This is a genomic window from Evansella clarkii, from assembly GCF_002019695.1.
Taxonomy (GTDB): domain Bacteria; phylum Bacillota; class Bacilli; order Bacillales; family Salisediminibacteriaceae; genus Evansella; species Evansella clarkii.
Genome location: NZ_KV917376.1, coordinates 3,514,427 through 3,570,848 on the forward strand (window position 1 = coordinate 3,514,427; position 56,422 = coordinate 3,570,848).

Below are 56,422 nucleotides of genomic sequence, written 5' to 3' on the forward strand. Positions count from 1 at the left end.
CCCATTTTCTTTTTCGAGGAAAATTGGAATTGCTTTTCTCATCGCTCTCATGACGCCTTTTGTGTTTACATCAAAAATGAGCTCCCATTTTTCATCTGAAATATCTCCCACCGGTTCAAAGCCGTCCATGATTCCAGCATTGTTTACAAGGATGTCTAATGTGCCGTACTCTTTCACCGCAGTGTCAATCATATTCTCTACGTCCTGAAGTTCTGCCACGTTTACTTTTACAGCTGCAGCCGTACCGCCATTGTTCGTAATTTCTTCTGCGAGCTGTTCAGCACCTTCAACATTTAAATCTGCTAAAACAACTTTTGCACCCTCTTTTGCATAAAGCTCAGCAATTGCTTTCCCCATTCCGGAAGCTGCTCCTGTCACGACCGCTACTTTTCCTTCTAACCTCATTGTAATACCTCCCAGGCATAGTTTATTAAGAAAAACGGTTCTCCTACACTTTGAGTTTAATTAATAGATTTATAGGTTTCAACATACAATAAGAAGAGACACGTTGGATAATCGACAAATACATAGGGGATTGTTGGTTTTTCACACAACGTTCAAACAGTTAGAGGGTTGAATGAGGAAGAGCCGATCCTCCCCCACTCACTCTCTGCTGCTCCAGGCTTCGAACGTCCCGGTTCCGCCGCACCCCTGGCACTCGCCATGGGAAGCTACATAAAAATAATCATTCGCAAACATATTGTATCCATAGCCGAAACAATCGGGGCATTTTCCCTTCTCTTCCATTTTTACAATATTCTCTTCATAATTTTTCTGCCGTTCGTTTTCATTCCAGCCAAACAGCATATCCAACAGCCACATACTTCCCACACCTTTACTTCTTTTCTTTCTAGTTTGTGGAAAAATACGGTATTTATACGTCTAACTGGAGATACTTCTATCTCACCTTGTTAATCCAGACTCCTGAACGCCTTGCTTTTCCATACAAGCCATACGCTTAAAAGCAATCCAGTCACTCCTGAAAACGTCAGCACTGTCTGAATTGGCAGGTCTGCTGCGACAAGAATCGAAATCAGACCGAATGCCACAGGCTCAAAACCGCTTGCAGCCAGAGTAATGATGCTCATTACCCTGCCAAGTTTATTTTTTTCTGTTTTTTCCTGCACCATCGTAACCGTAAGCAAATATACAAACATAGCAACGAATCCCGTCAATGCTGCGAGCAAAATGAGCAGCCCGAACGCTTCCATTCTGCTGAAAACAATAAACAGAAGGAAACTCACGAGGAGTGCTGTAAAAACAACATTCCCCCGCCGTTTTCTCGTGTTCCAGATAACGATGAAGATACTCGCGGTGAACGTTCCAAGTGCAAGGCCCCCTTCTAGGAGACTTAACTCCAGGGGACGCCCCCCTAATCCTTCAACAATAATCGGAAAACTAATCAGAATTGGCCCGATCATAAACAAATTAATAACGACTATGGCAAGAGTTCCTGTTTTATGGACATCCGAATTCATTACATAAGAAAGCCCCTCTTTCAGATCCTTCATGGCACTTTGTTTTTCCCCGGTCCTGTCCGGTTTTGGATCTTTGAGAAGCGGTGGAAACACCAAAATCGCCGACAATAATATGAGAATTGCCGATGCTGAAAAAGTAAGTGTAAAGTCTCCTATCGTCAGCAGCACCCCTGCAATAAGGGGCCCAATGATAAACATGAGCTCCGTGGAACCCTGAAATAAGGAGTTGGCCCGCTGCAATTGAGCATCTTCCACAATGACAGGAATCATGGAAGAAACAGCAGGAAAAAAGAAAGCATCGAGAAAGCCGAATATAAATGCGATGATAATCAGGGAAGTTACATCCAGAGACCCATTTAGAAACATGATAATCAGCGCAACCATGATACCCGCCTGCAGGAGGTTGGTTACAAACATGATTAACGATTTGCGCATTTTATCTGCAAGGATGCCTCCATATATCATCATAATTACACGGGGAACAGACATGGCCATAAGGACGATGCCTAATACTGCAGGCTCCTGCAGCACATCCACAATAAACCATGATATTGATAAAAAGAACATGGAAAAGCCGAGCATCGCACACAACCCCGCCACCCAGACGAGAAGATACGATCTATTTTTAAAAAGCGAACCTTCAGATAAAGTAAACATAACGGAAACTGCTCCTTAGAAAAAAATGCTATTTACTTTTATATCATTATTTCGGGTGATTTACTATTGGGAGGATTAATAGGGATATGTAACAGGTTACCATAAATTTATGACTTTTAAGAACAAATGTTCACATACGAGGCATGAATGTTATAATTGAAAAGTAATAGTTTAGGCGAACTCATAGGGGGCTGGTATCATCTCCGTCTGAAAGGAGGTGGTGTCTGTGGTGACAGTTGCGGAAGCATTAACATTAATGATTTCGTTCAGTTTATTAATCGTCGCCATATTATCTTTTAACGAAAAAAGATAAGCCCCCATTCATGAGTTAGCGGCTCAAAAATGGGGTAACTTATCAACCCTCATACGCCAGTCCCCTTTGAAGGGATCTAAGCTGTTGCAGACCGTTAGTGTTACCAGCACTAGCGGTCTTCTTATTTATACCGTCTTCTTACCTTTATTATAACCGATAATGAAAAAAGTGAAAACAGAATTACTTATAAATATGGTGGTTGGAATGGGAAAGTATATCCTTAACACTGTCACACGAGTTATTGGGTAAATTTATTCTGGACAAATTTCCGTTGTTAGGTGTAGATTTGTCCAGATTCTGCCGTTTGCTGGACAAAAATTGCCTGGCCTACCGAAATTTGTCCAGATTCAACTCCGATTGACGGTTTTTTTTCCTGCAATTTAAATTTTAGTTAAAATATGTATCGACTTTGCTTGTATTTTCCAGTGATTAAACCCTTTTCTGGACAAATTTTAACGGTTTAGATGAGATTTGTCCAGATTCTGCCGTTTGCTGGATAAATATTGCCTGGCCTACCGAAATTTGTCCAGATTCAACTCCGATTGACGGGTTATTTTTCTTTCAAATTACTTTTTAGGTAAAATATGTATTTAATTTACTTGTATTTCCCAGTGAACGTACTCTTTTCTGGACAAATTTTAACGTTAGAGGGAAGATTTGTCCAGATTCCGCCGTTTGCTGGACAAATCTTGACTGTCCGACCGGAATTTGTCCAGATTCAACGGCGGATGACCGGTAAAATTTCCTGTAAATTGCTTTAAAGGTAAAATATGCAACTAACTTTCTTGTATTTTCCAGTGATTAAACCCTTTTCTGGACAAATTTTAACGTTTTAGATGGAATTTGTCCAGATTCCGCTGTTTGCTGGACAAATATTAATTGTCCGACCGGAATTTGTCCAGATTCAACGTCGATTGACGGTTTTTTTCCTGCAATTTAAATTTTAGTTAAAATACGTATCGACTTTGCTTGTATTTTCCAGTGATTAAACCCTTTTCTGGACAAATTTTAACGGTTTAGATGAGATTTGTCCAGATTCTGCCGTTTGCTGGACAAATATTACCTGGCCTACCGAAATTTGTCCAGATTCAACTCCGATTGACGGGTTATTTTTCCTTCGAATTACTTTTTAGGTAACATATGTATTTAATTTACTTGTATTTTCCAGTGATCGTACTCTTTTCTGGACAAATTTTAACGTTAGAGGGAAGATTTGTCCAGATTCTACCGTTTGCTGGACAAATATTGCCTGGATAATCGGAATTTGTCCAGATAAAACACCGAATGACCAATTATTTTTCCAGTTCCCTCCCTAAGCAAGTACCCTTTGAAGAATTCCTAACCTTCCCTGCCTCCACCGTCCAAAAACAAACTAACAAACAATCTTAACACACCCACCCTCACCGCTTCCCCTGACAAATTACTCATTTTTTATCCGCCGGCTTTACTCTTCAGTTAAAATTATTACTAATTAATTACATTTTAAAAAATGGAGTTTTAGCTATATAAAATCGGATAATACAGAGATAAATAGTGCATAAACATAGTTAAACGAATTATACTCCTGATTATCAGCAATAAATCCAGAATATGCCCTATTAAGCAAATTAAAGCTGTGTGTATGCGTCTTTAAAAATTTCAGAGAGATAAAGGGGGAAGATCCATGCCTCGGATGAGAAATGAAACAGATAAGCTGATGATTAGGGTAGGGAGTAACCGCATTGTATTTAAAAAGCAATGTAAATTATCAAGAACAGTCAATGATTTGCTGGTAGGGATTTTATTTGTTGGCGGGAGTCTTTTCAACCTCTCCTATTTCGGCATTACACTTGGTACTCTTCTCTATTTAGCCGGAAGTGTGATCCTTGCGTCCCGTTCTGTTGCCAACGTTTTAGAAAACATTTCGGTAGTCCACGAGGTAAAAGACCCTGAACATCAAGAGTGGTATCATTAATACAAACAACAAACAACCGGAAGCCCCCAACCAAGTGGCTTCCGGTTTTTAAATCAGCTGCCCGTATGCACCATCACGAAATGCACCCTTCGTTCATCTGCTTCGTGTATCGTTAATTTTATATGTTCGTAGCTGAACTCCGTCCCTTTTTGCGGCACACGCTGGAATTCTTCGGACAGCCAGCCGCCGATCGTATGGTGAATTGTGTCCGGGAGTTCCACGCCGGTAAAACGAACGAAATCATCCAGAGGATAATCAGCATGAAATAAATAAGTGGAAGTATCCACCTGTTTAAATAACTTGATATCATCGTCGTGTTCATCATAAATTTCTCCGACAAGCTCTTCCAATATATCTTCGAGCGTGATTAAACCGCTTGTTCCCCCATACTCATCAATGACGATAGCCATATGGGTTTTCTCTTTCTGAAGCTGCGGCAGCAATGTATTGATTTTCATGGATTCTACGACAAAAATAGGGTCTCGCAGCAAAGCACGTATGTCCACTTCATTTTTAATATAAGCTGTTAAAAAATCACGTTCCGATAAGATGCCGATAATATTATCAATATTACCTTCGTAGATTGGAATCCTCGAGAAGCGTTCCCGGAAAAACGTTTCCTTAATCAGATCAGGGGCATCTTCAATGTTCAGTGCGACCATGTTTGTCCGGGGTTTAAAAACTTCCTCCACGATAATATCATTGAAATCAAAGGAACGGTGTACGAGCTCTCTTTCCGTTTCATCAATGACGCCTTCCTCTTCACTTAATTCCACCATCATCTTCAGTTCTTCTTCTGTGACAGACGGACTTGTCTCATTTTTCTTAATGAGCTTCGTAACCCCTCGTTTAATCTGCAGGAAAACCCAGTTTACAGGCGCGATAATTTTCATTAATAAAAGCATGATACCGGATATTTTGGAAGTGAACGTTTCCGCATATTCTTTCGCAAGAGATTTCGGGATGATCTCTCCGAAAATAAGCACAAGAACGGTTAATACAAACGTACTTATAAAAACACCAAGATTTGGTCCGAAAAGCTGGGTTGCAACAGCTCCTGAAATCGTAGCTGCCGCTATATTAACGATGTTGTTTCCAATTAGAATAGTGGACAACACCTGGTCAAACCGGTCGGTTATATACAGCGCCTTTTCTGCGCCTTTATTCCCTTCCTCCATCATTGACTTCAGCCTGATCCGGTTCGCACTGGAAAAAGCTGTTTCAGCGGAGGAAAAAAATGCGGATAAAAACAGTAGTACGACTAATAACAGTATCAATGACTGTGGTATTTCTTCCAACGCTGTCACTCTCCCTATAATCTTCTGCCTTATTTACAGCACTAATAGTATGGATTAATATACTCCTAACCATTACATACCCAATTTTAAAAAAATTAAATTTGGGATCGGGAGAAAACTCCCTTAAAAGACAGGGCAAATGGCAGTAAGGTTCAGCTGTAATTTCCCAATTGAGCGCAAATTAAACTTTAGACAAGAGGTTTCCCAGAATGCTTAAACCCTCAACCCTCTATAAAAAAATAAAAAAGAACCATAACCCGGTCCTGTTTATTAGTAATTATTTACTATTATTGATTTCTCGCAGCTCGAAAAGGGAACAAATGTTCCTGTTTTGCTATAAAAAATGATATAATAGAAGAGTAATGGTTCAGAAACTCATAGGGGGTTGGCTTTCATCTCCGGCTGAAAGGGGGTGAAGCCTATGGTGACTGCCGCGGAAGCATTAACTTTAATGATTTCTTTCGGTTTATTAGTAGTCGCTGTATTGTCTTTTCACGAAAAAAGATAAGGCCCCACTCATGAGTTCACGGCTCTGAAAGTGGGGTTCCTTATCATCCCTGCGGCCAATCCCCTTTGAAGGGAACTGGACTATTACTGGCCGTTAGTGTTGGCAGCACTAACGGTCTTTTTATTTATATCTCACTGTTACTCATATTATAACCGAAAAAAGAAGGCGTGAAAACAGATATACAGGTCTTTTCCGCCCACAGGGCCTTTAAAAGAGAAAATTCCACAACTGCTGACATTTTAATTGGAGTCATAGTTCTTCATGTTTAATATCTGTGACAAACATATGCCCTGGGGCGTGTGTTATCATAATTGGCAGTTTTGCTGCCACTGCAGCAGCCTGAGGAGTTACGCCGCATGCCCAGAACACAGGCACCTCCCCTTCCCCGATGCCTGCAAAATCCCCATAATCAGGCTTTTCAATATCTTGGATGCCGATTTCAGCAGGATCGCCAATATGGACAGGGCCTCCATGCATTTGAGTGAATTCTCCTGTCACCTGAGCTGCTTTTTCAACCAATTCTTCTTTGATTGGTCTCATAGATACAACTAACGGTCCTGAAAAAGGTCCGGCTGATTCTGTAGCAATATTTGTTTTATACATGGCCACATTTTTTCCAGCTTTCACATGTCGAAGTGGAATATCCGCATTTAGGAGCGAACTTTCAAAGGTAAAGCTGCATCCTAGGAGGAATGTGACAAAATCGTCCTGCCACAACTCTTTTATTGAAGAAACTTCCTTCTTCAGTTCCCCGTTTTCGTATATAAAGTATTTTGGCACGTCCGTGCGTATATCAGATCCTCTCGCCAGATCTGATTCTGTTTTACCAGCTTCCATTACATCAATAACCGGACACGCTTTTGAATTTCTGAAAGTATAAAGAAAAAAGTCGAACGCGTACTTTTCCGGAAGAATTACTACATTTGCCTGGACGATCCCTTGGCAGAAACCTGACGTAGTTTTTGCGAATTTATCTCTTCTTATTAAATCTCTAAGTTCATTAGCTTTCATCTGGATCCTCCTGAATGTGCAGGCCGGCAGTTCCAATATTTTCCGAACATCTGCCGGTAAAGTTTATCCCTGAGATGTCATATGCACAATTAGTTTGTCTGGTACAAGTGTTAAAAAAGCTTGTAATTTATTGACGATTATTGTAGGTTTTAAATAAGGGTTTGTTTTTTTTGACTATTTATTAATACGGTACGTGAAATATTCAGAATAATCAATTTACTCACTGGCATACCTCGTTACTGTTCCCAGCCTGCTTATAGTTTCCCTGACTTGAATATAGAATACAGCAGCCAGAAAAACATGAGCATCGCTATACCGAAGCCGATTTCTACTGCTGGTATATTCCAAAGTACCGATGACTGTCCTCCTATTGCTGTTGCGACGACCAGGCCAGCCATAATAATGCTGAAAGCGAGGATAACAATACTAATGGACAGCCGGTTGCTGATCCGGTTCAGTTTATTTAAAAACATTTCAAGATCCGGCATGGTGATTTCCACCGGGACTTTCCCTTTTTTCATTACAGCTGTAATCTGCTGAATGTTTTTCGGGATGTCGATAAGCACCTCTCCAAAATCATTCCACTCGCTGAACATTCTTTTTGCCATTGTAACAGGATGATAACGTTCTTTTAATAACTGCCGTCCGAATGGTTCTGCAATCTTTACGATACTGATATCAGGATCCAGTTTTTCTGCTACTCCTTCAAGGGTCAGCAAGGTTTTCCCAAGCAGAGTCAAATCAGAAGGAAGCTTAATGCGATGCTTTCGCGCTACAGAAAACAGGTCATTTACCGCATCTCCCAGGCTCACCTTACTAAGAGGGACATCATAATATTTTTCCCTAAGGTCCTCCACATCCGCGGTAAGCACCTGCAAGTCCACATCGTCAGGAACCAGCCCCATTTTAGTAATCGCTTTAATAACCCCCTGTGTATTCTGGCGCATGAGTGAGATAATTAACACGGCAAAATTCGCTTTCATCTCAGGGGTCAGCCGTCCTGTCATCCCAAAATCCATGAACACTACGGTCTCACCTGGCAGAATGAAAATATTGCCGGGGTGAGGGTCACCATGAAAAAAACCTTCTATTAATACCTGGTGAAAAACAGCATTGGTAATCCGTTCAGCAAGTACTTTTCTGTCGTAGCCTTTTGCAATGAGTTCCTCCAGATTATTCACTTTAGTCCCTTCTATGAACTCCATTGTTAAAACTCTTTTTGTCGTATAATCCCAATACACTTCAGGTATGTGTATTTTTCTGTCCTTTTCAAATTGTGCGGATATTTTATCGGCATTTTGCCCTTCCGTCACATAATCCATTTCCGTTATGATTGCTTTCGAAATTTCTTCCACAATCTCACTGATTTCATACTGCGCAGCCCAGTCGAGCCTTAATTCTGCGAGAATGGCAGCCTGCTTCAGAATCTCAAGATCCGTTTTAATCCTGTTTTCTATATGAGGACGCTGGACTTTTACGGCAGCCTGCTCACCTGAGTTTAAAACAGCGTAATGCACCTGCCCGATGGAGGCAGATCCAAGCGGGGCTTCATCAAATTCTATGAAGAAGTCTTCCAGTCTGCCGCCCAGTTCCGCTTCAATAATGTTTCTTGCGTCTTCAAGTGGAAACGGAGGAACCGTATCCTGCAGCTTCTGAAGTTCCTCAAGGATATCGTCCGGCAGGAGATCTGGCCTGGTGCTGGCAATTTGTCCTACTTTCACAAAGGCCGGCCCCAGCTCCTCCAAAAATAACCGGATACGTTCTCCACGGGTTTTCCTGTGTACTTTCTGCTTATCATCGTGCTTAAACACTCTTGCGGGCAAAGACAGAAGGTGATCGAGGCCCATTTCCTTCACAAGAAAACCGAAGCCGTACCTGGAAAAGGCAATAGCTATCTCTCTGAACCTTTTTAGATGGCGAACTCTTTTTTCAAAAATAGGAACTCCCTCCTCTTACAGTATTCGTTGCAAGTATGTTTTTCGTCTTAAGCAGATAACAGCCCGTCTTCCTGGCAGATTTCCTGCCAAGTTGATTTCAATGGCTGTAATATGGCATAGTAATGTGGAAACAAAAGCTTGTCACTTTTTATTATAGTGGATATTATTTTTTAAAAGAAAGAAAACACTTCACTGGGTGCAGCAATTATTGTCTCTCAAATTTATCAATGCTAATATTGAAACTTGATTATACCGCCTCTCGTCTACTATAATTAACTCACCCACGTAAGGAAGGAATTTATTATTGACAGAGCGAATTCTTTATTAACCCTCAAATATAATCCCCTGAGAAAGAAGATGATAGTATGATTTACAACCGCCAGCCTGGTGGACCAGGCAGGAAAAGGCCGGCTTCCTCCCCGGGTAAACGAAAGGATCCGAAAACCCTTAATACAGCGAAAGAGATGGGTGAAGCCTACCGAATGCTTTTTGAAATTGAAACGAATTTAAGAGAGCTTGTAAGAAAAACCCATCAGAAACAATACGGGCATACCTGGGGAAAAAATGATGACATTCAGATTGACCTGAACAACGCTACGTTTTTTCAGATTACCACCTACCTCACAAGGAACCCTGCCATGTCTTTCAAGTTTACTTCCAAAGAAATCAGCGACCTTATCTCCCTGAAAAGTGTCAGGAACAAAGTGTGCCATATGCGCCCCATCAGCGATAAAGAATTCCAGCAGCTGGAGCAGTGCTACAGGATGGTGAAAACTAAGAGTAAACGAATTGTATAATGTAAAGAAGCCGGCCTGGCTCCTCCAGGCTGGCTTTATTTTATTTATCGTCCTTTCTGTTTTTGCCTCAAAGTATCCCCGAAATATATATCTGTCAAACTCTTATTTCCAGTCTCTCCTTGCCCCTGTTATATTTCCGCCAAGAAAATCATATATATTATCCAGAGGTATTCACGGACTTAGCAACTATTAAACTTCTAAACAGAAAGGAAATACAACTATGGGGAAAAAATATTTATTATTTTTTATAATCGGCAGTCTGTTGCTTATGCTGGCCACTCCGGCTTTTGCAAGTGATACAGACAACAGCCTGAAGAACATACTGGAAAATCATTTTAAGGAGTCCGTAAGCTACTATAAACCAGGGACTCTGCAAATTTTTCAGACGGAAACACATAGGGTTATCATGGAAAAAGAAGATAGAAATATGGAGGAAAGACAAAAAGAAGAACTCACTACGTATAAACAAAAACTGGAAGACAAGAAAAAGGAACAGCTTTTCCACGCTCTTGACGCTATTCTTGAAAATGACGGTACAGATAAAACAGCAGGGGAAATTCAAAAAGAGCTTAACGATTTATTGAAAGAGGAAGAGGCTGCAGCAAAAGCTGCGATTGCGGAAATGAAAGCACAGCATGAGAGCGAAAGAAAAACCGGTAAAATTCAGGAAGAAAGTGACGTACTAACCGCTTTAGTAAAATATACTACCTCCAGAGACAAAATCATGAGAACAGAGCATACCGAGTATTTGTACTTTGACATAGAGAGCGGAACGGTTATCACTCCTAATGACTTTTTGGAAAACGTGTCTGTTTCGTCATTCGAAATGCAATATGAAAACTTTATCGGAACTTCAGATAATAAATGGCTGTTTTCCATTTATCTCCTATTATTTGCGGCCTTCATGGCTGGCACCCTGTTCTGGACTGGGGTTAGCAAATACAGCCGCTCGGATCCATGAAGTAGTAAAACAGGGAAAGGCTGCCCATGAATTTCTGAAAAGCATGATGGAGCAGCCTATTTTGATGTAGGTGGACCGTTGACCGTTATCAAACTTAATATAACTATGCTATGTTATTCAGTTCTGCAAGAATTTAAGATCCGAAATGACACTGTCGAGATTAAAACTCTCATCTCCCTCATACATCCTGATTATATCTCCAGCCTCGTTAAACAGATAAAAGCGAGTCGGGTGTAAAATGTCATTTTCAACAGGCTGGAACACAGTGAAGAGGGCTGGTGCAAGTTCATCTGTTAAGAAGGACTCCTCATATCCTGTGAGAAAGGTCCAATTATCAAGATCTGCGCCATAAGAGTGAGCATAATCTTCCAGTCTTTCTGGCGTATCAAATTCCGGGTCGACAGTAAAAGAGACAATATTAACTCCATCGACTTCTTCTCTGACCATAGCTTCTTGTATCAGCACCATGTTAGGAGTCATTGTCATACATACAGTTGGACACCGCGTAAAAATTGTTTTTACCAATGTCTTTTCACCTTCTGTATCTTTGTTTGTCACCAATTCCCCAAATTGGTTCTGAGCTTCAAATTCAGGCATTCTCCACTGATAGTCCTCTTCTCTTTCAACTTCTGACATATCTATAACACCTTCTCTTTCAGGCGCAGAATCTGCGTACATAAAGCCGCAGCCTGAAAAGACTAACAGAACTAAAGAAACAACTGATATGAAATATATTTTTCTCATTGTAACTTCCCCCAGCTTCCCAAGAGTGTCGTAGCAACATATCTTATTTATTATCAAAAATAAAAATCTATCTGGTCAAAAAATAAATAATAGCAAAGCCGAGTGCTGGTACAAATGTTACGATGTAAAACGTAGTCAATAGTGTAATGCGGCTTTTCGCTGTCTTATGATAGTCTTTATCGTTTGGGTCAATCCCAACAAGAATAGTGATTATAAGTGCGATGACACAAATGATTGCACTGGCAATTAATAGTACATTATTCATTAGGCTACCTCCCTGGATAACAGTAATAAGTATTATAATAAAAAAGTTAACAGCTGATTAAGTGAAGGATTGTTCCCTCCCTTTTAATAATACAGGCAATAAAATTTATTAACACATCCAATTCATATGTTTTTATACCATCCAATTTCACTGTATTATTTTTCTTCTGCACAAAAAAAAAGAACCATGCACAAGGCATCGTTCTAATTTTTGATTTTCTCCATTTGACGTAACACATCTGCAAACCTTCTTATACCTTCGTTTATTGAATCTATATCCCCCCGGCCGAAAGTAAAGCGTATATAGCCTTTTTTTGTCCCTAATACGTTTCCGGGTACGAATGCCACCCCTCTTTTAATGGATTCCTCAAGTAAGCGGAATTCATCCATCGGTTCTCTGATTTTGCACCAGAAATGAATGCCTCCTTCAGGAATGAAATAATCCGTTTTTTCCCTTAAGTGGCTGTTCAGAGAGGAGATAAGCTGGTCACGCCGTTCATGAAGCTGTTGACGAAGCATGGAAATATGTCCTTTAAATTGGCCAGAACCAAGAAATTCATTAGCAACCCAAAGGGGAAAAACACTATGCCCGAAATCCACTTGCTGTTTAGCGTCAGCCAATCGTTCAATTACTTTTTCCGGTCCCATGACCCAGCCAATCCGTAAACCTGAAGCGACTATTTTTGACAGGGAACTAATATAAAGGACATTCCCCAGATGGTCCATCGATTTCAAGGTGGGGCCAGTTTCCCCACTAAAAGAAGTCAAACTATAGGGATCATCCTCTATAATCGGGATGCCATATTCCGAGGAAATCTCCAGAATTCTTTTCCTGCGGCTTAAAGAGAGTTTTGTGCCAGTTGGATTTTGATGATCCGGGTTTATAAAAAGCATGCGGAGCCGGTGTTTCTTATGTAAATGTTCTATATCATCTGGGTTAACCCCATTCTCATCAATTGGCAGATGAAAAACTTTCAGGCCTGCAGTCTGAAATATAGGCAGAGAGTAAGCATAAGAGGGGTCTTCAATCGCCACAGCATCCCCTGGCTTGAGTAAACACTGCACTATCAGATGGATCGCCTGCTGTGCACCTGATGTGATTAAAATAGATTCAGGATTTATTTGAATATCCCTGTACTCCTTTGCGTGCATCGAGATAGTCTCTCTCAGCATTTCATTCCCCTGGGGATGGTCGTAGCCGAGGTGGCCATGAAAAGGCGTTTTTGTAAAAATCTCCTGAAATGTTTCAGAGGGAAATAAATCCGGAGCTAACTCACCACTCGCTAAATCAATTAAGTCTTCTCTTTGTGTTTCCGTACGAAGTCGCTGCACCACTGGCTGATTAGGCAGGAATGAGCCACCTTCCACATAGCGGCCCCAGTTCGGCATTCTTTTATGCGAGAGACCCCAAATATCTGTACTGATCCAAGTGCCGCTCCCTTTTTTCCTTTCAACCAGACCAATGGCCTGAAGTTCATCATAAGCAGCCACAATGGTACTCCGGTTAACGTTTAATTTTTCCGCCAGCCGTCGCTCAGGCGGCAAAGGCAGATCGGTTGGAAAATCTCCGGCTGAAATACCTTTCTCAATATATTCTGCTATTTGTTTGTAAATAGGTTTTTTATCCGATCGGTCTGGCTTCCAGTTCATTCTTTATACCTCCTCTCTTATTTTGATTGAAGGTTTTCAATACATAAGAGGCCTTTCAATCAGCAGTGATTCCTATAGTTGCTTACTGTGTCTCGTAAGGGGTTGCTATATGTGAGGAAATATTTATTATAGTACAAAAATCCGGGTAAAGAAAATTGCAAACAGCCGTTATCAGTATCTGGAAATAATTTACTGTTTATTCATTTTCCGACTGGTACTCAATTGTAATAGCTAATGTTCCCCAGTATTTTTCCTGCTCTGGAGTGTAAATCTGGTATGTGCCCTTAATCATCTCCTCCATTGTCCAGCTTTCACAATCAAAGTCTCTGAAAGGGATGTCCTGGTACATAGCCTGAAATGTATCATACTTTCTAATCTCTGTTACTTTAACTCTTAATCGATCGTTTTGTTCCGGAATAAGGATAAATTCAATCGTATCACCAACGTTAATTTTTCTTCTTTTTTCGTCATTCAGTCGAACTTCAACTGTCTTTCTCCCCTCTTTAATTGCCTGAAAGTATTCACCATATAAGCCCATTTGATGCTCCACTTACAGTTCCCCTCTCTTTTATCGGCGATAAATTCCTGCCGGCTTGAATGAAAATTAATCTGCCGCCTCATAATCGCCAGCTTATAAATAGTCATCGATATTTAAAACTTGTATTTGGCTGCTTTCAGTCAGAAACTGGCTTACCAAATGGACGTGCGCCCCTCCAATCAGTAATAAAATTCGCTCACTTTTATTTTCTGTTAGTTTGAGAAGGTTGTGATAGATAATTAGATTTCTCTGATACCACCATCTCATCCAGTCTATCCCTACATATTCAGTAGCTGCTCCAATTTGAGCGATGGTTAAATACATCTCATGTTCTGTAAGGATTCTCTCTTTGTTATTAATTTCTTTTAATGCTTCTAAAATAGATAATTCTTTTATATTTGGTGCTATTTTCGGTATGTAAGATTCCATGATCAGCTCATATAATTCTGACTGGTGCATTTTTGCCCATTCCAGAACCTCGTTAATACTCCTGTTGCCTGCATCGCCCATCCAGTCAACTGCATATATCGTCTCGTGGTTAAGTCTGTCACTTATTCTGAATCCTAATTGGTGAATTTCGTTTGCTGTTAATTCAAATTTGCGATTTTTATATTCTTTAAAGTTTGCATTAAGAGCTTCGTCTCTTGCCTTATCTGCTTCCACAGCAACCTTTGTCGGTTTGAATTTTTCCAGTTTCTCAACAACTTCCAATACTTCTTTTTGTTTGTTTTCTGCCAGCACATTTCCTGTATCCGTTTGAATCATATCAGGGGAGCCACCAAAGTGGTAGGTCCCAACTATTAAAATTGCCGGTTTGTCCTGTCGCATTTTTGCCCCCTTATTGGAATATCATAGGTGCACGGTCTTCTGGATCAGCATCTTCTAACATTCTCATAATCTTAAAAATACCAATATCTCTTCGATATGTAAATTTTTTATAGTTATGGAATTCTGGTTAATTAAAATCGCAAAGTCCCTGAAAGTTTCACCATCTCTGCCTTTAAACAAGAAGTCCTTTTAATAATCGAATAATGGGCGATAGTAAAATAAGCGGAAATTGTTCGGTTAGTTGTAATAAAAAGCTACTTTGGGGGTAAATAGGGGGAGCTTTTCCGGTTATGCAACGAAAAATAAAGGATTTTTACTTGATTTGTTTAAATAGGGGGAATCTCTCCGTCTATTTAAGTTATTTTTAGTGCTAATCACTATATAAGAGAAATATCTCCGGTTATTTATCAGATCAGGTTCTTAACCTGATCTCCCAACTGATAAGAACGGATTTTCACAATCCCAGATGCAGGTATCAGCATCTTTTTATCGACTAGTTGAGAAAGTATTTTTTTTACCGTCTTGTCGCTAAGCTTCAAATATTTCTCGACTTCTATAGGGGAGATGGCTTCTCCTTTTCGAATTGCCAGACGCAACACTTCCTTTTCTAAAAAGGATAGAGTTGTCAGGTGCAATTCATCCCCCAGCCACCGGCCAATCACTTGCTGAACAATTTGTTGGCATCGGCGAGGCTTCTCTTTAACTTGGTCATAAGAGAAGCGGATTACAGTCCATCCGTCAATTACCAATTGGTTTTGACGCTCCAGACTGTCGGAAAATTGCCATCTGCTTATATTCTTTAAGTGAGGGCCGAATCCGTCAATCTCAAGGCAAATCCGTATACCAGGACGAATATAGGCAAAATCCAAATACCTTGTGCCCTCCTTGAAATCATTCACTTCATATTCTGGACACAGATATTGGAAATGATGAAAGGAAGGCCACCACACGTGCTTCAAAAACATCATTTCAGCATGTTTGTGACCTTCTTGTAAGCGCCGCAATCGTTCACCGCTTCTTGCCTGCAAGTGAATATTCATAAAGGTCTGGTATTCTTCTTCAAAACCCATAATAATCCTCCTTTTATCTTATGAACAATTCTTTTAATAAAAATATCTGAAATATGAGCTTTAAATCTTCATATTTTTTCTATGTCTAGGCTGAATCTTCTTTACTATTAATTTAACTACGGAAAGAACTTTAAAATTAATGATAGTTAATGCAAGTGAAAAAAGGAGTAAGAGTAGAGTCTTAAATTGAGGAAATTGAAAGGTAAAGAATTGGAGGTTATAACTATTATTAGTTTAATAGATTCTTTAAAATTGTCAATTAATTTTCTCTATATTATGACAATATCTTATTTCTTCATTAAGATCCCCGTTCCTGGAACCAAAGTACCAGGTTAAAACAACGTGAAAACGAAAGAATAACGGAGTTTAACCGAGGTCCCAAAAAACACAACTCTATCCTCCCATCAACCACCCCTTCCCGTAAACAAAATGAACAAAATACACTAATTAACCAATATTTAATTAATTTTCATAACATATCCCTCCCTCTTTTCTATGTGTTAAGTTATTTAATATATCAGAAAACTCGATGACTTCTAACCGCTTTATTATTGTAAGCGGTTACTATTTTACTCAGGAAATTGAAAGGGGAGAAAGATTATGCTGAGTATTATCGGATTTGCAACGATAATCACAATTGTAGTACTGCTTTTAAAGGGCCGGGTGTCTCCGATTATAGCTCTTGTAATTGTTCCGATTATAGGTGCCCTCGTAGGAGGTTTTGGCATTGCGGAGATCGGTGGGTTTTTCAGTGAAGGAATTGATCGTGTTATTAATGTAGTTATAATGTTTATTTTCGCAATTCTCTTTTTCGGAATTATGCAAGATGCGGGACTCTTTGATCCTTTCATTAATAAAATGATAGCGATTTCAAAAGGAAATGTTATCGCAGTTGCCGTTGCTACTGTACTGATTGCTGCGGTTGCCCATCTTGACGGTTCCGGGGCATCAACTTTCCTGATAACAATTCCTGCCTTACTTCCATTATATAAACGTCTGAAAATGAGCCCGTATTTACTGCTCCTTTTAGTAGGAACCAGTGCCAGTATCCTGAACATGCTTCCATGGGCTGGCCCGCTTGGACGAACTGCAGCTGTAACCGGGCTGGATCCAACAGAACTATGGCGCCCGCTTATACCTTTACAAATTATCGCTTTAGTTTTATTAGTTGGACTAGCAGTAATACTTGGTATTCGGGAAAAACGTCGAATTGCTAAAATGGGCAGTATAGAAGAAGCACAACTTGAAGCCGCTGCTGCAGGAGAGCTGACAGAAGACGAGCCTTCCACACAGGAGAAGGATAATTCGCTAGCCCGCCCGAAATTACTCTGGGTGAATTTATTAATAACTTTAGGGCTGGTCGCATCTCTCGTAACTGATCTTATACCTGCTGGATTTGCGTTTATGATCGCATTGAGTATTGCCCTTCCGTTAAATTATCCGAAAGTAAACGATCAGATGGACCGTATTAAAGCACATGCGCCAAATGCGCTGCTTATGGCAACTATCATCCTTGCCGCAGGATCCTTCTTAGGAATTTTAGGCGGTACCGGCATGCTTGATTCTATCGCAGTTGATATGGTAACAATACTTCCTGCGATGGTAGTCCCTTACTTACACTTGATCATCGGTGCCTTCGGAGTGCCTTTTGAGCTGATACTGAATACTGACGCTTATTATTTTGCTATGCTTCCGGTTGTTGAACAAATCGTTACAGGATACGGAGTTGATACGTTCTCCGCAGCATACGCAATGATTATAGGTAATATTATTGGCACGTTCGTAAGTCCATTTGCTCCGGCACTCTGGCTCGCACTTGGATTAGCCGGACTGGAGATGGGGAAACATATCCGCTACTCCATCTTCTGGGTTTGGGGATTCAGCTTAGTACTCATGGGAGTGGCTATCCTTCTTGGAATTATAGTCATATAAGTTATTTATAATACTATTCAATAGAAAAACTTCTCCTGGATCACTGTATCCGGAGAAGTTTTCTTTGGGTTGCTCTCGTTTCGCAGGTAAGAATCCTGAATTCGATAATAGAATAATCGTTTTCGAGAATTGACCTTATTATTTCGAGAATTGGGTCCCTGATTACGAGAATAGAACCTCTGTTTTCGCGAATTGCAACTCTAACTCGAAAAAAAGACCTCTAAGTTTTAAAAAAACATCTCTTAATCCCTCAATTCCCCACTATTCCTAAAACAACAGTCTCCTTCCCCCAGGCCAGACATTCATTTTCTCGCAATTCGCCCTCATCTTTCTCACAAAAACAGTCCCCTTCACTTTCATCACAAAACCAGCCAAAAATTAAAATAACAACGTAGAAATAAACACCACCACCGTCACTGTCACACTGCTCAACAGTGTAGTCACAAGTACCGTCTGAGCGGCAAGCTCCGGATGGTTGTTAAATTCCAATGCGAGCTGGGCGCTGTTCCGTGACGATGGATAGGCGCTTGCAATAAACAATGCCTGTGCCACTGTTCCTTCCAGCCCGAACAGATAAATAATCCCTAAAGCCGCCAATGGTGAAAAAAGAAGCCTGCCGAGGCAGCTGAAAACTATGATTCTGTTAATCTTTGTAATTTGTATGTATGCCACCTGTGCTCCTAACACCAAAAGAGCCATCGCAATAAAAGCATTCGCCGCATTTTCCAGCGGGTTCCAAAGCGCTGTTGGTATCTCCACCTGAAGTTCCTGTAAAAGGATACCTCCTGCCAATGCATAAAGCATCGGCATTTTCAGTAACATAACCAATGCTTTGGCTCCCTGTGATTTCACTGAAACAGAGTTTAACAGCCCGTATGTAAATGTTACAAGCTGCTGAAACACAGTAACGATAATTTGAATAGTCACCCCTGATGGATTGCTCTGAAAAACAAGCTGGCTCACCGGAAGGCCGTAATTTGCTGAGTTTATTAAAACTACACTGTTTTTAAACACGGAGGCTGAACCTTTGTCCAGCTTAAATGCTTTGGATAAGCCAGCGCTGAAGAGAATTAATGCGAGGCAAAGCACCAGCTGGAAACTGACCACCTCCACCAACAGCTGAGCATCCAGCTCACTCTTATACACGTTCACAAAAGTAATTGCAGGAAGTAAAAAATATGTCAGTATTTTAGACAGCGTTTTCAAATCAAACTGAAATTTCCTGTGAAGAAAGGCACCAAACCCGATAAGTATAAAGACAGGTATAATAACATTAAAAATAATGACGCCAAAAAGCTCCAACATGCTGATCATCCTTTGCCTGGAAAGACATTGTTATCGACTGATTCAGGACTGTATTCCTTTTAATGGGAGTTATCCCTCTTAAAATTAGCACAGTACCGGCAAAGCGATACAGCATAGGAGCATAAAACTTATATTATTCATAAAAATCTTTTTGTCCATATTGTTTACACAAGGGCGTAACGGCGCTCCGGGCGGCCAACGTCACCGTACATCAACTCTGCTTTCACCTGGCCTGCCGCCACTAAATATTCCAGATAACGCCTCGCGGTAGAACGGCTTGCCCCTATTTCGCTGCCAACTTCCACTGCAGTAAAACTTTGATTCCGGTTTTCCAGCATAACATCAACGATTTTTTCCAAGGTGATCCTGTCAATTCCTTTCGGCAGATCACTGACACTTTTTGGTTTATCAGCTACTACTGCTGAAGAAGATAAACCTCGGAAAGAATCAAGCTCCTCCTGAGTCATCTCCTGCTTACTGTTAAACAGCCTCTTTTTTGCCTGTAATGACTCCAGTGTTTTATTCAGACGGTCGAAATCCACTGGTTTAATAATATAATCAAAAATGCCGCCCCGCAGTGTCTGTTCTATTGTTTCTGTTTCTTTTGCCGCGGTAAGCATGATAATATCAATATTTTCGTAGGTTTTGCGGATTTCCCACATCAATTCCAGACCTTCCACATCCGGAATATATACATCAAGCAAAATAAGGTCCGGCAAAACAGGAGATTTCCGTAAATACTCGAGTGCTTCTTTGCCGGTATAAGCTACCTTGGATACATAAAATCCGTCGACTTTTTCCACGAACTGTTTATTAATATCAGCCACACGGAAATCATCTTCTATAATTAATACGTTAAATCGCTTGTCCGCCATGTGTTTCCTCCTCTTCACCTGTTTTTGGAACTGTTACTATAAAACAGGACCCTCCTGACTCACTTGTCTCCAGAGTAAGGCTTCCGTTCAATTCTTGTAACACCTGCTGTACTAGAGAGAGCCCGAATCCACGGTGAGAACCTTTTTTTGTCGTAAAGCCTTTCTGAAAAATCCTGTCCGCATCTTCGTCGGTAATTCCAGGACCGCTGTCTTCAATCTCAAACAGGATTTCTTGCCCTATATCTGTGAAAAATATAGATATTTGCTGATCATTTTCTGATTCTCTTACTGCATCATAAGCGTTTTCCAGTAAATTACCGAGTACAGTCACGAGCCCTTCCCGCTGTCTTTCTGTCAGAGGAGCTAATAGCTCACTGTCCGGATGGATAGTCATTTTTATGCCCAGTTCATGGGCCCGGTTCAGCTTCCCAAGGAGTACCGCACTAACATAGGAATCTTTTACACTATTAATTAAAAAGTGGATCCACTCCTGCTGCTTTTTACTTTCTTTATTGATGAACTCAACCGCTTCTTTCGTTCTTTCCAGCTGCAGGAGGCCTGAGATCGTGTTCAGCTTATTGGAAAACTCATGGGTCTGTACACGGAGTGCTTCTGAATATTGTTTTACTTTTGAGAGTTCTTCGGCAAGCCTCTCAATTTCTGTACGGTTTCGTAAAGAGGAGACGGCCCCTATTAGCTTGTTGTCATAATATATAGGAACCCTGTTAACGATAAATCTTTCGTCGTTTACCCATAATTCCTGGTTATACTGTCCTTCTCCTGTTTCCAGCACTTCCATAATTTTAGTATTAGTAACCAGATCCCTCAAATATTTTCCTTTAACGTTATTCTCCTCAGTGTGTAAAAGCTCCTGGGCATTTTGGTTGCACATCGTGATACGGCCATTCTTGTCAACAGCGATAATGCCTTCATGAATGGACTGAAAAATCGCTTCCCTTTCCTCGAATAGCTGCCCTATTTCATCAGGCTCAAGTCCGAGAATGGATTTTTTCACATGAAGAGAAATCAGGACAGCGCCGATTATTCCAATTAAAATACTAAATAAAATCCAGTACCAAAGTTCAGATACATATGTTCCAATCGTCATTTCAATATCATCTAATAAAAATCCAACTGACACCACACCAATAACAGTACCTTCCTCTGAAAACACCGGAACCTTCCCGCGGATAGAGGGACCTAATGATCCGTCTGCTTCGGAGATATAGGATTCCCCTTCAAGCAGTGCCCTGTCATTATCATCACCGACCATTGTTTCACCAATTCGCTCTTCAAGGGGATGCGAATACCGCACCCCTTCTGTATTACCTACCACAATAAATTCAGAACCGGTTTTTACACGAATCGATTCTGCAATCGGCTGGATAATCTCCGAAGGATTCTCAGTGAAAAATGCATCTCTTATTTCTGGTATTTCAGATACAGACTGGGCTACACTCAAGGCGCGAATCCCGATCTGCTCTGAAACCGTTTCCGAATACTTCCCATTCGAGTATATGCCAAGTACTAACAGCATTAAAATGATCAGCGCGCAAATGAGCACAATCATTTTCGTTACAAGCGGGATACGCAGACCTGTGAGTTTATTTAATAGAGGGAGTTTTTCATTCATGTTCATTGCCTGACCTCTTCCACGTTTAATTCTTCTACTATTCTACTATATTTGTTAGCCAGGTTGCTGAAAATGAATAAATATGGTCTTTAAGGAGGAGTTTCTTCTGGAAATTAATTTTGTAGAAAACAGGCCCCCGGAGAAACCTCCAGAGGCCTGCTTCTTCAATCATTAATTTTGCTGTAAAACTACTTGTTATTAATAAAGAATGTATCTGGAGGCATGATGATATTATCTTCCATACCTGGATGGTTTTTCAGATAATTGAATACTGCTTTCCTGTAGGCACGATTAGATATTTTTGATTCTCCTGACATAATGAAATGCGGCTGGTTGTCAAAGTATGTTTTAGGACCCATTGACCTTGCAACATCACTTATAAAATTACCGCCCTTTCTTCCATTTCTATAAGCAGGCTTCATATCGTTGTAATTAAGAATTGTCTCAGCTACTTTTGGAGCAGGTACTGGTTTTACATAATTATAATCTACACCAAGGTAGCCCTCCGGATCTGATACAGCGTAGAAAGCATCCTTCGGGGAGAAATCACTGTTCCACATGAGCGGATTGTGGCCTCTTCTCCAGCTTTGCTGATCGTTCAGACCCCAGAATGTAACTCGGTCGATACTAGCTGCGTAATCCTTATAGATTCTGAAGTATTCAGCATAAACTTCTGCCTGGATCACTTCAATCTCGGATCCGTTAGTAATACCCCGATTAACCCAGTAATTTCTCTGTTCCTCTGTACCTGCTGAACCGATTATATGCTCAATCCCACGATCTCTTAAATCCATATAACCGGAAAGTGCACCACCAGTTGGCTCTGCGTTCCAAGGATACCATGCGAACAGGTCAAGCTCACTTATGATAAGATCAACTCCAGCATCCAGGAGATTAAGAATCCCGTTTTCCACGCTGGAAGGCGGTGTATCCATAATGTAGTTGTGGGACTGCATACCTGCACCCTCGATTAACTGGCGAGGATCATCTGGGTACTCATTCTTGTAACGCTCGTTAAGTTCTTTAATCATCATCGCGGTAATCTTTGATTTGCCATCTTCGTACATATTAAAGTCATTGTAGAATAACTTGGCGTCAGTATATTTACGGGCTAAAACGAAGGCATCATAGATGTAGTCGCTCGGATGTTCATCTGCTGACATACCGTTGCTGTATGCCTTATACCAGCCGCTCTGGTTTCCTTCACGAAGATAATCTTTCCAATCTGCGCCTTCAGGGATGGTTGGTATTTCATCAATGAATGCTTCGTTGACGACGTCCCAGCTTGTGACTACACCAGGATAGTATGTGTCAAAGTGCTCGACCACTGTCTGGATGTAGTACTCCATGTTTTCTCTGGCCTCAGCTCTTGTATAGTTGCCATTAGTGCCGCCGTTGACCCAGTCTGGAGACTGGCTGTGCCATACGAGTACGTGGCCGTGCACTGTCATGCCATTTTCCTGTGCTTCTCTTACTAACTGATCAGAGACGTGGTTCGACCCCTCGAAGATCCTGAAAGTACCTTCCTGTCCAGCTCCTCCAGTAGAAAGGACGTTGGGTTTCATGTGATTCTCTGCGGTGAGTGAGTTAAAATGGGCAGATGTCAACGCGCCGCGAGTATTGCTCGGATCCAAGTTGCCAGAACCGCTGTAAATGTTTCCGATTTCAAAGAAATCCTCATATGTTTGCCACAATGACTCAGAGCCGTTCCGTATTCTGAGCTCATCAATACGTTTGTTTAAGGCATTGATTGCCTCGTTGATTTCGTCAGGTGCTGCGTTTGAATCGTTAATTAGTTCCTTTACTTTATCGTATTCCATTTTGGCCAGCCGATATGTAGCTGGCGTGTATACGCTTTCATCAAGGGCCTCAAACTCCTCTATGACTGTCTGTGCGGAATCGCCTGTGTCAGCCAGGGCCTGCATCGTAAAAATTCCCGCCAGAAGAGCAGCCGTCAGAAAAATAAACAATAACTTATTCATATTTTTCATGATTTTTTATCCTCTCTTTTTTAGGTTACTATGTGTATTTTTTAACGTAATACTGAATTTTGCTTTTCTGCTATCTCACTTTTAAATTTTCACTATAAGGAGTTTAAAGAGACAAAAAATTGAATCAGAACTGCCTGAAGAGAATTTGAATGAGAGATTCTAACGGAATTGATTAGCTTTTTCAGTTGGGAGTCCTTCTCGCCCGCCAGATTGTTTTACATCAGTCTTATAAATAAAGACTCTGCAAATAAATTTAGCTAATTTAAGTCACATCTAAGTTTATCCAGCGAACAAACAAAGTAGAGAGGATTGTTGACAGCCCAATTCCTCTGAGTCTAAATCTAGGAAGCGGGTCTCTTTAATTATTTTAATCGGTATGTAAGCACAAGGTAAACATGCGAGCTCAAGGTTTTAACTTACCCCTGCCTGCTGCGCTTTCATTTGTACGAGAGTCGTCCACCACTCTATGATGGTAAGCTCTTTCCATTACCGATTCTACACCTTGATTTTATTGAGAATATTATCCCTGACTGAAGCTGCTGGCTATATACTAAACTTGCTAAAAAAATATACCCTCCTTTTCCGATAGATTAATTCCGTAAGTTAATTATATAGAGATAAACACGAAACTAAAATAGTGACTATTAGTAATATTTAGACTAATAACCCTATTCTAGGACATATGCTTATGTACTTTTGTCGAATACTCGATTCCTTTGTATTAGTTATCTCATGTAATTTCTCGAATAATGTCAAAAAATATTTTATTTAAGTTAATTTAGAATGTTAATATTGAAGGCGATTTGTGTACGTATTTATCGAAACAAATATCTTCCGTGTTCACTAAAAATGAATATATAATTCTAATTATAGAAGGATGCACTGCTAATTGCTTATTAACAATCACTCCCATCTATTCTTACTCAGTAAAAATAGCGAGATTTTCCAGGGTTGATCTCAAGCCTTCCTCGTGATCCTCTTTCCTTATTCCTTCAGGTACATTTTCACAAAGAACCGTGACCTGAGTCCCTTCTGGCACGACTTCCAGGCGCCATGTTTGTATCATCTCTCCGGAAAAGGAAGGATCTGCAGATTCAAATTTTACTGTCTGTAAAATGCGTTTGTTAGGAATCAATTCTAAGTATTCACCTTGGATAATATCTGTGTCGTGTGATGACTTTCCATAAGATGCTTGGCCCATATCCCTATATGTAAGGGTCAGTTTATAAGTCCCTCCTGGGCGAGCATCGAATTTTTCAACTGTGCCAGACATTCCTTTTGGCGGAAGCCATGAAATTAATGATGCTGGATTCAGGAATGATTGATATATTGTTTGTGCGGATACAGAGATTTTTCGGGAAGCAGAGTCAATCCTTTTCGGACTTGATAAATCTTTCATGATCCCAATCCTCCTTTTTTCTTTAAAAGGTTTACCTTCATCAAATCGATTTTCATATACGCAAGCACACTTGCTACCAATATGAATGATTTTCCGAGCCTTGTTTCTTCTTTTTATCTTAACACTAATTCCCTGTAATTTAGGAAGGAAATGTAATAAAAATTGAAGGGCCCTCTATCTGCTGGTTAAATAATTTAACCTTCCCTTTTTCTGTTATTGTTCAGTCTAAAAAATATGCCTCGTCCTGCTTCTCTTTGTATAATTTAGATGAGTGACTTCTTTGATTATCTGACAGATCATAAGTATTTCGAAAAAAGGAGGCTAAAAACATTCCACTTTTAAATAAAGTTTTCGTTGCATCTCTAATTGCATTTATTACCATTTATTTTATAGGAACTGCCTGGCAGACCCCTGTTTTGCTGAATTTCTTATCGGCACTTGGCCTGATCATGCTTTTGACAGCTTTTATTCTGCTGCCAAAGCGGACGATTATCCTGCCTCTGATTTTAATTACTGTATCCGTGGCAATCATTTTGTTTTCCGGCTCGCCCCCCGCGATCTTCTGGCTTGGGTTACGGGAAATGAGAGCAATTATCCCGCTAATAATAATAATCAGTCTCGTCAGCTGGATTCTTACACACCGGCCATACATTAAAGCTCTTCTGAAGGTTGGTAAAAACCAAGTCTCCACTCCGGTACGCTTTTTTGCCGTTACAGCAGGTCTGTCCCATATTATTTCTTCTTTTATGGCAGTTGGAGGTATCCCGTTCGTCTATCAAATATTTCAGGGGGAGAAAAAACCAGCCATTTCGCAAAACGCTTGGGATTTTACATTGAGCACTGCTATCATGCGGGGGTTCACGTTAACGGTATTATGGACAGCCGTCCACCCTGCTTTCGCTTATGTAATTGCCGGCACGAGCGCTCCTCTTCTAACGACAATGCTCAAAGGCATGGGGCTTGCTTTTATCGGGTTTATTATCGGTATTCTAATTTATCTCCTTCAGAAGAAACAGATGAAATTACCTGCTGATATAACTCCAAACCTGGGGAGTGCTGGCTCGGATGAAAATACTGAAGGGCTTGCCACCCGGTTTCTGTTCTGGGTTTCTCTGCTTATGGGAGGCATTATCCTAACGACCCAGTGGCTCAATATGGATATTCTCCTGGCTGTTCCGGTAGTTATCATTCTTGTAACTACTGTTTATTTCCTTAGCCATCGTGCAATGCGTCAGTATAAAACACGGTGGCAGCAGCTGATTACTGAAGGACTTGAGACAAGAAAGAGAGAAATGTTTTTAATTTTATCTGCAGGTATCCTCGTTGGTACATTAAAGGAAACCGGCTTTGGAGAAGTACTGTTTAATTATTTTCTCACAGCAGCAGAGTTATTAAATATTAATATTCTCATCGGCTTAACGTTTGTGGTTATCCTGCTGGGACTGGCAGGCTTCCCGCCTATACCGGCGATGGTGTTACTGTCTGGTATTTTAGTTAACATTCCAGGGGAACTTCCTGCAGAACTGATTGCCTTATCTCTCTTACTCGGTGTTGCTGTAACGCTTGTTATTGCCCCTGTAACCGTGCCACTCCTTCTCATCAGCGGGCTGAACGGAAGAAGCATGGCACAAAACGGTTTTCGCTGGAACAAAACTTTCGGAATCTCGCTGCTTCTCGCGGGGCTCCTTTATATACAATTCCTCTATTGGATTGGCTGAAGATAGTGAAGGCGAATAGTTCAAGGCATAGAAAAATGGTTCAGTTCCTGCTGAACCATTTCTTCTTACACTCTGTCCGTCAAATAAGTCGCAATTAGTCAATCGGAAGTTCGAGTTTTACCCCAAATATTCTGTCAAACTCCCAATACTGCCCTTCTATGCCGAGGTCCACAACCTCACTATAATATCCTATCTCATATAAAACAGTTTCCTTGTTCTTGAACAAAAGATTATAGTCAGGCATCGGAAAATCTATATTTTCCGTAGAATGAGTATTGGCAGAATCAAGCTCTCTTACAAGTTTATCAATAATCCCCTGATCCTCAATTACAGACCACAGTTCTTCACTGTCCCATTTATAGACCTCAATACTAGTAACTTCTTGGCTAAGGTCCAGGTTATTGTTCAGGCACCCTGCTAAAGGGAGCAGAAGAAATAGAAATATAAACACAAACTTTGAGTTGGTTTTCCCCACCTTATTTTCCCCTTTCATTACTGGCTGAATTTGATAAATAAACCTAAATGTAATTTTATGCTAATATTAATAATAGTAGAATACTAAGGGAGGGTAAGTAAATGCTTTTTCAAAAAGGAAGCTTAATGGTCCGTGAAGTGGAAGATAAAGATAAGCACCATCTCGTAAAGTGGCTTTCCGATCCTGCCGTGCTGGAATACTATGAAGGCAGGGACAAGCCCTTTAATCTTGAGAAAGTTAACGAAGATTTTTACGAGCCAGGCGATGAAAAAGGAAAATGCATCATTGAATATGAAGGCAAGAAGATTGGATATATCCAATTCTATCAGCTGGATAAAGAAACGAAGGACATTTATGGCTACACTGGCGAAGACATCTATGGAATCGACCAGTTTATCGGAGAAACCGCATACTGGAATAAAGGCATTGGAACATTGCTTATTACTTCTATGGTTCAGTTTCTGATTGAAAAGAAAAATGCGGACAAGGTAGTGATGGATCCGCAGACATGGAACAATCGAGCGATCAGATGCTATGAAAAATGCGGATTTAAGAAAGTGAAATTACTTCCAAAACATGAATGGCACGAAGGTGAGTACAGGGATTGCTGGCTCATTGAGTATACTAAATAGATATAAGTAGAATCCTAACGCTTTTTTCTTATTAAAAGTATTGGCACGGAAACTAATGGGATTAGTAGTAGTAATAACAAGCCCGTTATTGCCCCTGATCCCCCTTTTTGAAATTCAGCTTCTAACTGTACCGTATTGGATGGCTTATTTCCTTCCCCAAGCTCTACTAAGTCTTCTAGTGCATTATTAATTTCAGCATTTCTTCCGCAATTGATTACTTTTAACATACCATTATCGTCGTATGGATAAAGCAAATACTCTTTTTCCTCTTCAAATTCGAATTCACAACTGGTCCATTCTGTATACACAATGACTTGGGAATCCTCATTACCTTTCCAATTCTCAGAAACGGATATTAAAGCTGCCTCGTACCTTTCCCCATCAATCGTTTCTTCTTTTAATTCAATCACTTTCCCTTTAAAAACAGCATCCGCTCTTTCTAACGCTTCCGCTGCATTGTCAGGCTCGTCACAATCGCAAGCTGAAGTTGCAGGAGGGTGAAAACATACAATTACCCCTAAAAGAGTAAGACATGATAGAAATATAAACAGGTTTTTTTTATTTATTATTGGTTCCCCCTTCTAAAGCCATAAGTTAAGATTCTATACTAAATTTCTCTTCAAACTTCATATATTCCTTCTCCAAGTACTCTTTACTTGGGATTGTTCTTAAAATGGCTTGCTGGTCGTATATTTTTCCGCCCTTTATTACTTTGAAAATCTCTTTTGTATTTTCAATATTGTCCAGCGGGTTTTTCTCTAAGATAACGATGTCCGCTTTGTAATCTGTCTTAATTAACCCGACTTGTTTTAAAGCAATTGACTCAGCTGCTTTATTCGTTGCAGCCTGAAGTGCTTCCATCTCGGTTAATCCTATTTCCACAAATAATTCCAGTTCCCGATGCAGACCCATCCCTGGGTATGTCCATACACCTGCGGGGCAGTCTGTGCCTGTTACGACAGTTCCCCCTAAATCATGGTAAGTTTTTGCGATTCGTTTCGTAACATTATTTAAAAATCCTAAATGTTTTTTAAACATTTCTTCATTCTCAGCTAAGTTTTTCCAATGCTCATTTAAGGCCCCCGACTGATTTAATAATCCACACGATTGTGTTACCACATTTTCAGGATCCCAGGAATTTGGTAAAAGCTGAATTTGATCAAACACTATTAATGTAGGACAAAGCTTCACATTACAGGCTTTCAGCTCTTTGCAAACTTCATCAATCTTATCCTGGCTTACGTTCTCCCAGTCAATATCAAATCCATCTGCCTGCATGTGCCAGCCTTGATACATTGCCTGTACAATTCCGGAAGCGTGTTCAAACCAAGTGACGCCTAGTTCAGCCGCTTCTAATGCGTCAACTGTTGAATGAATCAGATCACAACTTACTTCCAGGTTATACTTTTTTGCCTCCTCTGCAACTGACTTCATGACTGTTTTTGATAACAATCCATACACCTTTATAAATTGTGCGCCTTCGCTAACTTGCCTTCTCACTTCTTCTTTAGCTTCTTCAGGATCTTCAGTTACGAAATTAGCAATACTTGTTGGTCCCCAAAGTCCAGGAGGCCCGTCAATCATGCGGTCAGCAGAGTACACACGAGGAGTTGGTGCATCGTTGTCAGCATGGATTAAGTTCTCAAGTTCAATAACATTCCCAGCTGTATTTCTGACTGTAGTTACACCTGAAGCTGTAAAGTGCGGGGCGAATCCTTCTTTGATATGGCAGTGCATATCAATTAAACCGGGAATAGCAAACCTGCCTTTCATATCATAAACTTCATCGTATTTCTTACTCACTTCACCATGGAATATTTGTGTTATTCGCTCTCCTTGAATTTCAATGGACCCATCGAATACTTTCTCTGATTCCACATCGATAATCGATAAGTTTTTTAGTAGATAACTCATGATACTTCCTCCTTAGCCTTGTGTTAATTCCATCATAAGGTACAATGATTTTAATTAAATAAAAATCTCATATAGTGGAATTTTTAAAAAGGAGAACGTATGGAACAGTATGGGCCGACTTTGAGAAAAATTAGAAAACAAAAAGGATTATCGATGAAAGAATTAGCCAAAGACTCTCTCTCTGTTTCTTTCCTGTCAAAATTTGAAAGAGGAGAGTCGGATATCTCCCTCACTTCAATGAATCAGTTACTTACACGATTGAACGTATCTTTTGATGAGTTTTTATTCATCCATAATGATTATTCGAATCAGGCAATCGATTTATTTTTCACGCGTGTCCATCATGCCTACCTGGAACAGGACACAGTAAAGCTGGAACAATTAGGAGCGAATGAAAAAGACCAAAATCACCTGATTTTACTTGAACTTTATGTGAATATATTAAAAAACGAAGACAGTAATGATCTGCAGCTTAATTTAGAACCATTATATGATTACCTCTTCTCCGTCGAAGTGTGGGGGTATTACGAATTGAAGCTGTATAACTCTACGATGTTATTAATGAATCCTGAAATGGTATTGAATTTATCCCACACCGCTTTTAAAAAAGGTAAGCGATACCATTCATTCAGAGATTATAAAAACGTGATGGCAAGTATTTTTCTGAGTACGATCATTTATTTAATAGGCCCTGTAAATAAAGGCGATGAAATGGTCACAAAATATGAAGCAGATATCCTAAAGTTATTTTCATATATCGAGGATCTTAAGCTGGAAGAACATGAAACTCACCTAAGGATACATGTAAGATATATCAAGGGGATTTACATGATAAAAAAGGGACAAGTTGAAGAAGGTACAGAACTCGTTAACCACATGATATCTATATTAAGAGAGCTTCAATGTGAAAATAATGCTGCCGACTTTGAACGCTATTTAGGGTTAATATTGAAAGGAAAATAATGATATAGCATAGTATTTGATTGAATAAGAAAGAAGCTCAAACATGCATAGAATAAGGCATATCTGGGCTTCTCTGAAAATATAAAGTTATTTCACTACTTAGCTTGTTTGTTTAAGTGAAATTTCACACAGAATTGAGATATTAAAATCAGCCGTATTGATTTACTATCCTTAAAAGCCGTTCAGAATTCTCCGTTGAAACATTTTCGGCTAATCTGGCACCAGCAATGACTGGAGCCCAATGCAAAATGTTGGTCCTTAATATACCGCTCTTGTCACAATAAAGTTGCAGGTACATATCAGCTAACTCAATGGAAACCTGGGAATATAACAGATAGGTCCGATATACATCAGCATGATGGTCTCCTGCACTAGAATCTACCCAATCTATCACTACCACCTGGTTATCTGTCTTAATCAGATTAAATAAATGAAAATCTCCATGACAAAGCCTGTTTCCGTAAGTAAATGATTCCAGTTTTTTTAACAAAACAGACTTTTGCTTTCCAGTTAATTTTCCGGCATTCTCAATCTGACGGGATAATTTATTAAACATTGGTTCGATTGCTTCTCGATCTGGACGAATGCTATGAATTTTCAGTTGCATATCGACCGAAATATTTAAGTAATATTCCGCTTGTTCCTTATCTTTTAAAAATAAATCACCTAGTGTTTCTCCCTTAACGTACTCCATTACTATCGCTTGTTTTCCATTTATCTTAGTAACATCTAAAATTCCAGGTACAGGAAGTCCACACGAATATGCATATTTTTGCTTGTTTGCTTCATTTATGGCTTCCCCAGGAGGCAAAAAGTCGTTAAAAACTTTCACTATTTTGTTGTCGGAAAGGTAAATTTTTGCAGTATTACCTTTTGCGATTGGATCATCTAAATCCATTGGGCTCTCTCCCTGCATTTTAAATTATTCAGTCTGTATGTTTACATAAAAATGGTGGTATATCCTAATTGAGACAACATCCATGATAGTTATAACACATTTGTTTATGTACTCCTGATAGTAATTTTGCCTTCTTTATTTTCTTCATGATTCCATTCAACCTGTATTTCAAATGTGCCGTCTTCAAAGAATAGTGGCAATCTTCTTCTGATAGATTCCTGCATTGGCAGGTTATATGCTTCGTTAATATTTACCCATACTGCTTTTCCTTCCGGAGGATTTTCAAGTAGTTCTCCTGAGAAATCTTTTGTAATGTAATTAAAAATCATATATCTATCCTTAGCAACTGGATTTACATATTCATAAAGAGCTTTATATTTAAGGTTGCTTACTTCTAATCCTGTTTCTTCTTTAACTTCTCTGATTGCACATTCTGTAATACTTTCTGGAAAATTCACTTTCCCGCCAGGTGGAATGTATCCCTTGAAATTATCATGCTGTCTATCCAGCAATAATATTTTATCTTTATGTTGAACCATGCATACAGTCCAAATCTTAAATGTTATATCTTTACTCATATACACTACCCTCCCTGCCTCTCCTGTTTCATTTACAACTTTTTTGCCATAGCCTTTACTATAAGGAAATGAGGTCTTGTCATGAGGTAGAAATAAGCCTCTTCTTTAATAACTTTCATCTTTTCCTGAGGTTTGGGTTCAATCAGTTTATCAAGATGGAAAAATTGGGTGGTTTCATTTATGATGCAGTGCATTGGCCTTCTGTAAAAGCTGACATCTATAGTGATATCAGGTTTTTTCCAGGTTTCTGTTAATAATTGAGTCTTAAAATAATCTTTGCAATCAAATCTTGTGAAATCCATAAATGGGTGATGAACCGAGAATAACAACATACCGCCTGCTTTTAAAATGCGGCTGAATTCCTGAAATGTGGAAGTCCAATCCTTTATATAATGAAGCGTAAGGGAACTTACAATGATATCAAAGGAATCGTCTTCAAACGGAAGTGGTTCCTGAAGGTCGTGACAAAGAAATGTTACTTCCGCCCCGTAATGTTGCTGCGCTGCTTCTACCATTTCAGGGCTTAGATCTATACCAGTAACTGTCGCTCCTCGATCCGATAATTGGGAAGAATACCATCCGGCTGAACAACCAGCGTCAAGCACCTTTTTCCCATTTAATTGAGAGGGCAAAGCCGCCATCATGGCCGGGCGCTCATAAAAAGCGTTATATGGGTTTGCTTCATCAACATTGTTCTTATATGTAGAGGCTAACTTATTATAGATGTCTCTCGTATTTCTACTCATTTAATTCCTCCATCAGAATCTGGATATTAACACTAGTTTTATTAAAAATTGATTTGCTTCCATGATACTTGTCAGTTACTGGACTATATAGCACGCCAGCCTGCAGGATAAAGAAGATTTACAATTTGTAATGTAACCCTGCAGCCAACAAAAGCTTAATCCTCCCAGTAAAAAATTGCGTCCATTATTAAATAATGTTCAGGTTTACGATAGAGTGTTGGTATTTTCGTTTGAAATGGTAAAGGCTGGTTTAGTTGTTCCCCATCTAATAACTCATAACCAAACTCTTTAAGCAATCGCTCCAGTTGTTCTGCAATACCTTGAAGATGTTCACTTAAAACCAACTGATGAGGGTATTCAAGAGAACTATGTACCCCACGTACTACTTCGTTCGTTTCAACACGAATTGTTTGATATCTGTTGTCTTCCCCCATGATTGTTACAGGTGCATGACGACAAATATTTATAATGATTCCATTTGTCTTAGTCTCTTTAATCCCGTACTTTTCTTTAACAATTGAAACATCCTCTTTACGATAGCAAAAAAACTCAACAAAAGAAGCATATCCACTGCCAAAATGATCCCATTCCGCTTCACATACCAGAGCAGGAATACGCTTTATTCTGTAAAACAAACGTTTGATATGTTCCAAAATCTTTTGTTCATTCTTTGTATCATAAGGATACTTGCTTCCAACAATTTTTCCGTCAATTAATTCTTTTAATTGTTCATTAGAAAACATAACTGGCACACCTCATTTCCAGAAACTATCTAACCAATACGTCAGCCCTGCTTACCTTATTCCTGCCTCCCTTAGTGAATACACCTATCCGTGGTACAAAAGCAAAACTTACTGTAACTACAAAGCTAAAAAAGTATAAATTTTTATACAGCCTTTTTTCTTCTCCAAACAAATAAAACCCTATTCCTCCAACCACTAATGAAACGATTAGAGCTGGCACAAAAAAAGCAGGTGCATCGATGTTATACGTCCCTATAGAAAAGAAACCCAGTAATAGAAAAACACCCATTATATACAAAATTTTAAGTTTACCTCTTTCCATGCTTACCTCCCCTGAATTGTATTTTCCTTAAAACTGCTTTTATACAAAAAGCTGCCGACCATAATAGCCATGTTAAAGCATGCCCTATCATTCATTTGAAACCCCTGACATTTATATAAAAGCAAACATTATATATACACAAACTATTATTGGGAAATTAATAAAAAGCCAATTTAACCATTGTAAAAATCTCACTAAGGAACCATGGTTTTGTCTGCCAAATTTTCTAATGTAGAAGAATGAAATTAAAGCAAGAATAGGTGTTAGAAATCCTAAAATTCCGTAATTTGGCTCTGTGGCGTCTACTAATTCTGCAATCAAGAAAGTAATGAGGACGAGGTTAGAAAAAAACAATACAAATGGAATCCATAATTTAAATTCTTTTGATTTGTCAGCCAAAAAAACCCTCCTCGTTCATTGAAAATTAGGACTTCCATTACTATTTTAATTTTAACATTTATTTCCTTTTATGAGGTCAAAAAAGAACGATCTTTATTAAAGAATCGCTTGCCATCAGAGTAAGTACATCTGTTCACAATATAATTTCCTGCTACTTCGTAAAAAGTGCCATTGAGATGAGATCATAATATTTATTCGCTTCAACTTTTATTGCTTTTACTTTCCGGCCTTCTTCAACAAAGCCAAATTTTTTGTATAAAGAGATTGCCTCTGTATTTTCGGCAAACACTTCAAGACATACTTTTTCAATAACATGGTTTTCTTTTGCCCAGGCTAACAATACTGTTAGCATTGCTTTTCCAATCCCTTGTTTTCTGTATTTATCTGTAACACTCATTCCAAATGAACCTTGATGTTGTATTCGCTCTTTATGGCCATTATGGAAGTCTAAAAATCCAATAATATTACTCTGATATTCTGCTATTATTGCTAGCTTCCCTTCACCATCATACGTCTGTTTTAAAAATTGTTTCTCCTGTTCACAGGTTATGTTGAATTCAGCTTCTGTTGTAAGTAAATAAGGTGCTTCGCTAATGATTTTTCGACTATAGCTCAAAACCTTCTCAGCATCTTCGGGTAATGCTGTTCTTATAGTAAAAGAATCGCCGCTTTTTTTGATAAAGGACCTGGGTTCAATGAATCCCATAAAAATCCAACCTCCCCTTTTGTGAAACAAGAAAAGCGACGGCTTCCTCGGCTATCGCTTCCCCGCTTCAATAAATAAGTACGGTAAATTGTTGTTACCAACTAATCTGTACGTGCCTTAAAACTGTACACTAAAACCGTTGAATTTATGTATTCCTGTACCGAACTTAGTAAGCTGGTGTTCCCTCAAATACTTCACTGCAATTTTTACTTCTTCTAAAATACCCGGTTCAAGCCCTAAAGTATTATGCGAACCATAAACCATTGAAACATTAGGAATATCAGAAATTTTTTCCAATGAATTTACTAAGTCCACAGGGTTTGTTGAAGGGTAAAATGCATACACAGGTGTTTCATCGTATAGTAAATCACCTGTAAACAAGTATCCGTTTGTTGCATCAAAAACGGATATATGTCCAGGAGAATGTCCAGGGGTGTGATAGATTACTAATGTCCTGTTCCCCAGATCAAAGTTATCCCCATCACTTAATAAACCTGTCGGTTCCCCTTGAAATGGCTGATATGTATCGGGATTAAATGTTTTTGGAACAGGTAATGTTATATCTCGGCTAATATCTTTTCTGATTTGTTCAATGGATAAGCCTTTAATTCCGTTAACTAACCAATCTTTATCCCCTTCATGAACATATATTTTTTCAAACTCTCCGTGACTCCCTATATGATCTGTGTGTACATGCGTGGTAATTACTTCAATCGGTAAGTCAGTCAATTGGTCTGTGATTCTTTTTATATTGTCAATTCCAAGTCCTGTATCAATTAATACTGCTTTGTTTTTACCCAATAATAAAAATGAATGCACCTTTTCCCAATGTCCATATTCACTAATTGCATATGTATCAGCATCAATTTTTTGCACTGTAAACCATAAGTCTTTAATCATCCGACTACCTCCAAAATTAATTGTTCCTTTATTAATCCTTCAACAACCAAGCAGCAACTGCTAATACGACAATTCCCTTGCCTCATAAATCACGTTAACTTAAGAGAATACCATCACAAATGATTATTACTTTTTATATAATCCTCTTTTAAAATGCCCATGTTAATTATGTCATGCCATTGACCATGTCTGTATAAACTCTCCCGAATTACTCCTTCTTTAACAAATCCAAGTTTAGTGTATATATGTACTGCTTTCTCATTAAGCGAAAAAACTCTGAGGGATAAACGGTGCAGATTCAACTCTAAGAAGGCATAATCTATTAATAACTTAAATGCTTCAGTACCATAGCCTTTTCCCCAGTATTCTTTCTCGCCAATATCAATAATACACTCAGCATTTCTGTTTTTAGTATCGATATTTATGAGGGAAGTGACACCTATTGGCACTTTTTCCTCTTTTAATTCGATTATATAGCTTCTAGAAGAACTCGCATTTAATATGACGTTTGTAACAAAGTTCCTTGTCTCATCCAGAGAATAGACATCCAGTACTGGGCTTGTAGTTTCCATAACCTCCAGATCATTTCTCCACTGATGATACTTTTCAATATCTTCGTTTTCCATTTTTCGTAATCTGATATTTTTTGAATTTAACAAATCAATCATCCTCTATAATTTTTCGGAAATATGTATCTCCGACTATTAGGTTACACTCCAAATTAGCGATATTAACTAGTAGATAGGTCTGTAAGAATTAAGTGCCAACTTTATGAAATTAATTAAATTCTTATGTGATTTTCGTTAATTACATTTATCTGAGCTTTAAGGAATGAAATTAATGTAAGTTTATTTCTTTAATCTTCCACTCATCCTCTTTCACCATAACAAATTCATAAACTTCATTAACTTCTTCAGATGTATTGTAGGTAAGCTGTAAATTATCTTTTTTAATGGTGTATTCTTTGAGGTCAAGAACAAGATCAGGTATCCAATTGAATTTCTGGGGACCAAAAACAAAAGCACAAGGACAATCTTCTGCATTTTTCCGAATAACTTGTACTGGATGAAGGATTGACTCACTTGCTTCTTCAAAGGTTTCTGCCTGTTTATAAGATTCGACTGTTTCTATCGCTGTGGTGAAATCATAATGTTTACTCTCTTTTAATGCTTCTACCTCTCCCTCTAATTGGGATAATACTTCTGTTAATTGCTGCTTTTCGCTTTTTAATTCCTCAACTTTATTATCGGATGCTTCTATACTTTCTTCTAAATGAGAGATTTCAGTGAGCAAATTTTCGTTTTCATTTTCCAGGTTGTTCAATTCAACAGCTTCTGCATCAAGCTCTCTAAAAGCAATAAGCGTTACAGCAATCAGCAGAATTATAATACCAAAACTGATATAATTTCGTTTCATTTAATCTCCTCCTTCAATAATGCCAGTGACAGATCTTTTGCTAATACTCTCTGGATTGGAATATTATTTATCTTCTTTGTTTAACTTCTCAAGTAGTTCAATAATTCTCTTATTTTGCTTTGAATGTTCTTTAAGATACCCAATAACTGTACCAATGCCTATAAGAATAAGTAATAAAAATATCCACATATTGACTCTCCCTCTTTCGCATATAGTTACACGATTTATAAAGTATTACCTCTGCGATAATATAACGGTTCAGAAGTGAATAATTCATAGACTAAACTCTGGCGTTATTGAATTGTATTTGTCTTTATAGAACATTTATACACAGTGTCTCCAAATGAGCGAATGTCGTTAAGATAATCGTAACCTTCAGGTGAACCATAACGGTTGAACATTCTTACTGCTACCAGATTTTCCTCTGGGATGACTAGCAGAGCAACATTTGTATAACCGAGTAATTGATAGGATCCCTTTGGCACTGTATCTCCAATTTGGCTAAAGTCATAGTTCTTTTCTTTTACAAACCATAAAAACCCGTTTTTGTGCATAGGAAGTTTCGGATTTGGAGTCTGGATGGAAGTTGCCATTTGAATAATATCTCTGGGAATAAGCTGTTTTCCTCCCCATCTCCCTTCTGTTAAATGAAGGTAGCCAAATAATGCGAGGTCTTGTGCAGACACATACATATTCATTCCAGAGCCATCGGTTATATCGGTTTCCGTCCAGAATAAGTTGTCTGGATCCCTAATAGTTTCTGCAATTTTTGCATGAGGCTGACTCATCTTAAGCCATTCTGTTGATTGGAAGCCGCATGGCTCAATAACCTGCTCTCTTACAATATCAGCAACGGAACGTCCCGTAGTTTTTCTGATAATCGCTGCCAGCAACTCAATGCTTGGCCCTCTGTATGCCCATGATTCCCCCGGTTTATATTCACTTATTAAATCCCCATTTACTATTCTTAATCCATGTGTATGGGTTAGTAAGTGACGAATAGTCACACCTTCATATGCGGATAAACTAGAATCTTTCACAAACCTTCGAATAGGATCATCAATAGAAAAATAACCATTATATATAGCATAAGCAGCTGCAAAACCAATATAAGCCTTTCTTACAGAGGCAATATGGAATTGAGTGTCTGCTTTCACGTCTCTGGCAAGTGCAACACTCGACTGTTTACCAAAATAAGATTCTGTGACGATTTTGTCGTTATGGATGATAAATAAAGCTGAACCACTTGAACCTAATTTTTCAGCACTATCTTTTACATGATTATGTACTTCATCAAACCTGTTTGTATGATTATCTCTTAAAAGCAATTAATCCACTTCCCTAAAAATATTTCGTATTGCCATGAGGAACTAATGCAGCTGCTTCAACTTGAACCTCGCTTTTCGTTCATTGCTTCTGCATTTCGTTCATTGAATTCCGGTTTTCGTTCATTAAAGTCCTTTTTTCGTTTATTGACTCTGCATTCCTTGATGCAACCCCCCTCTTCCGTTACCACTTACTCTTTATTTTCATATGAGCGAGTACTTATATTATTGAAACTCACCTGTATTTTAACAATATTCTGTTTTCTCTAAACAGCATTCTTTTACACGATGGTTAACTATTCTTTAGCTAACTCCAGTTAATGCAACTATCTCTGATTGAGCAGCATATATACAGCCTTTTCACCATGTTAGCCAGCAACAAAAGGCACTTCTTTAAATAAGTTTTAAAATTCTATGTAAAAAGGATGGGTATCTTCATCCAGACAGTATTCAATTCGTTGTCTGAAATTCTTCCAATTTACCATCTCTAACCCTTGCTCAATAGGGAAGAACTCTACTTCCAAACTCTCTGGAGAAGTCGTTAATGTACCCCCAATCGGCTTGGCCAGGAACAAGGTATTGCATATGGAATCCTTTACATTCTGGAACACTCCACAAAATTTCGATACCTCCACATCGATCCCTGTTTCTTCTTTAGTTTCCCTTATTGCAGCTTCTTTCAAAGACTCTCCTTCTTCCACTTGTCCGCCAGGCATTTCCCAGCCTCTTCTCGGTCCCTTGATTAGTAGTATTTCGCCCTTTTCATTGATTACAATAGTCGCTGCTGAAACAATATGTTTTGGCGGGGAGTATATAGTTTGTGGTTTCTGTTCCATTTGACCTCCATAATTTACTACGGGTGTAGTTTTTTTTAACTAATATTAGACGGTACCTAATTTTAGTTTAGCATAAATTTCCAGCAGTTATGGGCAAAAAAAGCTGCAAAACTGAAATATGCTGTTTTTATCCGTAATTAGAATTATTTAATGTTTCTCTTTTCGTATATAGTTTTCACGAACTTCTCTTTATGATTTGTATATTCAGTTATACCTGTTGTTGATTTTCTTATGTATTCCTTCTTTAACTCTAAATATTCTTCTTTAGCATCTGAGTTAGAGTTTAAGTAGTCTCTAAAGAATATTAAGTTATTCCAGAGTTCTTGTTGATATTCAACCAAATGTATATAGTGAGTTTTTATCTCATATGTATCATCAGTAAATTTCGCCAGAACAATTTCTCCAGGCCTTTCAACTTTCAATCTTAAGAAACCTGCCTGATACAGACCTTTCAGCAATTGTTTATCTACTTTATCTAACTCGTCCACACCTACTATAATATCTATTATTGGTTTTGCGGGCATGTCCGTAATTGCTGTACTGCCAATGTGCTCTATACGGGCTTCCTTAAGGCTGGTGTTATTTAAAATATCTTGTTTGACATTAAAAAACTCACTTTTCCATTCTTTGTTATGGTCTTCTAATCTAACTTCATCACGATTTAAACCTAACTTCATTTAATCAGCCTCCTCTAAACTGAATTTTACTTTAACTCTTATTCTTTTAGCGAAATTCAGGTACCAGGGCATAAATACACGTGTCTGTTAATCTGCTTCTATCTGCAGATAAATCCTCGTTCTTTAAAATCCCTTCTAACTCAAACCCTAATTTTTCAGGAATAGAACGACTCTTTAGATTAGAAGACTCACATCTGATTTCAATTCTCTTAAATTTAATATCATTCAATCCAAACTCAGTTAACGTTTTTACTGTTTCTGACATATACCCTTTACCGCTAAATTTCGTGTTAATCCAGTATCCAATCTGACATTTAGGAATCTCCCAGTTTATATTTTCAAAACTTGCTACTCCTGTAAACTCATTGGTTTCTTTATGAAAAATAAGAAAACGTAAACTCTCTCTTTTTAAAAAGTTAATATGTGCTTCCCGCAAATTCGCTTCAGTTTCCTCAACACTAGGCATTGTCTGTGCAAATGGCAGCCAAGCCTGCAGCTCATTTAAAGAATCTTTTATTGCTGCATTAACAAAACTACCGTCTCCAAATTGTCTTGGGGGTCGTAAAATAAGTCTCTCCGTTTCTAATTGCGTTGGTATATTAACTAATAATGGATTCATTAGATTTTCCCTTCAGCCACACGCGTTTTATTCTAGTAAAGATCCGTACTCCACTAGTACAAGTAAACAGTCAGCACTATTGGCAGTACAGCTAAGACTATACTGCAAACAAAGATAGCTTTAACTTGCATAGGACTTGCAAATTCCTTTGGGTCTTTTTTTAATTCCAGCCATAAAACAGAAGTAACAGCTGATAAAATTCCTATATTCTTAAAAGTATCTGATTCGACTCCGAGTATGGAATATATGTAGAGTAAAAATCCACTTATGAAATATCAAATAATAAATAGTAAAACGTACTTTTTTATTCCTTTAAAAGTGTACGACTGAGATAGATAGATTCGTACAAATAAATAAACAATAGCAAAACCAATAATACATGTAATAATAAGAGCAATCATATTTCCGATAATTCTTCCCCCATTTAATAACAACAAATTAATGAGTTAAACTCCCGGTTGCATTTCAACATAGACTGTGGAATCAATTATCCCTCTACGTTTGTTCATTAAAAGGACTAATATCAATAGTGTAATATTCCAGGTATGATTGAGATAAATTTTGTTCTAAATATGTACGAAGTTCTGTTTCACTTGTATTTTCATCAATTTTTATGTATATAACAGGGTTAGTAACACCAACATAGAAACAAATTTATCCCACGCTTCATCAAGGACAGCTCCCGTACTAAATGGCTCTTCTATATTGACATTCATAAATATAATTAAGAGGAAAACAACGACACCTGCCAATGATAAAAAACTAATTCTTTTCAAGTATTACACCTCTCCCTTAGCAGATTTTTCAAATCTTTATCTGCACTTCTTCCCGTTACTCCAATTAATCAATTATTGAAATAATAGCTTTCATTTTTTTAGAAAGAAAAACAGTATAATGACAATCATAATTCCAATGGCAATAAGTATTGGGTTTCCAAAAATAAGTTCCATAAAATACTCCTTCACCCTAATAATTTTCACTCAAGCGTGTAGTAAATTCATTTGGAAAATATTACAGAATATTTTAAAACCTCATTTAAGTTTAACATTTTTTCCTAAATATCCCAATAGACTGGAACAAAAAAGAGCTGCAATATTGCAACTCATAATTTGCTAACTCTCTCCCCGGAAGGTTACTAACCATGGAAGATTCATATGTATTTCAAATTGAATAGTCGGCATTGGAAACCCTTCAGGTACTAACGTTAACTCCTCACTAAAACATATATCTACCTTAGTATTTTCGAAAAAGTTTGGTGATGATAGTTCGCTATTTTCCGTAGTAGGTCCTTCAATTATTTTACCGGCGATATGATAAAAAGCACCGTAAAAATGGGTTTTATCTTGATTCTCCAAGTAGTGAGAAACTTCCCCTTCTTTTCTTGGATCAATACCAAGTGAATTAAAAAGTTCTTTAATTTCCAGTGGGAATTTATCACAAGCTAAAACATAATTAGCACAATAATCACACTGACAATCCTCTGTAATTAAATGATAATTATCATAAAATCTTTTTGTTTTCCTTACATCAATTTCAATAGTCCAAATGCCAAATTTCATTATTTTCATATATCACACCTATATCTTCAGGTTTTCCTCGTTATTTTTTGACCAGTGTTTCTTCATTTTCCAGGTTTAGGCTCACCATTTGCCGGGCAGTAAAACTAAACCACTTTCACATAATCATTTATCATATCCTCGAACACTAATTTCTCTTCTAAAAATGGAAAGTGATTACTGTTCTCGAAAATATAAAGTTTTGATAGTGGTACAAGCTGATGGATTTCTTGCGAGTATATGAGTGGACATTGTGAATCATGTTTACCGCAAAAAATGAAAGTGGGAGTCTTTATTTTGGTAATGTCCTTTCTAATATCATACTCAGGTAATTCTTCATATGAAAAGTAATCCAGGCGTTTTTGAACAACTCTGCCACTACTTGGTTTGGAAAAATATTCATCAAATCTTTCCGGGTCAAATAAAGACATTTCAGTCCATTCTCTTCCTGCCTGAATTCTTTCTTCCTTTGTTGATTCCTTAGATTTTAAAATAAAGAAAAGCTCTTTGAGTCTTTTGTTTCTTGGATTCAAAGAACTATAAATGCTTTCTTTATGTTTCATATAGTCATTACTCGCCGCGCCACCGCCTGCTAATAGTCGTTTTAATGATTTTGGATGCTTAGAACCGTAAACCAATCCTAACATTCCGCCTGTTGAATGGCCTGCATAATTCCACTCTTTTAAGCATAAAGCCTCTCTTATTGCTTCCAGGTCCTTTACCGTTTCATTCATGCTTAGCTCTTCTTTTGTTTTGGCTCTATTCGAATTTCCTGTCTCTTTTAAATTAATAAGGTAAACACGAAAAGAATCTGTAAACATATTCGCAAAATAATTCCCGCGTTCATTAAACTCACTATATAAGTGAATTACACATAAAGGTTCTCCGCTGCCAGAAACAAATACTTCAAATTGTCCTCTGGCAGTCTTAACATATATTTGCTTCCACATAATTTTCCCTCTCTTTACTTGTTCAACTTGAAATAGTCTCCCCGACAGTTCTACTAGAGCAGCCGAATTTACTAGGCTAGTTCTCCCTGCTAATTGAACAGTTATGCTTTAAAGTTATTTATTCCAAGCAGAAGCAATAATTGTCTCAGCGCGTTTAATACTTTCTTTTAAATAATCTGGTGATTGGGGGTGGTTTAACACTTCCTCGGTAGAAAGCCATAGCACTCTCTCAACTTCCTCCGGGCTTTTAGGAAAAGGTTCACCAGATAAGTACTCACATAGAAAAACAATATCTACAACTTTTTCACCTTTATCAGTGATAAAAGATGTGCTATGAACATACTTCATATTATCTTTTACTTCTACGCCAACTTCTTCAGCTATTTCACGCTTAACAGTTCTTTCTAATATGTCAGAGGAGTTCCCTTCATCTTCAACCTTACCGCCCGCGATTGAAAGCAAGCCACCTGCATGTTCTTCTTTTTTACTCCGTTCAATTATTAGCCATTTACCATTTTTAAATATGGCACCTTCGACATTGACTATAAACATTATGATTCCCTCCAAAAATATCTGAACTGATTAACCAATATGTACTAATTATATCGTTACAAAAACGGTTTGGGCATAACTTCATACATATTTTAACATTTATAAGGAAGTTACGTTTGGAACTTTTCAAATAATTGAATTTTATTATTGGATATTACAACAATTATCCATCACCCTGCCTCTGTTCTTTCTTGTAGGTGTCTAGAAGAACCTTTAACCTGTCGATCTCTTCATCTGTTAGTTCCTCTAACCTGTCTACTTCACCTTTAATATAAGTAATTGTGCTGTTAGTACTCTCGCTGCCTTTTTGTAAAAAATATGTGGCAACCGCACTTGTAACAAGGCCCAGCAGCCCAATGCCAAAAATCATTAAAACAACAGCAATCATTCGGCCAATAATCGTCTCGGGACTAAGATCCCCGTAACCAACCGTTGTGGAAGTCACAATCGCCCACCATACTGCATCCATATATGTTTCAATTTCCGGCTCAAAATACTGTACAGGTATAGAAAGAACGAAAATAAACACAAATAAGCCAAGGATTACTTTATCCAGATTGTTTGTTCTCAGAATTTCCAGCAGCGGCTTAAAATGATTTTTCAGAATAAGTATAGCCCTTAGCACCCGGAAGAGCCTGGCAAGTCTTGCGAGACGGAAGACAGAATCAAAGGGAATTATGGCAATAATATCCAGTGGATTCTTCTTTACATAATCCCATTTACGGTCACTTAAGAAAAACCGCACGGAGACATCGATAACGAAGATCAGCCAGATAATAAAATCTATATATCTTGTATAGTTTGTTTCATTCCATATTGTGACTACAGATATAATTGCTAATATTGCCATTACAATCTCATAACCGACTGTTATTTTTCTTTTTCGGTTCCAAACCTCTTCCCCGGATTGTGTCATTTATTAATCACCTCTTGAAATAATTGGAATAAGTACTCGGACAATTATAACATCCAGCTTTTTATATTTCCCGTATGATTTAATGCCTTTCTTAACATCATTAATTGGGTATAAAGCTTTTATATTTAATAATGTCTTTTTATATCCAAACTGCATATATATAATTTAAGCTTGAAAAAAGGAGGTGCGACTTGCTCTGACAAGTTTAATTAAAGCGAGCAACTGTCATGGAAAATAAGCGTCCTTATAACTCTGAGCTTCGGGAGAAACGAAAACAGTCAACGATAAACAACATTATTTTATCCACGTACCAAATGCACTCCGATGGAATTACTGATATTAAAACTATCGCAGAAAACGCTGGTGTATCCGTCCCCACGATCAGAAAATACTTTCCTACAAATGAAGATTTATTTAAAGGCTGTGCCGCTCACTTTATGAAACACAACAGGTTGCCGGAGATTCACCGGTATTTTCATATCGACTGTCTTGAAGACAAAGTTTCAGCAATAGTAACTGATTTTTATTCCTTTCATGAAGACACAATGGAACTTGTCTGGCTCTCTTTTCGCCTTGCTGAACAATCGAAAGTAATGAGAAATTCCTCACTACAGAATGAGGCAATTGTAAAAGCCGCAGCGAAAGTAATGCTGCAGGAAGTAACTATCCCTGAGGATAGAAAAAAACAAGTCCAGGGCTATGTGCAAGGATTGCTTCATCCGCTTTTTTACCGGACATTACGAGTTACTGGACGTATGGAAAAAGAAAAATGTATTGAACATACAGAACAGGCAATTCTGCATCAATTAAAGGAGGGAGAAAGATGACAACTGTGAATATCAACAAGCTTCCTTTATTGGATTTATGGTACGAAAAGAATGATAGTAAGAAATGGAAAGCCAATCTCCCCTTCACTCCGCAATTTCCACTCTGGTCAGGCATAAAAACAAACGACTCAAGCGTCGTGTTTTTCGAGCTCGAGCCTGGAAAAGAACTTGGGGAGCATTCAGAAAGCAGTGAGGAAATATTGTTTGTAATCAGCGGCAATGCTGAAGCGGTAATAGGAAGTGAGAAGCACATTATTTCAGACGGAAGTCTCGTTGTCATCCCTCCAGATGTACCTCACTATATTAAAAATACTGGAGAGACTTCCGCAAGGTTTCTCGGGTTCTTCTCGAAAGCTGATTCCCGATCCACCTTCTCGGAGGAAGTCTCGCCTGTTGGAATGAAGGTGCTTTAATAAGAAATGACAGATGTTTCGGCTAATATGTTCCGCCCCAACGAACATATATAATTCTAGCTATAGTTTCATTCTGTGAGACAGGAAAGCATAAATAAGGCTCAGTTCAATCTGAACCGAGCCTTAAAGTCTTTATCCTGAATATAATAAACTCCTGTCCGCCGTTGTTTAATAACAGATCTTCCTAACCTTCTTATTCATCCTCAATAATTAACATATTAGATTCATCAAATTCCCAAATATCACCGTAGGCGACTTCCCAGTAATATCCATCAAGATCTGTGAAATAACCACCATAACCGCCCCAGTCGGTTTTCTGCGGCTTTTTCTGAATAGCAGCACCTGCCAAATCTGCCTTCTTAAATATTTCTTCAACCTCTTCTTTTGATTTTGCATTATAAGCTAAAGTGATACCAGGAAATCCACTTGTAATTTCTGGAGGATTCTTTTTATTAATATCCAAAGCTAATTCCTCTAAAGGATACAGTGCTATTCTGGTACCTTCGTTTTTAAAAAAAATTATATCCGGATTACACTCGTTTCCTCTTACTGAAGTATCAAATCCTAATTGTTTAAAAAACTTGTGGGACTTTACAATGTCTTTTGTACCAAGTGTTATTATATTTAATCTGTTCATATAGTATTTCCTCTCTCTTCATTATTTTTTAAGATATCAATCAACCCTAGTCCCATAAAAATTCTATTTCATTTATTTTCCATCCGTCTTCCATTACCATTATGTATTTATAGGTGATTACTTCTCCATTGGCGCCGGTTTGATAATTGATAGAAACCCTCCCATCTTCATTAGAGAAATCTACTAACTCTAATCCTGGATTAGTGTTTGGTGTCCATTCAAACATAGTATTAAAAGGAAGGTTTATTTGATGTGGATTGTGTTCATGATCAGGTTCTTCGTCTGCGGGAAAATAGACTTCATCAGAAAAAAATGGCTTTGCCTCCTCAATATCTTTACTTAAGTGATAGTCTTCCAGTACTGATATTGCCTGAACAATATCTCTATTATCTATAGACGTTAATTTATTTACCTTTTCTTCCACTCGTGTCAGTTCTTTTTTCAAACGTTCATTTTCCTTTAATGCTTCCTCTAACTCTGTCTTATATTCTGCCTCCGCTGAGTTCTCCTTTGTCTCTCCAAAAATCCCTAACACTGTAACGACCAGGATTACTATGAGTACCAAGCTTAGATAATTTCTGAACATAAATGCCTCCTTGTTTTGTCTGTCATTGTTTATAAAAATAATATGATCCTTTCTATCTGTTTTTTAATGCATTCTCCCTGTTATATTAACAGGATTTTCCAGTTCCTGGGTACAAAAAAAGCTGCTACATTGCAACCCACAATTTTATAACGCACACGATTTGAGGAAGATTAGTTATCCGTGCACTCCTTTTTCAACTGCCCAATAATGATGTTCATGTATAAGAAGTTGCTTGGCAAAATTAATTTCCAGCCATTTAAGAAGGTGGTCATCCTCTATTGGTTTTTGTTTTTTTTGGACAATTTCGCTAAGTAAAAATAGCCCTGGCTAAGGCAGGGTTTACCATCAGCTGAATAAAAATATCTCATTGCACTTCCTAGGTAAGTACTTATAAAGGCATCGTAGCCTGTTTCTTCTAACAGTTCTCTTGCAAGACACTGGGTGTGACTTTCATCATCTTCTATTCCGCCACCAGGTAAAAAGTAATGACCTTTCTTAGTTTGAACAGTCAAAACTTTATCCTTTTTAGAATTGAAAATGACCGCATAAACCCCTTTTCTAATTTCATAGTCAATTCTATTAATCTTTTCACCAAATACTTTTTTCATCTTACACCTCAACTATAAGTATTCTACTTATATTATTGAACATGATTAGCGCAGGCAGTCTATTTAGCTGCCACTCTCGGTTACTGATATAAATAATTTATAAGGTAGTCTTAGTCATAACTTCAGTAAAACTCTCTTCAATTATCTCGCTCTTACTTTCCAAAAGAACAGACTGAAAGGCTTTGAATAATTCCTGTATCTCCTTTTGGTTATTAATTAATTCTATACTTTTGTTATATTCCTCCTCACTTTTATACTTAGTGATCTCCATCCACTTTGCAGCATCTTCCCTGCTTTGTAAATAGGTGGTTTGTGAATTAATATACCTTCCGTATATTTCACCAGCTCTTTCCTGTATTCTAAAATAATCGTTCATTTTATCGGTTTTAATGTGATAAACATAAACTTTTACATACATTTTCTCACCACCCTTTCAGTGATATATAGCTAGTCAGTACGTTTGTTTAACAAGAGCAAAGAGCTTATTTTGGTTATTAAACAACCAATTCCATTAAGTAAGCAAATTGATTAGAACTCTAGTTACTCAAGTGGTCAAGTCTGTTGCATATCATCTGTTTAGAGCAATCCACCAAATTGATGTTGTTAAAATGACTAAGATTATCCCGCCTGTTAAGAAGATTATTAGCTGTGATTTGTTCTTTTCGAGAAAGCCTTCCAAAGCGATGGTTAGTACAAAAAAACAAAGGGTATAGAAGAAAATGACAGGATAGGGAAGATCTGGTCCAATGTTGAACATGTTTACAACAGTTATGATCACAACAACAAGCAGGCACGTAAGAAGTAAAATCTTGATAATAGGTTTCCGATCTTTGAAGTTTTTATAACCTAGCATCTTATTAATTTTTTTTTCATACAACGAGTTGTTGGAAGGCAGCACCATTAAGGATTCTCCTTTCTCAGTATTAATACTATTTAGGAGGCGTAAACATTGAGTGACAATACAATACATCCTTATAAACCGTGGTTACTTGGCAGTGGAGCTTTGTTTATTGCAGGGCCGAGTTATAATGCGCAATATTTATTAACGATGATAATACTGTTTTTTATTGGATTAATTTTGTCTCTCCCGGCTGTTATTTCTTTGTTTAATTCCGCCAATTATAATAGTAATAATATTCCACCAATTAAACACATAAAACAATCTATTTTATTTTTTCTAGTAATCGCACCCGTCGTATTTATGGCTGGCACTATCATTCATCAGGAAGCTATCATCCAGAGAGGAATCTATACTGCCGCTTGCATGATATTGTTCACACCATTACTGTTGTTCATTAACAAAAAAGTATTACCACAGATCGAGGAAAGCGAAGAAATTAGTGAGAATAGAGATAGTGAAGATAAAGATGGAAGTACGTCTAAATCTAACAAATCTAACGTTGTTTACTTTTATGCGCTTATTTTGCTTGTTGCCACGGCGATCTTTTTTATCATTTATTAAAACAAAGTGCCAGTGCCCGCCAGTTCTTTCTATTCTTACTGGCGGGTTATTTAATGTACTTTTATATCCCCCACTATTTGAGTTGTTCCTTAGAACAGGTTCTAATTCATGAAAATGAGAAATCCATTCCAGCACCTTTTAAATAGATCGAAATACCTTTTTCTGTTTTTTACACCGTTCACATTCATAGAATTGCATATGGCACCTCGTCGTCCCAATGTTTATGAACAAAATTGTGCAGACCGATACGGCAAAACAGGCTGTTGTGCTTTTTTGTTTTTAAAGCAGGGATAATAATTAGAGGTAATCCAACCACAATCAGAGGTACATATAAGTAAGGAATGGAAAGCATATCGAATAAATGAGCGAACATAAAGATATACCGAATCCTAAACAAATCGAGCCAATATTATTCATTTTCTCCAGCACGATTGACAGCATCCTTTTGTAAGGATTACAGAACGTGCTTTAGCGCTAAATTTTTTTGCAAGCTGTACCCTTCATATACAACATTGCCTTCTTGAAACATTCCTTCTTGAACATCTATAACCAGAAGTGCTTTCTTCATTACTTTCCCCCTATATAAAAAGTAAGTATGCTATTGTTTTACATCACTTATTAAGAATGATTGAACTCAAAGTGCTCTTCTTTTAACTTAACAAGTTTAATATCTTTATCTAATTGCTGAAGTTTGTTGACCAGACTTTCAACACCATATATCTCTGTAAAAGTGTGGCTCCCAACTAAAAGGTTAATTCCTGTAAACTGAGCATATTGAATAGTGTATAAGGTTGCCTCTCCTGTTATATATGTATCACAGCCTTCTTCTACTGCAATTTTTATATGGTTTGTAGAATGTCCTGCACCTGTTAACACTCCAACTTTCTTTATTTTCTTTTCATTATTCCTCCAGGCTCTGACTGGCTCCTCTAACTCATCTGTCATTTTCTGTACAAGAAAATTAAAATCGGCAGGCTCGCTTAATTCTCCTATACCTGGAGACTCCCCGTTGTTATAAACCGAGTATTTAATAATGTTATCTATACCAAGGACATTCATAAGAGAAGTACAAGTGCCAAACTTGCTAAAATCTAAAGGGCCGTGTATCCAGAAGTGACTAATATTATGTTCTTGTAATTTCTTAAAGCATTCCTCTCTTAATCCATAAATAAAATCCCAGGCATCATGGTGAGTAACCATTAAGTCAACCTTGTTCTTCGCAGCTTTTTCAATGGTATCGATTGATATATTTGTTGAATATCCAATTGTTGAAATTGAGTTATTGGACTGATTAGTAAAACCGTAATCGTCATCAAATTCTTTTAAAAGTTCTTCATCAAAAATTATTTTAATATACTCTTCAAATTGTTCTAGGTTCATTTTTTCCTCCTAAGTTATTATTCTTCAGCTCTCCCCCATTTTGTTTAACCTTGGCAGCCAAAACTTTGACAGTTATAGCACTTCATTCCATATTAAGAATTATGATTCGGTCTATCAGTAATTACTCATCAAACCAATATCATACAGGATAAGCTGAAGTGCTGTAAAAAGAATGATAGATAAAGCATATAGGGTAATAAAAAGCGTTGTTCCCGTAATAAATTGCGACATTATCAATATAGTTACTTCAACGAAAAATGGGAGCATTATAGCCAAACTAACGCTAAAGATAAACTTTATACCTCTTCTTTTTCTCTTCGCTTTCTCTGCTGCACTAAAACTTGAAAAACTTATTATTAGTAAGATAAAAATTAAAAAAAATGAAAACATAAAATTCTCTCCTTTAATGTTTTCGCAGGGACACAACAGCAATTTGAGCTTCTTGTATTATCGCTAAACATTAATTAAAACCATTGAACGCTAAAACCCCAGCTCGGTTTCCCCTTTTGATTGCTCTTAGAATCTATATTTTTATGACACATAGAAAGAATTGGTGCTCTTGTGTAGACAGATTTCAAAACGATTATGTAACTTAAACAAACTTAAATAATTCTGTATTTCTTTAAAGCAAAGTAGATGCCGTCTTCACTGGATTTTTTTGTAACGTAATCTGCAATTTCTTTTACTTTATCATTTCCATTACCCATTGCTATCCCTAATCCGGCTATTTCCAGCATATCAATATCATTTTCCCCATCACCAAATGCTGCCGCCTCAGTTTTATCTATGTTAAAGTACTCTAAAGTTTTTTTGATTGCTAAAGACTTTGAAATATCTTCTTGTAATACGTTTAAAACAAAAGGATGCCATCTTCTAAATGTCAGATCCGGGAATCTGCTGACATATTTCTCGGCAGACTCATCATTAGCAAATAAACACATTAAAAAAACATCTTCGATAAGAGTCCGTTCCGTCGTTCCCGGATATTCATTTAGTGACAAAGTTTCTTTCAAGGCCTTTAGAGTATTCTGATTTTTAATTCCGTTCATAGTAAACTCTTCTGTATAAAAAGAAAGAGCATCTTTTTCTTTTTGTGCAAACTCGAACACATCCTGGATGATCTTCCTGTCCATTGTGTTTTTATGTATAACTTCATTGTTATGCTTAACATATCCTCCGTTTGCAGTTATGAAAGTATCAATCCCAAGTTCTCTAATTTCCTTACACAATGATAAAGGTCTCCCTGTAGCTGCTACTACTTTTATACCTTTGTTTTTTAATGTGTATATTGCTTCCTTTGTTTTGTGGGAAATACTGCCATTTTCGTGGTGTGTTATAGTACCATCTACATCGAAAAACACAATCTTATAGCTCATTTCATCCCCTTTTCCCTTTCTCCTAATTCAATATAATTAGTAAAATAATCTTTATTTTCAAAAACTTTATTCTCAAATTGTACCAAAAATGTAGAAATTTGGGTTAAAATTGTTCTGAATATACAATGCAGGAGTGATTATTTATGTTAGATATGTTTTTATATAATTGGCAAGTAAGAGAAGACTGGTTCGAGTGGTGTAAAACTATTCCGGAAGAAGAACTGTTAAAAGAACGAACTGGCGGGATGAAAAGTATAATCAATAATTTGTATCATGTCATATGAGAGAGCAACCTGAAAATAATACGAGAATAAATTCTGTTTCTACACTGAACGAAGTAATCGAATACTCCGATCTTACAAAACAGGTAACTAAGGAATTTCTGGGATCTTTATCACCTGATTATGAGGATAGAATCTTAAAGGTACAAAGTAAAAGAGGCTATTCTTATTCTTTTTCATATGGAAAGGTTATTCGCCATATAGTTTCACATGAAATTCATCATATTGGTCAGATTTCAGTTTGGTCCAGGGAAATTGGATTAGAGCCCATTTCTTCTGATTTGCTTACAAGGGATTATTTCTGAATGGTTGGCTTCTTTTTAGGAGGTAAAGACCTCTAAGTAGAGGTCTTTTAATATTTATCCTTAACGATCAACCTAGAATTTTATCTTCTTGTTATACTAATCTCCCGGTTAATTTAATATGAAAACAATACCTCCAAATTGTTGCGGAAACCTCCCCTTTCGTATTATAAGGTTAGCCAGATATGTAGAAACATGTTTGAGGCTGGTTGGGACTTCGATCTCGTATAACAAGCGAAGCTATAACACTGCAAGATTGGCTAGGGATTACCAGGAAATTTATTCTAAAGGAGATGTGTATAGGATGAATCCAGTCGTAGGTCTGATGTTTCAAAAGTAGAAAGTCAGGTCCAGGCATTCTTGGAAAAGAAAAATCCGTACCGTAAAAGTTTTAGTGTTAAGCATACCCTTGAGGGTCTTCTTACTCTTAGTTGAATACTATCTATCTTGAATTAGGGTCTTCTACTGTATAACGTCTCCACCTCTTGTTTTGTATACTTAACATTAGGTTTATTATCTTTGAGTTTAGTGATAATTTTCTTTTTGGAATAAATTTATTGGTTTATATTGCTAAGTAAATCGTTATCTGTATAGGAAATATAACATTTCAATTTATTTAATCCGTTTAAGTCCATCAAAATATGCTTTCAGCACATACATTGATTCATCAATAAGCTCATAAGATCCTTGCTCCGCAATCCATAAGGCACTTTCATTCATCGCTCCTGACAGTGAATGTGTCAGCGCCTCTAACGATATTGATGGGAAACAGCCATTTTTTTGCATCATCTCCAATTGACTATACAATAGTTTCATCGAATAATTAGCATCTAACTCCCGCCATTCATTCCAACCGATTACAGCAGGCCCATCAATTAATATAATTTGTTTATGTTCGGGTTCAATTGTTGATGCGACAAAAGCTCTGCAACCTAACCATAGCTGCTCCCAAGGATCAGAACTGGTACTTGCTTCTTGCTCTATTTTATTTGCAATTCTCATTTGAATTAATTTAATACAAGCAAGGAACAATCCTTTCTTATTCTTAAAATGATGATACAACGCTCCCCGTGTGAGACCTGATTCAGTAACCATTCTTTCAAGTGAAGCTTTATTATAGCCATAGGTCGCAAAATGTTTTATCCCTGTATGGAGAAGTAACTGTACTGTTTTTTCCGTTTCTGTTTTAACCTTCCTCATTTGTTATTCCTCCATCATTACTAATATTTCCATGGCGTCAGGATTTTTATCTGTTATCAATGAGCGTAATCCTCTCTTTACGACCCACTCTACTCCAGAACCATGAAGTGTATACATAATCTTTGCCCATTCAAGAACCTCATCTGGATGTATTTTTGACAAATCATTTATATGATTTCCAACGGACTTTCTTACATAGGGAGAATTATCTGTAATTAGCTTCTCCAGTAAACCTAAATTCATATATGTATCACCACATAAGACATCTATGTGTTTCGCCCATGGTAGCCGGGGCCGCGTTCCTTCACTAACCAGTCTGCGTACATGTGGGTTACGATCTTTAATCCAGTAGTTAAGTATCTCTATGACATTACGTTCATACTTATTTAAAAAAGGTCGAATCGCATACTCTGATGTGTGTCGTTTCGTAATCTCATATAAAGCGTCCATTGACAAATCAAAGTGATCGAGCCCAAACCGTTCAACATAATGAGCGATTGGCATTAAGTAGTAACCGTTTGTAAACATACCTTGCTCCGCTTCATTTTCCGGACCCAAAATTTGTTTTATTACTTGAATCGCTTCCTCATATGGCAAGTTTAGGGCTTTATGAAATTCTAGCGTAATCATTTCAACTCTTCTTTTTAATTCTAACCCTTCGACTTGTTCACCTACCCTTATAATAAAAGAATCAGACGGAAAATCCGGGTATATAGCTGTGATTTTCTTGGACAATAATTGAGCTAAGTTCCTGTCAAAGTAATCCTTTAAAGGGATGTAATAACTCATAACTGCACATCCTTAAAATATTGTTGGAACTCGGAAGACGGTGGGATTTCCTGAATCACATCAATTATTACACCGTTGGGATCAGAAGTAATAAAATGTCGTTGTCCAAAATCCTCATTACATAGAGGTAATATATTTGGAAGCTTAGACTTACGTATTAAACGGTTATAGTGGTCATTCACGTTCTCCACCTCAATATTTAAGATTAATCCTTTCGTGTTTTGATTTCTTATTGCTGTTGGAATAGTTTCGTGACAACTTTTAACAATTCCCAGCTCGAACGCCTGCAATTTCAAACTGACATACCAGTCAGTCTCAAATACGACTTGGAAATTAAAGTAACACTCATAGAATTCTGCTGTTTGTGAAACCTCATTCGTTAAAATAACCGGATAAAAGCTTAATACCTTCATTAAACATCCCCACCCTTAATGTTTTTACTAAATCAGCCCACATACATACAGTATGTATGTATGAGAAAATAAATGCAATAAATTTTATTAAATTTATAATAAGTCGATTCGAATAATTATCTGAATCCATCCCCTCTTATAAGTATCCAGCAGAACCTTTATATCTTCTATTTCTTCACCTGTATGTTCTTCTAAGCGATCTACTTCCCCTTGAAAGCGAAACTCCTGCACTATCATGCTTCGAGACGAACGACTCAAGCGTTGTGTATTGCGAACTTGAGCCCTGGAAAGGAAACTTGGAGGAAGTCTCTCCAGTTGGAATGAACCTGCTTTAATACCAAAAAGACAGGTACATCAGCACCTGTCTCTTCTTATAAAGCATTCCCCTAAGCTATTTTAGATTATCTATAAAATACGTATCATAAGAATCTTTAAATATGTAACCAAGCTTTTTCGCTAATTCAACAGATTCAGTATTTGCTCCATCCCAACTTGGGTACCGCCCACTATCAAGACAATCAATAATCAAAGCAGAGGCGGTTATAGTCGCTAAACCTTTTCTTCTGTATTCAGGATGTGTGGCAATTTCAATCTCTATACCATTATCATATATACTAAAAGATGTCGCCGCACAAACCACTTTTCCTTCATGAAGGAGTGCATAACCAACTCCTCTCTCGAGAAAATCATCAACAGAATCGAATTGGCTCACAAAATCTTCAGACAGCTCATTGAAAGAAGCCTCTTTGACAATTTCCTTATCAACTTTCTTAATCTCATACCCTTCTGGTAAAGAAGACAAATTGTTTTCAAAATGGATTCTTTTTAAATGCTCAGGATTTTTTTCAAATCTATAACGCTTAAACTTCTCAACCCTGCTTTCATGGACCGCTTCAATGCGATATTTCCAATCATCAGAATCAACAATGACAAGAGCAAATTCCGGGAGGTTAAAAAGCAGTTCCTCAGCCTCCTTAGTATTTGGGTCCCCAGCATAAAACACAAAAATTCCCACAACTATTTGAGCAACCGTGGGATTCTCAAGGTCATCTACATAAGCCGTTCCCATATGACCCTGAAGATAAGAGAGGATAATCGTGCTGTCAATATTTTTAAACATTAGTGCCAGATGTTCCCTTATATCGTCGTTAGCTTCATAAAACA

65 protein-coding genes and 1 pseudogene (2 of these 66 cut by a window edge) are annotated in these 56,422 nt (G+C 37.9%); 15 read left to right on the forward strand and 51 right to left on the reverse strand.

The annotated features are described in order from the left end of the window. From BK582_RS16320 to BK582_RS16330, 3 genes are all read right to left on the reverse strand, one after another. Positions 1–405, reverse strand: partial view of an SDR family oxidoreductase gene (locus BK582_RS16320; protein WP_078596057.1) — the 5' portion only. It extends 357 nt beyond the left edge of the window; the window shows 405 of its 762 coding nt (coding positions 1–405); its start codon is at positions 403–405; its stop codon lies off the left edge, out of view. A gap of 198 nt (positions 406–603) precedes the next feature. Beyond that, on the reverse strand, positions 604–822 hold the full coding sequence (locus tag BK582_RS16325; RefSeq protein WP_078596058.1) for a hypothetical protein: 219 nt from the start codon (positions 820–822) through the stop codon (positions 604–606). Positions 823–911: 89 nt separating this feature from the next. Continuing rightward, on the reverse strand, positions 912–2,135 hold the full coding sequence (locus BK582_RS16330) for an MFS transporter (protein WP_078596059.1): 1,224 nt from the start codon (positions 2,133–2,135) through the stop codon (positions 912–914). 256 nt (positions 2,136–2,391) lie between these two features. Between BK582_RS16330 and BK582_RS28320 the strand changes: the two genes are divergently transcribed. Both BK582_RS28320 and BK582_RS16335 read left to right on the forward strand, forming a co-directional pair. Further along, on the forward strand, positions 2,392–2,448 hold the full coding sequence (locus tag BK582_RS28320; RefSeq protein WP_414458023.1) for a hypothetical protein: 57 nt from the start codon (positions 2,392–2,394) through the stop codon (positions 2,446–2,448). 1,663 nt (positions 2,449–4,111) lie between these two features. Next, complete coding sequence (locus BK582_RS16335; RefSeq protein ID WP_078596060.1) at positions 4,112–4,402, forward strand: YrhK family protein; 291 nt, start codon at positions 4,112–4,114, stop codon at positions 4,400–4,402. 53 nt (positions 4,403–4,455) lie between these two features. On the opposite strand, the gene BK582_RS16340 is transcribed toward BK582_RS16335, so the two are convergent. Next, entirely contained in the window at positions 4,456–5,700 is a 1,245-nt protein-coding gene (locus tag BK582_RS16340) for a hemolysin family protein (protein WP_078596061.1), read from the reverse strand. Between the two features lie 421 nt (positions 5,701–6,121). Here BK582_RS16340 and BK582_RS28325 point away from each other — a divergent pair, with 421 nt between their 5' ends. Beyond that, on the forward strand, positions 6,122–6,208 hold the full coding sequence (locus tag BK582_RS28325) for a putative holin-like toxin (RefSeq protein ID WP_414458024.1): 87 nt from the start codon (positions 6,122–6,124) through the stop codon (positions 6,206–6,208). 249 nt (positions 6,209–6,457) lie between these two features. Here the strand turns inward: BK582_RS28325 and BK582_RS16345 are convergent, their stop codons facing one another. Together BK582_RS16345 and BK582_RS16350 are read right to left on the reverse strand one after the other, a co-directional pair. Then, positions 6,458–7,219, reverse strand: coding sequence for a putative hydro-lyase (locus BK582_RS16345; RefSeq protein WP_078596062.1), 762 nt, complete (start codon positions 7,217–7,219; stop codon positions 6,458–6,460). A 254-nt stretch (positions 7,220–7,473) separates the two neighbouring features. Continuing rightward, complete coding sequence (locus BK582_RS16350) at positions 7,474–9,156, reverse strand: AarF/UbiB family protein (RefSeq protein ID WP_139368262.1); 1,683 nt, start codon at positions 9,154–9,156, stop codon at positions 7,474–7,476. A 365-nt stretch (positions 9,157–9,521) separates the two neighbouring features. Between BK582_RS16350 and BK582_RS16355 the strand changes: the two genes are divergently transcribed. Both BK582_RS16355 and BK582_RS16365 read left to right on the forward strand, forming a co-directional pair. Then, positions 9,522–9,953 (forward strand): hypothetical protein, encoded by a 432-nt coding sequence (locus BK582_RS16355; protein WP_078596064.1) that lies wholly within the window; start codon positions 9,522–9,524, stop codon positions 9,951–9,953. Between the two features lie 220 nt (positions 9,954–10,173). After that, a complete protein-coding gene (locus BK582_RS16365; protein ID WP_078596066.1) occupies positions 10,174–10,914 on the forward strand; it encodes a hypothetical protein in 741 nt (246 codons plus the stop codon). Positions 10,915–11,031: 117 nt separating this feature from the next. Here the strand turns inward: BK582_RS16365 and BK582_RS16370 are convergent, their stop codons facing one another. From BK582_RS16370 to BK582_RS16395, 6 genes are all read right to left on the reverse strand, one after another. Continuing rightward, positions 11,032–11,658 (reverse strand): SCO family protein, encoded by a 627-nt coding sequence (locus BK582_RS16370; protein ID WP_078596067.1) that lies wholly within the window; start codon positions 11,656–11,658, stop codon positions 11,032–11,034. A gap of 67 nt (positions 11,659–11,725) precedes the next feature. Next, positions 11,726–11,923 carry a hypothetical protein gene (locus BK582_RS16375; protein WP_078596068.1) on the reverse strand — a complete coding sequence of 66 codons (198 nt, stop codon included), beginning with the start codon at positions 11,921–11,923 and terminating at the stop codon, positions 11,726–11,728. A 203-nt stretch (positions 11,924–12,126) separates the two neighbouring features. Beyond that, positions 12,127–13,572 carry a MocR-like pyridoxine biosynthesis transcription factor PdxR gene (gene pdxR / locus BK582_RS16380; RefSeq protein ID WP_078596069.1) on the reverse strand — a complete coding sequence of 482 codons (1,446 nt, stop codon included), beginning with the start codon at positions 13,570–13,572 and terminating at the stop codon, positions 12,127–12,129. Positions 13,573–13,768: 196 nt separating this feature from the next. Continuing rightward, on the reverse strand, positions 13,769–14,110 hold the full coding sequence (locus BK582_RS16385; RefSeq protein ID WP_420841249.1) for an ASCH domain-containing protein: 342 nt from the start codon (positions 14,108–14,110) through the stop codon (positions 13,769–13,771). 93 nt (positions 14,111–14,203) lie between these two features. Next, a complete protein-coding gene (locus BK582_RS16390) occupies positions 14,204–14,938 on the reverse strand; it encodes a DUF5694 domain-containing protein (protein WP_078596071.1) in 735 nt (244 codons plus the stop codon). A 407-nt stretch (positions 14,939–15,345) separates the two neighbouring features. Continuing rightward, positions 15,346–16,008: a hypothetical protein gene (locus BK582_RS16395; RefSeq protein ID WP_078596072.1), complete on the reverse strand. Its 663-nt coding sequence runs from the start codon at positions 16,006–16,008 to the stop codon at positions 15,346–15,348. Between the two features lie 600 nt (positions 16,009–16,608). Between BK582_RS16395 and BK582_RS16400 the strand changes: the two genes are divergently transcribed. After that, positions 16,609–17,940 (forward strand): CitMHS family transporter, encoded by a 1,332-nt coding sequence (locus tag BK582_RS16400; protein WP_078596073.1) that lies wholly within the window; start codon positions 16,609–16,611, stop codon positions 17,938–17,940. Between the two features lie 378 nt (positions 17,941–18,318). Here the strand turns inward: BK582_RS16400 and BK582_RS16405 are convergent, their stop codons facing one another. The 5 genes from BK582_RS16405 to BK582_RS16425 form a co-directional block, all read right to left on the reverse strand. Continuing rightward, a complete protein-coding gene (locus BK582_RS16405) occupies positions 18,319–19,245 on the reverse strand; it encodes an AEC family transporter (protein WP_338066826.1) in 927 nt (308 codons plus the stop codon). A gap of 164 nt (positions 19,246–19,409) precedes the next feature. Further along, entirely contained in the window at positions 19,410–20,120 is a 711-nt protein-coding gene (locus BK582_RS16410) for a response regulator (protein WP_078596074.1), read from the reverse strand. Then, on the reverse strand, positions 20,101–21,759 hold the full coding sequence (locus BK582_RS16415) for an ATP-binding protein (protein ID WP_244895409.1): 1,659 nt from the start codon (positions 21,757–21,759) through the stop codon (positions 20,101–20,103). Before BK582_RS16415 ends, BK582_RS16410 begins: the two co-directional genes overlap by 20 nt. Before the next feature lie 182 nt (positions 21,760–21,941). Then, positions 21,942–23,735, reverse strand: coding sequence for an endo-1,4-beta-xylanase (locus tag BK582_RS16420; RefSeq protein ID WP_218190735.1), 1,794 nt, complete (start codon positions 23,733–23,735; stop codon positions 21,942–21,944). A gap of 928 nt (positions 23,736–24,663) precedes the next feature. Then, positions 24,664–25,143, reverse strand: a complete 480-nt coding sequence (locus tag BK582_RS16425) for an SRPBCC domain-containing protein (RefSeq protein WP_078596076.1) — start codon at positions 25,141–25,143, stop codon at positions 24,664–24,666. A 416-nt stretch (positions 25,144–25,559) separates the two neighbouring features. Here BK582_RS16425 and BK582_RS16435 point away from each other — a divergent pair, with 416 nt between their 5' ends. Further along, on the forward strand, positions 25,560–26,861 hold the full coding sequence (locus BK582_RS16435; RefSeq protein ID WP_139368263.1) for a hypothetical protein: 1,302 nt from the start codon (positions 25,560–25,562) through the stop codon (positions 26,859–26,861). A gap of 94 nt (positions 26,862–26,955) precedes the next feature. Here the strand turns inward: BK582_RS16435 and BK582_RS16440 are convergent, their stop codons facing one another. Continuing rightward, complete coding sequence (locus BK582_RS16440) at positions 26,956–27,336, reverse strand: hypothetical protein (protein ID WP_078596079.1); 381 nt, start codon at positions 27,334–27,336, stop codon at positions 26,956–26,958. Between the two features lie 101 nt (positions 27,337–27,437). Between BK582_RS16440 and BK582_RS16445 the strand changes: the two genes are divergently transcribed. Continuing rightward, positions 27,438–27,968, forward strand: a complete 531-nt coding sequence (locus tag BK582_RS16445) for a GNAT family N-acetyltransferase (RefSeq protein WP_078596080.1) — start codon at positions 27,438–27,440, stop codon at positions 27,966–27,968. Positions 27,969–27,982: 14 nt separating this feature from the next. Here BK582_RS16445 and BK582_RS16450 read toward each other — a convergent pair whose 3' ends face one another. After that, the gene (locus BK582_RS16450) at positions 27,983–28,378 is read right to left on the reverse strand and encodes a hypothetical protein (RefSeq protein ID WP_078596081.1); all 396 of its coding nucleotides are present in this window, start codon (positions 28,376–28,378) and stop codon (positions 27,983–27,985) included. Positions 28,379–28,562: 184 nt separating this feature from the next. Beyond that, positions 28,563–29,882, reverse strand: coding sequence for an amidohydrolase family protein (locus BK582_RS16455; RefSeq protein WP_078596082.1), 1,320 nt, complete (start codon positions 29,880–29,882; stop codon positions 28,563–28,565). 99 nt (positions 29,883–29,981) lie between these two features. Between BK582_RS16455 and BK582_RS16460 the strand changes: the two genes are divergently transcribed. Further along, entirely contained in the window at positions 29,982–30,845 is an 864-nt protein-coding gene (locus BK582_RS16460; protein WP_078596083.1) for a helix-turn-helix domain-containing protein, read from the forward strand. Between the two features lie 148 nt (positions 30,846–30,993). Here the strand turns inward: BK582_RS16460 and BK582_RS16465 are convergent, their stop codons facing one another. From BK582_RS16465 to BK582_RS16550, 19 genes are all read right to left on the reverse strand, one after another. Next, a complete protein-coding gene (locus BK582_RS16465) occupies positions 30,994–31,743 on the reverse strand; it encodes a phosphotransferase family protein (RefSeq protein WP_078596084.1) in 750 nt (249 codons plus the stop codon). A gap of 104 nt (positions 31,744–31,847) precedes the next feature. Next, positions 31,848–32,321, reverse strand: coding sequence for an 8-oxo-dGTP diphosphatase (locus BK582_RS16470; protein ID WP_078596085.1), 474 nt, complete (start codon positions 32,319–32,321; stop codon positions 31,848–31,850). 32 nt (positions 32,322–32,353) lie between these two features. Next, positions 32,354–33,067 (reverse strand): class I SAM-dependent methyltransferase, encoded by a 714-nt coding sequence (locus tag BK582_RS16475; RefSeq protein WP_078596086.1) that lies wholly within the window; start codon positions 33,065–33,067, stop codon positions 32,354–32,356. Between the two features lie 155 nt (positions 33,068–33,222). Then, positions 33,223–33,810 carry a hypothetical protein gene (locus tag BK582_RS16480; protein WP_078596087.1) on the reverse strand — a complete coding sequence of 196 codons (588 nt, stop codon included), beginning with the start codon at positions 33,808–33,810 and terminating at the stop codon, positions 33,223–33,225. Between the two features lie 25 nt (positions 33,811–33,835). Continuing rightward, positions 33,836–34,132 carry a hypothetical protein gene (locus tag BK582_RS16485; RefSeq protein WP_078596088.1) on the reverse strand — a complete coding sequence of 99 codons (297 nt, stop codon included), beginning with the start codon at positions 34,130–34,132 and terminating at the stop codon, positions 33,836–33,838. A 111-nt stretch (positions 34,133–34,243) separates the two neighbouring features. Beyond that, positions 34,244–34,531, reverse strand: coding sequence for a hypothetical protein (locus tag BK582_RS16490; protein WP_078596089.1), 288 nt, complete (start codon positions 34,529–34,531; stop codon positions 34,244–34,246). Between the two features lie 151 nt (positions 34,532–34,682). Then, entirely contained in the window at positions 34,683–35,237 is a 555-nt protein-coding gene (locus BK582_RS16495; RefSeq protein ID WP_078596090.1) for a GNAT family N-acetyltransferase, read from the reverse strand. Between the two features lie 117 nt (positions 35,238–35,354). Then, a complete protein-coding gene (locus tag BK582_RS16500; RefSeq protein ID WP_078596091.1) occupies positions 35,355–36,137 on the reverse strand; it encodes an MBL fold metallo-hydrolase in 783 nt (260 codons plus the stop codon). 113 nt (positions 36,138–36,250) lie between these two features. Further along, a complete protein-coding gene (locus BK582_RS16505) occupies positions 36,251–36,805 on the reverse strand; it encodes a GNAT family N-acetyltransferase (RefSeq protein ID WP_078596092.1) in 555 nt (184 codons plus the stop codon). A 169-nt stretch (positions 36,806–36,974) separates the two neighbouring features. After that, positions 36,975–37,553, reverse strand: a complete 579-nt coding sequence (locus tag BK582_RS16510) for a hypothetical protein (protein WP_078596093.1) — start codon at positions 37,551–37,553, stop codon at positions 36,975–36,977. 293 nt (positions 37,554–37,846) lie between these two features. Further along, positions 37,847–38,881 carry a serine hydrolase domain-containing protein gene (locus BK582_RS16515; protein ID WP_078596094.1) on the reverse strand — a complete coding sequence of 345 codons (1,035 nt, stop codon included), beginning with the start codon at positions 38,879–38,881 and terminating at the stop codon, positions 37,847–37,849. Positions 38,882–39,282: 401 nt separating this feature from the next. After that, on the reverse strand, positions 39,283–39,714 hold the full coding sequence (locus BK582_RS16520; RefSeq protein WP_078596095.1) for an NUDIX hydrolase: 432 nt from the start codon (positions 39,712–39,714) through the stop codon (positions 39,283–39,285). A gap of 143 nt (positions 39,715–39,857) precedes the next feature. Beyond that, positions 39,858–40,391: a GrpB family protein gene (locus BK582_RS16525; protein WP_078596096.1), complete on the reverse strand. Its 534-nt coding sequence runs from the start codon at positions 40,389–40,391 to the stop codon at positions 39,858–39,860. A gap of 46 nt (positions 40,392–40,437) precedes the next feature. Beyond that, positions 40,438–41,010 carry a GNAT family N-acetyltransferase gene (locus BK582_RS16530; protein ID WP_078596097.1) on the reverse strand — a complete coding sequence of 191 codons (573 nt, stop codon included), beginning with the start codon at positions 41,008–41,010 and terminating at the stop codon, positions 40,438–40,440. Between the two features lie 495 nt (positions 41,011–41,505). Further along, positions 41,506–41,664: a YolC/YozM family protein gene (locus BK582_RS28395; RefSeq protein ID WP_476729633.1), complete on the reverse strand. Its 159-nt coding sequence runs from the start codon at positions 41,662–41,664 to the stop codon at positions 41,506–41,508. 458 nt (positions 41,665–42,122) lie between these two features. Further along, positions 42,123–42,578 (reverse strand): hypothetical protein, encoded by a 456-nt coding sequence (locus BK582_RS16535; RefSeq protein WP_078596098.1) that lies wholly within the window; start codon positions 42,576–42,578, stop codon positions 42,123–42,125. 95 nt (positions 42,579–42,673) lie between these two features. Continuing rightward, positions 42,674–43,516 (reverse strand): alpha/beta fold hydrolase, encoded by an 843-nt coding sequence (locus BK582_RS16540; RefSeq protein WP_078596099.1) that lies wholly within the window; start codon positions 43,514–43,516, stop codon positions 42,674–42,676. Positions 43,517–43,630: 114 nt separating this feature from the next. Then, complete coding sequence (locus BK582_RS16545; RefSeq protein WP_078596100.1) at positions 43,631–44,068, reverse strand: NUDIX domain-containing protein; 438 nt, start codon at positions 44,066–44,068, stop codon at positions 43,631–43,633. 163 nt (positions 44,069–44,231) lie between these two features. Next, on the reverse strand, positions 44,232–44,984 hold the full coding sequence (locus BK582_RS16550) for a potassium channel family protein (protein WP_078596101.1): 753 nt from the start codon (positions 44,982–44,984) through the stop codon (positions 44,232–44,234). A 227-nt stretch (positions 44,985–45,211) separates the two neighbouring features. Here BK582_RS16550 and BK582_RS16555 point away from each other — a divergent pair, with 227 nt between their 5' ends. Continuing rightward, positions 45,212–45,811 (forward strand): TetR/AcrR family transcriptional regulator, encoded by a 600-nt coding sequence (locus BK582_RS16555; protein ID WP_078596102.1) that lies wholly within the window; start codon positions 45,212–45,214, stop codon positions 45,809–45,811. Continuing rightward, positions 45,808–46,224: a cupin domain-containing protein gene (locus tag BK582_RS16560; protein ID WP_078596103.1), complete on the forward strand. Its 417-nt coding sequence runs from the start codon at positions 45,808–45,810 to the stop codon at positions 46,222–46,224. The genes BK582_RS16555 and BK582_RS16560 overlap by 4 nt, the downstream gene beginning before the upstream one ends. A gap of 193 nt (positions 46,225–46,417) precedes the next feature. Here the strand turns inward: BK582_RS16560 and BK582_RS16565 are convergent, their stop codons facing one another. From BK582_RS16565 to BK582_RS16580, 4 genes are all read right to left on the reverse strand, one after another. Further along, positions 46,418–46,861, reverse strand: coding sequence for a VOC family protein (locus BK582_RS16565; RefSeq protein ID WP_078596104.1), 444 nt, complete (start codon positions 46,859–46,861; stop codon positions 46,418–46,420). A 46-nt stretch (positions 46,862–46,907) separates the two neighbouring features. Further along, positions 46,908–47,447 carry a hypothetical protein gene (locus BK582_RS16570; RefSeq protein WP_078596105.1) on the reverse strand — a complete coding sequence of 180 codons (540 nt, stop codon included), beginning with the start codon at positions 47,445–47,447 and terminating at the stop codon, positions 46,908–46,910. A 275-nt stretch (positions 47,448–47,722) separates the two neighbouring features. Then, positions 47,723–48,055 (reverse strand): NUDIX domain-containing protein, encoded by a 333-nt coding sequence (locus tag BK582_RS16575; RefSeq protein ID WP_244895410.1) that lies wholly within the window; start codon positions 48,053–48,055, stop codon positions 47,723–47,725. Between the two features lie 97 nt (positions 48,056–48,152). Beyond that, positions 48,153–48,473 carry a hypothetical protein gene (locus BK582_RS16580; protein ID WP_078596106.1) on the reverse strand — a complete coding sequence of 107 codons (321 nt, stop codon included), beginning with the start codon at positions 48,471–48,473 and terminating at the stop codon, positions 48,153–48,155. 531 nt (positions 48,474–49,004) lie between these two features. Here BK582_RS16580 and BK582_RS16590 point away from each other — a divergent pair. Then, positions 49,005–49,517: a hypothetical protein gene (locus BK582_RS16590; RefSeq protein WP_078596108.1), complete on the forward strand. Its 513-nt coding sequence runs from the start codon at positions 49,005–49,007 to the stop codon at positions 49,515–49,517. Positions 49,518–50,135: 618 nt separating this feature from the next. Here BK582_RS16590 and BK582_RS16595 read toward each other — a convergent pair. The 3 genes from BK582_RS16595 to BK582_RS16605 form a co-directional block, all read right to left on the reverse strand. Beyond that, entirely contained in the window at positions 50,136–50,897 is a 762-nt protein-coding gene (locus BK582_RS16595) for a Nif3-like dinuclear metal center hexameric protein (protein ID WP_078596109.1), read from the reverse strand. A 114-nt stretch (positions 50,898–51,011) separates the two neighbouring features. Then, complete coding sequence (locus BK582_RS16600) at positions 51,012–51,287, reverse strand: hypothetical protein (RefSeq protein ID WP_078596110.1); 276 nt, start codon at positions 51,285–51,287, stop codon at positions 51,012–51,014. A gap of 212 nt (positions 51,288–51,499) precedes the next feature. Continuing rightward, positions 51,500–52,273 (reverse strand): Cof-type HAD-IIB family hydrolase, encoded by a 774-nt coding sequence (locus BK582_RS16605; RefSeq protein ID WP_078596111.1) that lies wholly within the window; start codon positions 52,271–52,273, stop codon positions 51,500–51,502. 143 nt (positions 52,274–52,416) lie between these two features. Here BK582_RS16605 and BK582_RS28115 point away from each other — a divergent pair, with 143 nt between their 5' ends. The 3 genes and pseudogenes from BK582_RS28115 to BK582_RS28330 form a co-directional block, all read left to right on the forward strand. Continuing rightward, a complete protein-coding gene (locus BK582_RS28115) occupies positions 52,417–52,557 on the forward strand; it encodes a DinB family protein (RefSeq protein ID WP_078596112.1) in 141 nt (46 codons plus the stop codon). Beyond that, positions 52,554–52,859 (forward strand): DinB family protein, encoded by a 306-nt coding sequence (locus tag BK582_RS16615; protein ID WP_078596113.1) that lies wholly within the window; start codon positions 52,554–52,556, stop codon positions 52,857–52,859. Before BK582_RS28115 ends, BK582_RS16615 begins: the two co-directional genes overlap by 4 nt. Positions 52,860–53,160: 301 nt before the next feature. Beyond that, a pseudogene (locus BK582_RS28330) lies at positions 53,161–53,285 on the forward strand (IS110 family transposase); the annotation flags it as partial. Between the two features lie 183 nt (positions 53,286–53,468). On the opposite strand, the gene BK582_RS16620 reads toward BK582_RS28330, so the two are convergent. From BK582_RS16620 to BK582_RS16635, 5 genes are all read right to left on the reverse strand, one after another. Continuing rightward, complete coding sequence (locus tag BK582_RS16620) at positions 53,469–54,056, reverse strand: TetR/AcrR family transcriptional regulator (protein ID WP_078596114.1); 588 nt, start codon at positions 54,054–54,056, stop codon at positions 53,469–53,471. A gap of 3 nt (positions 54,057–54,059) precedes the next feature. Then, positions 54,060–54,845 carry a DNA alkylation repair protein gene (locus BK582_RS16625; protein WP_078596115.1) on the reverse strand — a complete coding sequence of 262 codons (786 nt, stop codon included), beginning with the start codon at positions 54,843–54,845 and terminating at the stop codon, positions 54,060–54,062. Then, the gene (locus tag BK582_RS16630; RefSeq protein WP_078596116.1) at positions 54,842–55,258 is read right to left on the reverse strand and encodes a VOC family protein; all 417 of its coding nucleotides are present in this window, start codon (positions 55,256–55,258) and stop codon (positions 54,842–54,844) included. The genes BK582_RS16625 and BK582_RS16630 overlap by 4 nt, the downstream gene beginning before the upstream one ends. Before the next feature lie 93 nt (positions 55,259–55,351). Beyond that, positions 55,352–55,495: a hypothetical protein gene (locus tag BK582_RS27145; RefSeq protein WP_169911077.1), complete on the reverse strand. Its 144-nt coding sequence runs from the start codon at positions 55,493–55,495 to the stop codon at positions 55,352–55,354. Between the two features lie 154 nt (positions 55,496–55,649). Next, on the reverse strand, positions 55,650–56,422 hold the 3' portion of the coding sequence (locus BK582_RS16635; protein WP_078596117.1) for a GNAT family N-acetyltransferase. The gene runs 1 nt beyond the window's last position; 773 of the gene's 774 nt are visible here — the last part of the coding sequence; only part of the start codon is in view: it crosses the right edge, with 2 bases visible at positions 56,421–56,422; it ends in the stop codon at positions 55,650–55,652.

What these genes read in the sequence shown, in the direction of transcription:
- BK582_RS16325 (WP_078596058.1), bottom strand. Translation starts at nt 822, where the DNA reads ATGTGGCTGTTGGATATGCTGTTTGGCTGGAATGAAAACGAACGGCAG.
- BK582_RS16330 (WP_078596059.1), bottom strand. Translation starts at nt 2,135, where the DNA reads ATGTTTACTTTATCTGAAGGTTCGCTTTTTAAAAATAGATCGTATCTT.
- BK582_RS16335 (WP_078596060.1), top strand. Translation starts at nt 4,112, where the DNA reads ATGCCTCGGATGAGAAATGAAACAGATAAGCTGATGATTAGGGTAGGG.
- BK582_RS28325 (WP_414458024.1), top strand. Translation starts at nt 6,122, where the DNA reads ATGGTGACTGCCGCGGAAGCATTAACTTTAATGATTTCTTTCGGTTTA.
- BK582_RS16345 (WP_078596062.1), bottom strand. Translation starts at nt 7,219, where the DNA reads ATGAAAGCTAATGAACTTAGAGATTTAATAAGAAGAGATAAATTCGCA.
- BK582_RS16355 (WP_078596064.1), top strand. Translation starts at nt 9,522, where the DNA reads ATGATTTACAACCGCCAGCCTGGTGGACCAGGCAGGAAAAGGCCGGCT.
- BK582_RS16365 (WP_078596066.1), top strand. Translation starts at nt 10,174, where the DNA reads ATGGGGAAAAAATATTTATTATTTTTTATAATCGGCAGTCTGTTGCTT.
- BK582_RS16370 (WP_078596067.1), bottom strand. Translation starts at nt 11,658, where the DNA reads ATGAGAAAAATATATTTCATATCAGTTGTTTCTTTAGTTCTGTTAGTC.
- BK582_RS16375 (WP_078596068.1), bottom strand. Translation starts at nt 11,923, where the DNA reads ATGAATAATGTACTATTAATTGCCAGTGCAATCATTTGTGTCATCGCA.
- pdxR (WP_078596069.1), bottom strand. Translation starts at nt 13,572, where the DNA reads ATGAACTGGAAGCCAGACCGATCGGATAAAAAACCTATTTACAAACAA.
- BK582_RS16385 (WP_420841249.1), bottom strand. Translation starts at nt 14,110, where the DNA reads ATGGGCTTATATGGTGAATACTTTCAGGCAATTAAAGAGGGGAGAAAG.
- BK582_RS16390 (WP_078596071.1), bottom strand. Translation starts at nt 14,938, where the DNA reads ATGCGACAGGACAAACCGGCAATTTTAATAGTTGGGACCTACCACTTT.
- BK582_RS16395 (WP_078596072.1), bottom strand. Translation starts at nt 16,008, where the DNA reads ATGGGTTTTGAAGAAGAATACCAGACCTTTATGAATATTCACTTGCAG.
- BK582_RS16400 (WP_078596073.1), top strand. Translation starts at nt 16,609, where the DNA reads ATGCTGAGTATTATCGGATTTGCAACGATAATCACAATTGTAGTACTG.
- BK582_RS16405 (WP_338066826.1), bottom strand. Translation starts at nt 19,245, where the DNA reads ATGTTGGAGCTTTTTGGCGTCATTATTTTTAATGTTATTATACCTGTC.
- BK582_RS16410 (WP_078596074.1), bottom strand. Translation starts at nt 20,120, where the DNA reads ATGGCGGACAAGCGATTTAACGTATTAATTATAGAAGATGATTTCCGT.
- BK582_RS16415 (WP_244895409.1), bottom strand. Translation starts at nt 21,759, where the DNA reads ATGAACATGAATGAAAAACTCCCTCTATTAAATAAACTCACAGGTCTG.
- BK582_RS16420 (WP_218190735.1), bottom strand. Translation starts at nt 23,735, where the DNA reads ATGAATAAGTTATTGTTTATTTTTCTGACGGCTGCTCTTCTGGCGGGA.
- BK582_RS16425 (WP_078596076.1), bottom strand. Translation starts at nt 25,143, where the DNA reads ATGAAAGATTTATCAAGTCCGAAAAGGATTGACTCTGCTTCCCGAAAA.
- BK582_RS16445 (WP_078596080.1), top strand. Translation starts at nt 27,438, where the DNA reads ATGCTTTTTCAAAAAGGAAGCTTAATGGTCCGTGAAGTGGAAGATAAA.
- BK582_RS16455 (WP_078596082.1), bottom strand. Translation starts at nt 29,882, where the DNA reads ATGAGTTATCTACTAAAAAACTTATCGATTATCGATGTGGAATCAGAG.
- BK582_RS16460 (WP_078596083.1), top strand. Translation starts at nt 29,982, where the DNA reads ATGGAACAGTATGGGCCGACTTTGAGAAAAATTAGAAAACAAAAAGGA.
- BK582_RS16465 (WP_078596084.1), bottom strand. Translation starts at nt 31,743, where the DNA reads ATGGATTTAGATGATCCAATCGCAAAAGGTAATACTGCAAAAATTTAC.
- BK582_RS16470 (WP_078596085.1), bottom strand. Translation starts at nt 32,321, where the DNA reads ATGAGTAAAGATATAACATTTAAGATTTGGACTGTATGCATGGTTCAA.
- BK582_RS16475 (WP_078596086.1), bottom strand. Translation starts at nt 33,067, where the DNA reads ATGAGTAGAAATACGAGAGACATCTATAATAAGTTAGCCTCTACATAT.
- BK582_RS16480 (WP_078596087.1), bottom strand. Translation starts at nt 33,810, where the DNA reads ATGTTTTCTAATGAACAATTAAAAGAATTAATTGACGGAAAAATTGTT.
- BK582_RS16485 (WP_078596088.1), bottom strand. Translation starts at nt 34,132, where the DNA reads ATGGAAAGAGGTAAACTTAAAATTTTGTATATAATGGGTGTTTTTCTA.
- BK582_RS16495 (WP_078596090.1), bottom strand. Translation starts at nt 35,237, where the DNA reads ATGGGATTCATTGAACCCAGGTCCTTTATCAAAAAAAGCGGCGATTCT.
- BK582_RS16500 (WP_078596091.1), bottom strand. Translation starts at nt 36,137, where the DNA reads ATGATTAAAGACTTATGGTTTACAGTGCAAAAAATTGATGCTGATACA.
- BK582_RS16505 (WP_078596092.1), bottom strand. Translation starts at nt 36,805, where the DNA reads ATGATTGATTTGTTAAATTCAAAAAATATCAGATTACGAAAAATGGAA.
- BK582_RS16510 (WP_078596093.1), bottom strand. Translation starts at nt 37,553, where the DNA reads ATGAAACGAAATTATATCAGTTTTGGTATTATAATTCTGCTGATTGCT.
- BK582_RS16520 (WP_078596095.1), bottom strand. Translation starts at nt 39,714, where the DNA reads ATGGAACAGAAACCACAAACTATATACTCCCCGCCAAAACATATTGTT.
- BK582_RS16525 (WP_078596096.1), bottom strand. Translation starts at nt 40,391, where the DNA reads ATGAAGTTAGGTTTAAATCGTGATGAAGTTAGATTAGAAGACCATAAC.
- BK582_RS16530 (WP_078596097.1), bottom strand. Translation starts at nt 41,010, where the DNA reads ATGAATCCATTATTAGTTAATATACCAACGCAATTAGAAACGGAGAGA.
- BK582_RS16535 (WP_078596098.1), bottom strand. Translation starts at nt 42,578, where the DNA reads ATGAAAATAATGAAATTTGGCATTTGGACTATTGAAATTGATGTAAGG.
- BK582_RS16540 (WP_078596099.1), bottom strand. Translation starts at nt 43,516, where the DNA reads ATGTGGAAGCAAATATATGTTAAGACTGCCAGAGGACAATTTGAAGTA.
- BK582_RS16545 (WP_078596100.1), bottom strand. Translation starts at nt 44,068, where the DNA reads ATGTTTATAGTCAATGTCGAAGGTGCCATATTTAAAAATGGTAAATGG.
- BK582_RS16550 (WP_078596101.1), bottom strand. Translation starts at nt 44,984, where the DNA reads ATGACACAATCCGGGGAAGAGGTTTGGAACCGAAAAAGAAAAATAACA.
- BK582_RS16555 (WP_078596102.1), top strand. Translation starts at nt 45,212, where the DNA reads ATGGAAAATAAGCGTCCTTATAACTCTGAGCTTCGGGAGAAACGAAAA.
- BK582_RS16560 (WP_078596103.1), top strand. Translation starts at nt 45,808, where the DNA reads ATGACAACTGTGAATATCAACAAGCTTCCTTTATTGGATTTATGGTAC.
- BK582_RS16565 (WP_078596104.1), bottom strand. Translation starts at nt 46,861, where the DNA reads ATGAACAGATTAAATATAATAACACTTGGTACAAAAGACATTGTAAAG.
- BK582_RS16570 (WP_078596105.1), bottom strand. Translation starts at nt 47,447, where the DNA reads ATGTTCAGAAATTATCTAAGCTTGGTACTCATAGTAATCCTGGTCGTT.
- BK582_RS16575 (WP_244895410.1), bottom strand. Translation starts at nt 48,055, where the DNA reads ATGAAAAAAGTATTTGGTGAAAAGATTAATAGAATTGACTATGAAATT.
- BK582_RS16580 (WP_078596106.1), bottom strand. Translation starts at nt 48,473, where the DNA reads ATGTATGTAAAAGTTTATGTTTATCACATTAAAACCGATAAAATGAAC.
- BK582_RS16595 (WP_078596109.1), bottom strand. Translation starts at nt 50,897, where the DNA reads ATGAACCTAGAACAATTTGAAGAGTATATTAAAATAATTTTTGATGAA.
- BK582_RS16600 (WP_078596110.1), bottom strand. Translation starts at nt 51,287, where the DNA reads ATGTTTTCATTTTTTTTAATTTTTATCTTACTAATAATAAGTTTTTCA.
- BK582_RS16605 (WP_078596111.1), bottom strand. Translation starts at nt 52,273, where the DNA reads ATGAGCTATAAGATTGTGTTTTTCGATGTAGATGGTACTATAACACAC.
- BK582_RS28115 (WP_078596112.1), top strand. Translation starts at nt 52,417, where the DNA reads ATGTTAGATATGTTTTTATATAATTGGCAAGTAAGAGAAGACTGGTTC.
- BK582_RS16615 (WP_078596113.1), top strand. Translation starts at nt 52,554, where the DNA reads ATGAGAGAGCAACCTGAAAATAATACGAGAATAAATTCTGTTTCTACA.
- BK582_RS16620 (WP_078596114.1), bottom strand. Translation starts at nt 54,056, where the DNA reads ATGAGGAAGGTTAAAACAGAAACGGAAAAAACAGTACAGTTACTTCTC.
- BK582_RS16625 (WP_078596115.1), bottom strand. Translation starts at nt 54,845, where the DNA reads ATGAGTTATTACATCCCTTTAAAGGATTACTTTGACAGGAACTTAGCT.
- BK582_RS16630 (WP_078596116.1), bottom strand. Translation starts at nt 55,258, where the DNA reads ATGAAGGTATTAAGCTTTTATCCGGTTATTTTAACGAATGAGGTTTCA.
- BK582_RS27145 (WP_169911077.1), bottom strand. Translation starts at nt 55,495, where the DNA reads ATGATAGTGCAGGAGTTTCGCTTTCAAGGGGAAGTAGATCGCTTAGAA.